Annotated in this window: 42 protein-coding genes and 7 tRNA genes (1 of these 49 only partly in view); 7 read left to right on the top strand and 42 right to left on the bottom strand. The window is 41.3% G+C overall.

Annotated elements, in window-relative coordinates; genetic code table 11:
- The 10 genes from FXF70_RS16700 to FXF70_RS16745 form a co-directional block, all read right to left on the bottom strand.
- On the bottom strand, positions 1-737 hold the 5' end (the start) of the coding sequence (locus FXF70_RS16700; RefSeq protein WP_148780786.1) for a hypothetical protein. Its footprint begins 754 nt before the window's first position; only the first 737 of its 1491 coding nucleotides appear in the window; its start codon is at positions 735-737; its stop codon lies off the left edge, out of view.
- A gap of 41 nt (positions 738-778) precedes the next feature.
- Positions 779-1078 (bottom strand): circular bacteriocin, circularin A/uberolysin family, encoded by a 300-nt coding sequence (locus tag FXF70_RS16705; RefSeq protein ID WP_017366497.1) that lies wholly within the window; start codon positions 1076-1078, stop codon positions 779-781.
- Between the two features lie 395 nt (positions 1079-1473).
- Positions 1474-2364 carry a helix-turn-helix domain-containing protein gene (locus FXF70_RS16710; RefSeq protein ID WP_148780787.1) on the bottom strand — a complete coding sequence of 297 codons (891 nt, stop codon included), beginning with the start codon at positions 2362-2364 and terminating at the stop codon, positions 1474-1476.
- Positions 2365-2457: 93 nt separating this feature from the next.
- Positions 2458-3402 (bottom strand): alpha/beta fold hydrolase, encoded by a 945-nt coding sequence (locus FXF70_RS16715; protein ID WP_148780788.1) that lies wholly within the window; start codon positions 3400-3402, stop codon positions 2458-2460.
- 55 nt (positions 3403-3457) lie between these two features.
- Complete coding sequence (locus tag FXF70_RS16720) at positions 3458-3757, bottom strand: hypothetical protein (RefSeq protein WP_017366494.1); 300 nt, start codon at positions 3755-3757, stop codon at positions 3458-3460.
- Positions 3754-3972 (bottom strand): helix-turn-helix transcriptional regulator, encoded by a 219-nt coding sequence (locus FXF70_RS16725; protein ID WP_017358703.1) that lies wholly within the window; start codon positions 3970-3972, stop codon positions 3754-3756. The genes FXF70_RS16720 and FXF70_RS16725 overlap by 4 nt, the downstream gene beginning before the upstream one ends.
- Before the next feature lie 184 nt (positions 3973-4156).
- Complete coding sequence (locus tag FXF70_RS16730; protein WP_008343909.1) at positions 4157-4762, bottom strand: ABC-2 transporter permease; 606 nt, start codon at positions 4760-4762, stop codon at positions 4157-4159.
- A complete protein-coding gene (locus FXF70_RS16735; protein WP_144610351.1) occupies positions 4746-5621 on the bottom strand; it encodes an ABC transporter ATP-binding protein in 876 nt (291 codons plus the stop codon). The genes FXF70_RS16730 and FXF70_RS16735 overlap by 17 nt, the downstream gene beginning before the upstream one ends.
- Positions 5622-5626: 5 nt before the next feature.
- Entirely contained in the window at positions 5627-5998 is a 372-nt protein-coding gene (locus tag FXF70_RS16740; protein ID WP_017366490.1) for a GntR family transcriptional regulator, read from the bottom strand.
- Between the two features lie 173 nt (positions 5999-6171).
- A complete protein-coding gene (locus FXF70_RS16745) occupies positions 6172-7299 on the bottom strand; it encodes a DUF418 domain-containing protein (protein ID WP_148780789.1) in 1128 nt (375 codons plus the stop codon).
- Positions 7300-7686: 387 nt separating this feature from the next.
- Here FXF70_RS16745 and FXF70_RS16750 point away from each other — a divergent pair, with 387 nt between their 5' ends.
- The gene (locus FXF70_RS16750) at positions 7687-10689 is read left to right on the top strand and encodes an amino acid adenylation domain-containing protein (protein WP_148780790.1); all 3003 of its coding nucleotides are present in this window, start codon (positions 7687-7689) and stop codon (positions 10687-10689) included.
- Positions 10690-10808: 119 nt separating this feature from the next.
- Here FXF70_RS16750 and FXF70_RS16755 read toward each other — a convergent pair whose 3' ends face one another.
- From FXF70_RS16755 to FXF70_RS16890, 28 genes are all read right to left on the bottom strand, one after another.
- Positions 10809-11006 carry a hypothetical protein gene (locus tag FXF70_RS16755; protein WP_041091718.1) on the bottom strand — a complete coding sequence of 66 codons (198 nt, stop codon included), beginning with the start codon at positions 11004-11006 and terminating at the stop codon, positions 10809-10811.
- Between the two features lie 23 nt (positions 11007-11029).
- Complete coding sequence (locus FXF70_RS16760; RefSeq protein WP_148780791.1) at positions 11030-11449, bottom strand: TlpA family protein disulfide reductase; 420 nt, start codon at positions 11447-11449, stop codon at positions 11030-11032.
- Positions 11449-11964: a HEAT repeat domain-containing protein gene (locus FXF70_RS16765; RefSeq protein ID WP_008343915.1), complete on the bottom strand. Its 516-nt coding sequence runs from the start codon at positions 11962-11964 to the stop codon at positions 11449-11451. Before FXF70_RS16765 ends, FXF70_RS16760 begins: the two co-directional genes overlap by 1 nt.
- 18 nt (positions 11965-11982) lie before the next feature.
- Positions 11983-13404: a sporulation killing factor system integral membrane protein gene (gene skfF, locus FXF70_RS16770; RefSeq protein WP_148780792.1), complete on the bottom strand. Its 1422-nt coding sequence runs from the start codon at positions 13402-13404 to the stop codon at positions 11983-11985.
- Positions 13397-14119, bottom strand: coding sequence for an ABC transporter ATP-binding protein (locus FXF70_RS16775; RefSeq protein ID WP_019744076.1), 723 nt, complete (start codon positions 14117-14119; stop codon positions 13397-13399). The genes skfF and FXF70_RS16775 overlap by 8 nt, the downstream gene beginning before the upstream one ends.
- 17 nt (positions 14120-14136) lie before the next feature.
- Complete coding sequence (locus tag FXF70_RS16780; protein WP_057078687.1) at positions 14137-15627, bottom strand: CPBP family intramembrane glutamic endopeptidase; 1491 nt, start codon at positions 15625-15627, stop codon at positions 14137-14139.
- A complete protein-coding gene (gene skfB / locus FXF70_RS16785; RefSeq protein WP_008343919.1) occupies positions 15620-16855 on the bottom strand; it encodes a sporulation killing factor system radical SAM maturase in 1236 nt (411 codons plus the stop codon). The genes FXF70_RS16780 and skfB overlap by 8 nt, the downstream gene beginning before the upstream one ends.
- A gap of 64 nt (positions 16856-16919) precedes the next feature.
- Entirely contained in the window at positions 16920-17087 is a 168-nt protein-coding gene (gene skfA, locus FXF70_RS16790) for a sporulation killing factor (RefSeq protein ID WP_017366484.1), read from the bottom strand.
- 251 nt (positions 17088-17338) lie between these two features.
- Entirely contained in the window at positions 17339-17737 is a 399-nt protein-coding gene (locus tag FXF70_RS16795; protein ID WP_138824920.1) for a RidA family protein, read from the bottom strand.
- Between the two features lie 126 nt (positions 17738-17863).
- The gene (locus tag FXF70_RS16800) at positions 17864-18376 is read right to left on the bottom strand and encodes a PadR family transcriptional regulator (protein ID WP_007498534.1); all 513 of its coding nucleotides are present in this window, start codon (positions 18374-18376) and stop codon (positions 17864-17866) included.
- 5 nt (positions 18377-18381) lie between these two features.
- Positions 18382-20847 carry an FtsX-like permease family protein gene (locus FXF70_RS16805; RefSeq protein WP_148780793.1) on the bottom strand — a complete coding sequence of 822 codons (2466 nt, stop codon included), beginning with the start codon at positions 20845-20847 and terminating at the stop codon, positions 18382-18384.
- Entirely contained in the window at positions 20816-21535 is a 720-nt protein-coding gene (locus FXF70_RS16810) for an ABC transporter ATP-binding protein (RefSeq protein WP_047946097.1), read from the bottom strand. Before FXF70_RS16810 ends, FXF70_RS16805 begins: the two co-directional genes overlap by 32 nt.
- Before the next feature lie 155 nt (positions 21536-21690).
- The gene (locus FXF70_RS16815) at positions 21691-22455 is read right to left on the bottom strand and encodes an ABC transporter permease (protein ID WP_148780794.1); all 765 of its coding nucleotides are present in this window, start codon (positions 22453-22455) and stop codon (positions 21691-21693) included.
- The gene (locus tag FXF70_RS16820; protein WP_148780795.1) at positions 22452-23369 is read right to left on the bottom strand and encodes an ABC transporter ATP-binding protein; all 918 of its coding nucleotides are present in this window, start codon (positions 23367-23369) and stop codon (positions 22452-22454) included. The genes FXF70_RS16815 and FXF70_RS16820 overlap by 4 nt, the downstream gene beginning before the upstream one ends.
- 14 nt (positions 23370-23383) lie before the next feature.
- A complete protein-coding gene (locus FXF70_RS16825) occupies positions 23384-23575 on the bottom strand; it encodes a PLD nuclease N-terminal domain-containing protein (protein WP_003217265.1) in 192 nt (63 codons plus the stop codon).
- A 160-nt stretch (positions 23576-23735) separates the two neighbouring features.
- Entirely contained in the window at positions 23736-24092 is a 357-nt protein-coding gene (locus FXF70_RS16830; RefSeq protein WP_144684430.1) for a DUF2200 domain-containing protein, read from the bottom strand.
- Between the two features lie 482 nt (positions 24093-24574).
- Entirely contained in the window at positions 24575-26377 is a 1803-nt protein-coding gene (glmS, locus tag FXF70_RS16835; RefSeq protein WP_007498541.1) for a glutamine--fructose-6-phosphate transaminase (isomerizing), read from the bottom strand.
- Positions 26378-26953: 576 nt separating this feature from the next.
- The gene (gene glmM / locus FXF70_RS16840; RefSeq protein ID WP_008360584.1) at positions 26954-28300 is read right to left on the bottom strand and encodes a phosphoglucosamine mutase; all 1347 of its coding nucleotides are present in this window, start codon (positions 28298-28300) and stop codon (positions 26954-26956) included.
- A 25-nt stretch (positions 28301-28325) separates the two neighbouring features.
- The gene (locus FXF70_RS16845) at positions 28326-29732 is read right to left on the bottom strand and encodes a CdaR family protein (RefSeq protein WP_148780796.1); all 1407 of its coding nucleotides are present in this window, start codon (positions 29730-29732) and stop codon (positions 28326-28328) included.
- Entirely contained in the window at positions 29725-30546 is an 822-nt protein-coding gene (gene cdaA / locus FXF70_RS16850) for a diadenylate cyclase CdaA (protein WP_008344027.1), read from the bottom strand. Before cdaA ends, FXF70_RS16845 begins: the two co-directional genes overlap by 8 nt.
- A gap of 203 nt (positions 30547-30749) precedes the next feature.
- The gene (rsiW, locus tag FXF70_RS16855) at positions 30750-31376 is read right to left on the bottom strand and encodes an anti-sigma-W factor RsiW (protein WP_008344028.1); all 627 of its coding nucleotides are present in this window, start codon (positions 31374-31376) and stop codon (positions 30750-30752) included.
- Between the two features lie 14 nt (positions 31377-31390).
- Positions 31391-31954 carry an RNA polymerase sigma factor SigW gene (gene sigW, locus FXF70_RS16860; protein WP_007498553.1) on the bottom strand — a complete coding sequence of 188 codons (564 nt, stop codon included), beginning with the start codon at positions 31952-31954 and terminating at the stop codon, positions 31391-31393.
- 184 nt (positions 31955-32138) lie between these two features.
- Complete coding sequence (gene rocF, locus FXF70_RS16865; protein WP_148780797.1) at positions 32139-33050, bottom strand: arginase; 912 nt, start codon at positions 33048-33050, stop codon at positions 32139-32141.
- 136 nt (positions 33051-33186) lie between these two features.
- Positions 33187-33258 (bottom strand) — tRNA-Gln (locus tag FXF70_RS16870).
- 4 nt (positions 33259-33262) lie between these two features.
- A tRNA-Tyr gene (locus FXF70_RS16875) sits at positions 33263-33347 on the bottom strand.
- 28 nt (positions 33348-33375) lie between these two features.
- Positions 33376-33448 (bottom strand) — tRNA-Thr (locus FXF70_RS16880).
- Between the two features lie 3 nt (positions 33449-33451).
- A tRNA-Val gene (locus tag FXF70_RS16885) sits at positions 33452-33527 on the bottom strand.
- Between the two features lie 6 nt (positions 33528-33533).
- Positions 33534-33608: transfer RNA gene (locus tag FXF70_RS16890), tRNA-Glu, on the bottom strand.
- A gap of 220 nt (positions 33609-33828) precedes the next feature.
- Here FXF70_RS16890 and murQ point away from each other — a divergent pair.
- From murQ to FXF70_RS16920, 6 genes are read left to right on the top strand one after another with little or no spacing between them, the layout of a single operon-like run.
- Positions 33829-34740, top strand: coding sequence for an N-acetylmuramic acid 6-phosphate etherase (murQ, locus tag FXF70_RS16895; protein ID WP_148780798.1), 912 nt, complete (start codon positions 33829-33831; stop codon positions 34738-34740).
- Positions 34741-34752: 12 nt separating this feature from the next.
- Positions 34753-35622 carry a MurR/RpiR family transcriptional regulator gene (locus FXF70_RS16900; RefSeq protein WP_007498558.1) on the top strand — a complete coding sequence of 290 codons (870 nt, stop codon included), beginning with the start codon at positions 34753-34755 and terminating at the stop codon, positions 35620-35622.
- Entirely contained in the window at positions 35619-36998 is a 1380-nt protein-coding gene (locus FXF70_RS16905) for a PTS transporter subunit EIIC (RefSeq protein WP_008344031.1), read from the top strand. The genes FXF70_RS16900 and FXF70_RS16905 overlap by 4 nt, the downstream gene beginning before the upstream one ends.
- A gap of 12 nt (positions 36999-37010) precedes the next feature.
- The gene (gene pbp4b / locus FXF70_RS16910) at positions 37011-38366 is read left to right on the top strand and encodes a penicillin binding protein PBP4B (RefSeq protein WP_148780799.1); all 1356 of its coding nucleotides are present in this window, start codon (positions 37011-37013) and stop codon (positions 38364-38366) included.
- 13 nt (positions 38367-38379) lie between these two features.
- Positions 38380-40299, top strand: coding sequence for a glycoside hydrolase family 3 protein (locus FXF70_RS16915; protein ID WP_017358873.1), 1920 nt, complete (start codon positions 38380-38382; stop codon positions 40297-40299).
- Positions 40300-40349: 50 nt separating this feature from the next.
- Complete coding sequence (locus FXF70_RS16920; RefSeq protein WP_370648324.1) at positions 40350-41558, top strand: exo-beta-N-acetylmuramidase NamZ family protein; 1209 nt, start codon at positions 40350-40352, stop codon at positions 41556-41558.
- 38 nt (positions 41559-41596) lie between these two features.
- On the opposite strand, the gene FXF70_RS16925 is transcribed toward FXF70_RS16920, so the two are convergent.
- From FXF70_RS16925 to FXF70_RS16940, 4 genes are all read right to left on the bottom strand, one after another.
- Positions 41597-42562 (bottom strand): bile acid:sodium symporter family protein, encoded by a 966-nt coding sequence (locus tag FXF70_RS16925; RefSeq protein ID WP_262368864.1) that lies wholly within the window; start codon positions 42560-42562, stop codon positions 41597-41599.
- Positions 42563-42623: 61 nt separating this feature from the next.
- Positions 42624-44063, bottom strand: a complete 1440-nt coding sequence (locus FXF70_RS16930) for a SulP family inorganic anion transporter (RefSeq protein ID WP_148780801.1) — start codon at positions 44061-44063, stop codon at positions 42624-42626.
- A gap of 365 nt (positions 44064-44428) precedes the next feature.
- Positions 44429-44501: transfer RNA gene (locus FXF70_RS16935), tRNA-Thr, on the bottom strand.
- Position 44502: 1 nt separating this feature from the next.
- Positions 44503-44577: transfer RNA gene (locus FXF70_RS16940), tRNA-Asn, on the bottom strand.
- Between the last annotated feature and the right edge of the window lies 1 nt (position 44578).

Consider the following 44578-nt stretch of genomic DNA (forward strand, 5'->3'; position numbering starts at 1 on the left):
TTTGCATTTAATTCTTCTTTACCAATTTTTCGAAACACCTTATGATGGTGAAACACCATAGACAAAATAAATAGAACTAAACAGGTAATTAATAGTTCAGTCAAGATGTTGAATAGATCAAATTGAAAATGATTATAGACTTGTATAATCTCCGATTCGAAATAATGGAAAATGGCTAACAGTACGATATACGCAGTAAAACATACTAAAATGAGCTTGACTAACCGTATATTTTGGCCAATACCTTTTTGAAAGTAGCTTCTATAAAAATGATAAGAAGAAAAGTTCATCACTGTTATAATGATGATTATCACTAATAACACAAAATAAATGATGTTTAATTGATTCTCAACCATAAACATAGGCACAAAAAAAATCAAGGAGAATTTAAAGACAGTTTTACCGAAAAAATAAAAATAAATATGCCGATAAATTTTTCTAAATGATTCTGTTCTATCCACAATTACATTTTGATGTAACGTGTAAATCAAATAATTCTTTATAGGGAAATCTCTCGCATCTATAATTGCTAAGATGCAACATAACGTACTTATAAGGGTCATGTCTAATATACGAGCTTTTAAAACAAAAAATAAACCTATGCCTATTGCAGGATAAATGATGAAAAATCTTAAAGATAGAAATAAATATGTAGCATGACCTAACCATTGTGGTAATGATGCTTCATCTATTTTCTTCCTAAGATACATTTTTTCAAATAGTAAAGCTAATCTCATATATATCACCTAATATAGTGTATTGGGGGAGAAGACAAAGCTTAGTAGTTAATAACTGCTTTTCTTCCCTGTGCCTTTGCTATTGCTTTTAAAGCACCGATTGCTCCAGCTAGAGCAAGTCCTACACCTGTGGCTGCGCCAACAATGCCAATAATAGATGCAATTGTTCCGCCTGCCATAATAAGGTCTGCAATTTTTTCAGCTGTACTTAGTTCAATGCCAAGCTTGGCTACTAAAAAGTTCTGATTAATACTCATAAAAGCAACAGAAGTTACAGCGACCGTTGCGATTAATGACATAAAACCTAATCCAAATAATTTTTTACGTGTTGTTAAGCTCATAAGTATTCCCCTTTTCTTTGATTATTTTCTCCCCCTTATTTATATCTTGTCATTTAAATTGTATAATTTCAACATTAAATACAAATTATATTATAATTAGTAAATTAATACTATTACACTAGATCTATCAATTAAAATGGAAATAAGAATAAAGACTGTTCTTGAAATAGGAGACATTGTAAAAAATAAACCTAAAGACCCCGAAATCATTTCATCAAAAAGATTGTCTACACACTATAATTCTAGTATTTACTACTAGGTCCAGCTCACAGTAGCCTTTTATAATACCTAAAAAAGTTGTAACACGGATTAGTTAATTTCAATCAGTTCCATAAGGTAGATCATATCAAAAAAAACTCGTAGAGAATCTTTGTTTCTCTACGAGCTGAGACCGCTCACACGGTCTTCTCAAGCTCAAAATGCAAATTCATCGGCACATCTGGCAAAGCCGAGGCCTCCTCCATATTCGTCGTAGGTGTTTTCTCATCCACTTCCTCAAATCGAAAACCGTCAGCCCAGACTGTTCCATGTCCGCTGAGTAGCACTCCAAAATGAATGGATTCACTGCGCGTAGGAACATCTAATACGATCGCATATTGATTCCATTCCGTAGAATCTGTCACAGGTCGATTCTGCATATTATCAAACTGCACCGTATCACCCTTTCCGTCATCTACCCGCATCCAAATTCCTGCTGAAGATACATTCTCTGTTTTCAAGAAAGCAGAGAGCTTCAATCGCTTGCCTACATACTCTTTTGCTTGAAACCCTTGCATCATCGTCGCAAACTGTCCTTCTTGTACGCCTTCTTTAGATGATAAAACACCTGATTGCTTTCCAGTATGAAATTCTGCTGTATCAACACCCATCTCATACATATGCGGATGTGAACCACTCAAACCCCAGCCAGGTACTGCTTCATGTAATGTCATCGAATCTTCCTCCTTTTTCATTCGCATGTCTCTCATCATGGACCTGTACATTCCGGGAGGTAAGGAATACAGATGCTTAAAAGCACGCGTAAAGGCTTCCTGCGATTGGAATTGTAACGAAAAAGCGATGTCTAAAATCCCCTGATCCGTATACAAAAGAAGCTGTGCAGCCGTAGCTAATCTTCGTTTCCGCACATATTCCCCCATCGACAGCCCGGTTTCTCGTTTAAACACACGCAGCAAATGAAAATGTGAATATCCTACTTTCTCAGGCACCTGTCTCAGCGACAGCTCATCCATCAAATGCGACTCCAAATAAGAAATCACCTCTTGCGTCACCCGACTATACATCATCTCCCTCACCTCTTCTTGATCATAAAACAAATCAGTTCACTCGTTTTGATCAAAATTGCGATGTTTCATCTGTCCAGCTGAGGAGGAAAACCGCTAACGTGAGCGCTCGTTGTTCGATAGAAACTCCCTCACATCATCTGCGATTTCTTTTGATTTCGTATGATGCAAATAATGGCCGCCTTTGAAAGTAACGACTTTTCCGTGGTCTACATGTTTCAGCAGCTCTTCATGCATTGGTTTCCAGTTTGGTGTTTCTTCCTCCGTTTGATCCGCTAGATAGAAAGCAACAGGGAGCTTCTTAGGGAAATGTAGGCGTTGAGCGTTTTTAAAATTGTTTCTAAAGTTTTCTGCCTCACTCGCTTGGCTTTCATCCAAGAAATTTCGGAAAGTCAGCATTTTAATCTGAGCTTTCGTTTGATCATCTACTTTAGGCATCACCAGTTGATCTGGATTCATTTTCACTATCAATCTGTAAAAGCCGGATTGATGAAGCAGCTGTAAGCTGGAGACTGGCAATTCATCCGTTTCCTGTTTAGGAACACTCGTATCAATTCCAACAAAGGCTTGGACTTCTTTTTCATATTGATTCACATATTCTAATCCATAAATGCCAGCAATCGAATGACCCATCAGCGTATATTTTTTAATGTTGAGTTTTTGCAAACATTCATGAATCTCATCCACAATGTTTTGACTTGTCCTTACTTTATCTGTGTCGTCACTTAAACCATAACCAAACGGTTCAATCACAACGACTCTATAATCTGGCGATAACTCCTTGACTAACGGTTCAAAATCCAGCACTGGTGAAGCAGTTCCATAGCCTGGGAGAAGGACAATCGTTTCTTTCCCATCGCCTTGAATGAGCACATTCATCTGCTTCCCATCTACCAAGACCTTTTGCCCATAATATTCTATTTTCCCCTGTTCTCTTTCATTACTAATTAGATTCACAACATAAACACTGGCTACAAATACAACCAAGAAAGTCAGAATGGTACATAGAGCAATCAGCATTATTTTCAGTAATTTTTTCAATATTTTTTCTTCCCTTCATGATGAAGTACCCTAGCTTGCATCCGCAGATGAAAGATTAGTATTTTCTTTCACAATAGATAATGCCAATTGTATTTGCGCAAACACTTGATACATACATAAACGTAATCGCTATATAAAACCATTCCGTTGGAGATGATAATTCATGAACAAAAGCTTGAATGACAGCAACCAATATATAGGCTAATGCCACACCTACAATTGAAAAACTTCCGGCTTTCGCTAAAATAAATTGACCTCGTTCATCCTGTTTATATTCACGGCTTTTCTTAAATTGAAAGACCGTACTTAAGATAGAAAGGATAATCAGAGAATAAAGTATGATTGTTGTCATCATCGCTGTTGTTCCTCCTTGTCGACCTCTTGAAAAACGTCATATAAATCAACTTCAAATGTTCTCGCAATTTGAAATGCTAGTTTTAAAGACAAAGAATATTTACCATTTTCAATCGCTGCCACAGTTTGACGAGTCACACCTAACTTCTCTGCCAAATCCTTTTGTGTCCAGTCTTTTTCTGCCCGTAATACTTTCATTCTATTTTTAATTTCCATTTCAGATTCCTTTCTTAAAGGATGTTTTATTTAACATAATGTTAAAAATAATTAACATTATGTTAAATAACAATAACCTGTTTTCTGCTGGATGTCAATTTCACCGGATACAAAAAAGAATCATCCATTTTGAAAGACCTACCTCAAAATGAATGATTCTCTATAAATGATGTGATCATCTGATTTAAAACACTTTCCTCTGGTAAATCGCAGTAGAAAGTCCCCAAGATAGCAAGTAGATGAGCATAATCAGTACAGTTGACCCCGTATATACAATAGGGATCGATAAATTCATGATAAAATCAGTGATCCCACTGAATTGCTCTGCTAAATAGAGAACAACAGGCGGTCCCATAGCAGATAATACGATAAAGCCAATGATCACTGCCGTTGTGATATAACCAGGCTTTAAGATATAAAACAATGGAAACGTACATGCTGCGAACAATAAAAACAACCCACTGCCAATCGCAATATCTGACAGCGAAAACAGCTTCCCAAACACAAATAATGCAGCACTTGTCAGCACGATCGCAATACTCATATAGAAAATGGCGCCAAGATAACGTGATGCGATAATTTCTTTACGTGTATAGGGCAAGGAATTTAATAGAATATTCGTTTCTGCCTTCTCATCATAAGCATATGTGTTAAATGGAATGAAGACACTAGCGACTAGAAACGTTAATACTGGATGGACATCCATGAAAATAAAAAATAAGATAAACGGAATAAAAATAAGTAACTGCTTCTTTTGCAAAATCACATCACGCTTAATTAAATGAAACATGCGCAACCCCGCCTTTCAAATAAAACATGATATCCTCAAGCGACGCCGGTTCAATCACAACAGCATCCCCAAAAATAAGTTTCACCTCATCAATCCGATCTGTTAATGCTTCAAATCCGGCTGCCGTACGCTGAATATGGATAAACGCCTTTTCTGTGTCTCGATCCAGCAAATCCAGGCTCCCCTTCACCAGCGCATAATTCTCCGCCACCTCATGAATCGACTGTTGAAAGACCAATCTTCCATTTTGTATAAACGCAATATAATCCGCAATCCGGTCTAAATCTGTTGTCATATGTGTCGAGAAAAAGATCGTCCGATTCCCATCAATCATCAATTCTTGTAACGTACTTAGCAGCTCTCTTCTAAATACCGGATCTAAACCAGCAGTTGGTTCATCCATGATAATCAGCTCTGCATGATGCGACAGCGCAATCGCAAGCGATGCCTTCATCTGCATCCCTTTTGAAAATGTTTTAATCGCTTTATGAAGCGGCAAGCCAAACTGTTCAATATATTGATAAAATAGCCTATCATCCCAGCGTTTATAGGCAGGTGCCACAATACGTTTGATGTCTTTTAAATTCAATCCTGGGAAAAAAACGTTAGCATCGTAAACAAAGCCAATTCGTTCCTTAATCTCTTTTTCATGCGTGCGATAATCTAATCCAAAAATTTTAATCTCACCAGAATCTGGTTTTAACAAATTCATGATCATTTTAATCGTGGTCGACTTACCGGCTCCATTTTCTCCAATAAACCCAGTAACAAAGCCCTTTTTGACCTGTAAATCAAGATTCTGCACAGAAAAGTCTTTGAACCGTTTTGATACTCCTTTGAATTCAATCACGTGCTCCACTCATCTCACTCCTCATACAAGAACTTTAATAACTGCTGCAATTCATCAAAAGATAAGCCTAATTCCTTGCCGTTTGTAACAACCGCTCCAAGCTGTTCCTCAATCACCTTCAATTTTTTCTCTCTCATGACCTCTAGGTTTTGCTCGGCAACAAATGATCCCTTACCGACAATCGAATAAATAAATCCTGCCTTCTCTAACTCTTCATATGCACGTTTTGTTGTGATGACGCTGATTTGTAAATCCTTCGCCAGCTTTCGGATAGACGGCAGGGCTGCACCTTCTGCCAGCTCACCCGTTAAGATCAACGATTTGATTTGCGTCGTAATTTGCTCATAGATAGGCTCCTTAGAATGGTTAGAAATCGTAATTTGCATATAAAAACCTCTTTTTTCTGTACTGGTATTCGCAATGAAATATTGTATATACACTATATATACATTATATACACACTGAAAAAATATTCAACTCCTTTTATGAACTTTTTTGAATGCGATCCAACTAAAAAACCGCACAGCTCTTCAGCCATGCGGTTCCTCAACAAATCAATTTATCTCCAATATACCCATTTTCCCATAAGCCATTCTACAGGCCCTCTTCTCCATTTTTTCAAATAGAGATAGCTGATGAAGAGCTGTGCTGTGTAAAGTCCGACAGCAAGCAGCAATCCAAACATTGAGCCCATTTGTCCAAATAAACCAAGTCCGTAAGAATAGAAAATCGTTGTACAAATAATAGATTGAGCCAAATAGTTTGATAAAGACAATCGGCCCAGTCCTGCAAGCAGACGTTTCAATCCTTGTGCAACCTTTGAATAGTAAAAGACAATAAAAGCTTGAATATAACCGATCGTCAGGACATAGGCTCCTAACGTCATCACCATTTCACTCCAAGGGGCATCAATAAACGTCGCACATTTTAAAGCGAGCCCGATCAAAATCATCCAGACCCAGCCTTTACGATACGCCATTCCTCGATCTTCTTCTGTCAGATGACCTTTTTTCCCAATGGCCATGCCAAGCAGTGCAAATGGCCCCACCATGATCGTACCGAATAGAAAACCTAAGATCGGCATCAACGTAATGGTCACGATCGCCATAATAATGGTCACAATCATCATATCGTCTTCAATCGTCACCCGGCTCAATAAAATATCACCGTATGCACCCTTCGCATACACATCCGTTAACAAATCATCATTTCCATAAACAAAGGTCATCAGATATGGTAAAACCACTAATGACAAAGCACCTAACACACCTGACCAAATCAGCATTGTTTTGATCCGGCTGCTCAAAAACATCATCAAGAAAAACGTACATGCTCCATAATATAAGAGAATATCACCATTCCAAATGAATATGTAATGCAGCATCCCAAGCACAATAAGACTAAAGCCGCGGCGAACGACGATGGCATTCGTATTCAGCCCCTTGGCCTTTGTAGATTCAATCAGTTTGATAAAAGAATACCCAAACAAAAAGGAGAAAATCGGATAAAATGACCCCTGGAACAAGATCTCCGTCACATATACCCCAAACTCCTGTCCCCATATGCTCGGATCAAACATCTTCTCAAAATCATAATCATATTGAAAATTAAGCATATTCACTATCAAAATACCTAATAAACTAAAACCACGTAAACTATCAATAAACTCAACCCTAGATCCCTTCAACACGACAGCTCCTCAAACAATATATAACAAATTTAAGATATACCTGTATATTTTACCAAATATTTTTTCGAAATAGTATATATATTTCTAATAAAAAAGTGATCTTTCATCCTATCAGTGAATCCAGCCTATCTTATGATTCAATTTCCCCCTATTTTCACCTCCTCTTGATCATCAAAACGCTCAATCAAGGAAAAAGCCGAGGGTCCCTTACATTTTATCTCTAAATAGGACAATATATCTGCATATTATTTCAATTATTATATAAATTTTACATTTTATTGTTGATATGACCTTCATTGACAATGAATATTTCTTCATATACACTTTGGGTGGATTTAGGAATAACATTCCTAATCTATCAAATTCTAGAGGGGGAATATCATCATGAATGATCAAAATTTATGTGATATCATGAGACACCACGCCACTCACACGCCGCATCATCCAGCTTTAGCGTGCAACCATCAGAATATCACATATGCTGAACTTGAGAAACAAAGTAACCAGTTCGCCAATTACCTTATCAAAATGGGCGTAACGAAAGCTTCTCATATTGGCCTAGCCTTAGAAAGATCACCACAATTGATTATCTCTATTCTCGCTATCACCAAAATAGGAGCCGTATATGTGCCTATAGATATAAATTACCCTAGTGAACGTATTCAATTTATGATTGAAGATGCCGAACTATCGTTTTTACTCACAACATCACATGTCACTCAAAGCCGAACCTCCTTGCCTATTCCAACTATCTACTTAGATAAAGAAAAACATCTCATCCTTACACAATCAATGTCAAACCCGTCTTTTGATGTCAAACCTTCTGATGCCGCTTATATCATGTATACCTCTGGCACAACAGGAAAACCAAAAGGTGTTATCATTACACATAGATGTATCATGCACCTAACGCATAACCCTTCCTTTCTGCCCGTTAATTCTTCTGATACCTTAGCATTATTATCTACCATCTCTTTTGATTCCTCTACATTTGAAATATGGTCCGCTTTATTAAATGGAGCGACACTCGCTATTCCTCCTTCTGGAAAACTGACTCCTGAACTCGTCAGTCAAACCATTAAAGACTATGATGTATCGATTCTTTTTTTAACTACTGGATTGTTCAACTTGATGATCGAGTCACACCTAAACGATGTCAAATCGGTTAAATATATCGTATCTGGTGGAGATGTCATGTCTCCTCAAACCGTTCATCAAGCATTAAAGGAGCTCCCACATACGACCATCATAAATGGCTATGGCCCGACAGAAAATACAATCTTCACAACAACTTTTCAACTGCCAGACACCTGGGATGATCTCGTCAGTATACCAATTGGCAAACCTGTAGCAGGAACCATCATTGACATCACAAATGAACAAGGTGAATCTGTCTCTCAAGGACAAATAGGGGAACTCATCACTTCAGGAGATGGACTAGCATTAGGCTACTGGCGAAGAGAAAACCTAACAAAGGAACGTTTCATCGAACGGAATGGAAGAACCTATTACAAAACAGGGGATCTTGTTCGACAACAACCTGATGGGCTGATTGAATATATTGGTAGAAAGGATGACCAAGTCAAAATTAGAGGCTTTCGTATTGAGCTTAGCGAGATTGAGCATGTGTTGATCCAGCATCCAAGTGTTAAATCCTGTTTGGTGACAGCCACAGAAGTGATACCTGGGGATAAACGCATCATTGCATACATCATTCCGTCCAACAAAAAGACATGGGATCTATATACCATTCAAACTTATGCAAAGAAAACATTCCCTGATTTCATGCGCCCTGCACATTATGTTCTATTAACAAACTTCCCTACGACCACAAATGGAAAAGTCGATCGAAAAGCACTACCAAGACATCATTTCGACAGACCCAACCTGCAAACTAAATATGTCGCACCAACCAATCAAACCGAAGAAGCACTCTGTGAAATATGGACAGACCTATTAAAGGTAGAGCCCATTGGCACAAACGATCACTTCTTCGACTTAGGAGGAAACTCCATCCTTGCCGCCAAAACCTTAATGCGTATGCAGGAAACATTACACGTTGAACTACCTGCCAGCACCCTTTATGAACATCCTACGATTCAACAAGTTCATCTTATGCTACAAAATCAAACACCTGAGCCGAAACAACAGCTCACATCAGAGGAATTTTTAGATGAAGAGATTCAACCAAAGCACCTATTCGATTCTAAATCCTTTAAGCAGAATGCCGTGTTATTAACAGGAGCAACCGGCTTTCTAGGCGCTTATCTCATTAAAGAGCTTGTTCGAATGAATCCCTCCATCCAAATCTATTGTGTGATCAGAGCACGAGACAAACAGCACGCAAGACAGAGAATACAAGTAAATATGGAGAAATATCACCTATGGGACGAACATTATCTGAAACAACTAAAACCGATTGTAGGTTACTTGGACAAGCCTCAACTAGGGCTCTCAACAGAGGAATTTCAACAACTCGCCCAAAACATTGATGCCATCTATCATAATGGAGCAAAAGTCAATTACGTTCAGCCCTATCACATGCACAAGGATACAAATGTCACCGGCACAGAAAATATCATCAAACTCGCCTGCACAGAACAGGTAAAGCCTGTTCATTTCTTATCGACCATTGCCATATTCGGACCTGCCGGGTATCTAGATGGCACGACCGTTCTTTTTGAAGATACATCCATCGATGCTTATCTTTCTATTGTAGAAAAGGACATTGGGTACTCTCAAAGTAAATGGGTGGCAGAAAAAATCATGTGGGAAGCAAAAAAACGTGGCGTGCCGATCACAGTCCTTCGCCCCGGCTTCATCATGGGCGACAGTCAAACAGGCGTTCATAATACCGAGGATTACATGGCGAGACTAATCAAAGGATGCATCCAATTAAAGGCTTACGGTGAGCTACCGAATCAACGAAAAGAATTCGTACCCGTCGACTTTGTTTCAAAAGCCATCACAACCATATGCAAGGATCCAGCCAACTTCGGCAAAGCCTATCACCTCGTTCCACCTCAAGAAGAAAGCATGGAATTAAGTGAATTTTTTCAAAAAATCACAGAAGAAATAGGCTATCCATTAGAAAAGAAAACATATAACGATTGGGTAGAAGCTCTCATTCAAGCAAGCGACCAACACGCAGACAACGCCCTTACGCCATTTCTTCCAATGCTCACTGAAAAGGTAGAACGAGACAAAACAGTCTGGGAACTATACGAAAACATGGCGCACTTTGACTCAACAAATACTCAAACGGTTCTCCAAGCACATGGAATGACCTATCCCCCTATGGAAGATCATTTAATCAAACGCTATTTCAAATACATGGAGGACATTGGATTTTTAAAATTTGATTCAAACACTGCTCTGAGACTATAAAAGCATTCCCTTGTTTTTAAACTCAATACAGGAAGTAATAAAAGGTTGGATGCAGCAACCAACCTTTTATTACTTACCTTTCATCAACTGTACCTTTCTAAATCACCTCGGTAGAAAACTTATGCCTTATGATCTTTTTCTTCTTTAAAAAGCACACGCTTCACATAAAACAAAATCCCCAATCCAAACAAAATCAACGGTAACTCCCAGTCCGCAGAAACCGGCAGCCATTTCAACATCATGAGAATCAGCAAAACAGCTCCCACACCTGCATAAAAGACCACCGTTTTTTTCAATTCTTGGTTTGATTGAAACAAAACGCTCTCCTCCATAACCCTAATTATGATCGTTTTTCTAGTTTTTTTAATATCTTTTCCCAGCCGGTATCTCCCATTTTCCGATCAATTAATTGTCCCTCTTTATCTATGAGGCAAAAACTTGGCAATCCTTGAATTTTATATTTTGTGACAATCTCATAATCTTGATCCAACACAATGGGAGCAATGAGATTCTTTTCCTCCGCATATTTCGAAACAACCTCTATCGATTTTTCTTCTTCCGTATATGGAACATGGACACAGATTAAATGGATACTCAACTGATCCACACTATGTAGAATGTGGTCGGTTAATTCTTCACAATGCGGACAGTTAACTGACCAAAAATAAAGAAGATGAGTATGCTCTTCAGGTAAACACCGCTGATGTGAAGAATGAATCCAAGGAAGGTGCTCAGGCCATTTAAGTATTTGCGTTTCCACTACTCATCCCCCTTTTCTTTTAATTGAAAAGCGATGATTTTTCCTAGTGCCTCTTCTGCGGCAAAAGGGGCCACATTTCCTGATGGATTCTCTTGTTCCTGTTTTAGGCACTCGTACATATTTTTTTCGATTTTTGATGGGTCAATCCAAGAGATACACCACGATGCCCAAAAACAAGTAGGACCCTCATAACGCTTTGCCAAAGACAGAAGAAATGGCAAACTAGGCTGACCAATTCTCATGAGTGAGATCGCAGCCGCCATTCTTGTCTCCTCTTCTTCACTTTCTAACAGTTTGGCAAGAGCTTCTGCTGCGTCCCCTGCATCTGCTCCAAATTCACCAAGAACCGCTGCTGCAATATTCCGCAAAGAACCCTCTTCTTTTAAGGCTTCAACAAGCACTGGCACTGCCTCTTTTCCTGATTTCCTTAACTCCCCCATGGCTTGAACGATCGTTACTTCATTGGTATTGACTAAACGTTGAACCGATTGGGATAGCTTATCTTCTGGTTTCATGACAATCAACTCCTCTTTTTAATGAGTCCCACGGCATCGATAACACATCACATAACATACACATCCAGCAAATACACATGTCATCGTTGTAAACCAGCCATTAGTGAACAGATGAATCCCAATGATGACTGTAGCACTTATGACAGATCCGATGAGCAATGATCGATAATAGATGCCCAAAGAAAGACTCGCTTCTCGTCTCAAAGGTTGCGTAAAGGCAAAGAGCCGTATGGTCAAAAACCAAATATAAACCCCTACCCCATAAATGGCCCAATACAATACATCATGAATCTCTAACAAGATAAGAGAAATCAAGTAGACACCATACAACCAAAAGGTTTGAAACACTTCCAATAGAAGAATCTTTTGATATAAAGCACCCGGAAAAAGATACAGTACTCCCGTTTGCCCGTGTCTTACAATCCCAGCGTAATATGAACTGAGCAGGACAGATACACCAATGACCAGAAAGAATAGAGTCAACCAATCTGAAAAATAAGAACTGACGACATAGTAAGTACCGATCAACAGCATGGTAGATAACAGGTGGAAGGTAGCATACTTTTTGATCATCAATATTTCTAGCCAAAGGAAAGCCCAGATGCCCGTTAATGATGAAAGCCCCCACCACGTCTTGCTTTTCTTTGGACTTATTGGATTTACATGAACCTGTTTCCCCTCAAATTCCTCCCAAAATGCCGCCTCTTTGACTAACGACTCCATCATCTCTATACGATGACTCGACCTGTACATCATCATGAAAGATAAAATCATCACTCCAAGTAATATCAATACAGAAATGAATGAAAACTCCTCTATCATGCGTCCGACTTGATACATCAAAGAAGCAGATATCTCCATCATTGACGACTGTTTCAATATCAATTGATTCATAATAAGCAATGAAAGACAACCAAACATCAGTATAAAACCAATGAAGAGCACTCGCTTATATACTTGAATGGTTCTTGCACAAGATACCGCAATCATCCATGTTTCGATCATACATAACAGCGCTGTTAACAGGAGTGATTTACCAAGTAGAAAAAAGTACTGCTGCGTTAAACAAAGAAGGAGGATATCAGCCATCACAGCAGAAACAATAAGAAGAGCACATCGCCAAAAAATGTGATATACCCATACACTCATCACAACCGTCCATAAGGAAGCACCACTTCCATACAACCACATGATATCGTTCATCTGACTAGGCAATCGATTCGAAAACAAACCAAAGCCAGTATAAAGAACAAATAAAACGACAATGAACCATCCAGCTGTACTCGCATTCCAATCGCCCATACTTGAGACTGCGCTCAGCTGAAAACCAATGGCACCAATCATAAGCAGCAAGATCAGAAAGGGCATTTTCTTTTCTTGATTTTTACTGATCAAGCGCCTTTGGGATTTCATCCATAAAAGGGAAAGCGTGTTATTCACTAGACCACTCCCCTAGAAGTTGAATGACTTCTGCCCGCCACTTCATTTGTTCTTCCTGCCGCTTAGGAACAGCGATACTTTTCATGATGGCACCGTCTCGAATCAATATCACCCTGCTTGCCGTATCTAGCACAAACTCCAGACTATGAGTGGACACAAGAACCGAACCACCTTGAAGACTCTTCTGTATCAGCCAATCTGACAGCCATTGTTTCGAAGGGATGTCTAACCCTACAGTCGGCTCATCTAAAATAAAAAGGGAAGCATCTTGCACAATGGCCCCTGCTAAGACGACACGTTGTTTTTGACCTCTTGAAAGCCTTCCGCACAATTCGTTCATCTTCATTTCGATATGTACTTCTTTCAACGCCTCAAATACCTTTTCTTTGATCTGTTTTAAACCTTTATGATAGCCCCTCGCACGGAATTGAACATGTTCAGCAACCGTTAAATCTGGGTACAAATATGGCTGATCTGGAATAAGAGCTACTTGTTTTTGGACATGGGAATGACCAGGAGGAAATCCCTCTATGAGTATTTCCCCTTGATCAGGTTGATAGAGACCTGTTAAACATCGAATGGTTGTCGTCTTCCCCGCACCATTAGGCCCAAGCAGCGCCACAACCTCCCCTGCTTCAATGGAAAATGAAAGGCCCTCTATCCCATCACCATTGCTATATCGTTTGCTTACATTCTGAACCTCCATGAATGGCATCAAATCTCTCCCTTTTATTAGAGTGATGTATGCTGAGGCTTTTTGGTATGTAGATATCTTTGAAGTTTAAATTGCCATAAGGGCATACAAACGAGCACAAAATTGTGAATAAAATGTGCCGCCAGTACACAAATAAATCCATAATGCATAAAAAGAAAACCAAGAAAACATCCAAAAACAAAAAGATGCGCCCAGCGAATCCATCTTGGATCATACCCAGTGACCTGATGCATAATTGCCCATAAAAAAGATGATATTAAAATGGACAATATCGCATTCCCACTAAACCAAAATATAAGAGAAATCATTAAGAGTCGGTATATTACTTCTTCCCCTATAGAACTTTGCAGACTCATATTAAGCCCTTGTCTTAAAGTAAATCCAGATAAAAACATACTTCTATTTGATAGTTCCGGAGAAATACGTAATTTATTCATTCTCTCTAACAGGTAAAAGACCAGTGATGTGATGCCTAGACTAATTAACCCAGCGCTAAGACCAATAAAAGTTTGTCCAACGATTTCATCTAAAAATTTCATTTCTAATTCATTCGCAAGAGCGCCTCCTGCCAATGAACATATAAATACTACAAATCCTGTCAATAATCCTGCAAACAAAGTAGAGAGTATACCAAGTAATTTAACAGTTTGAACACTCATCCTAGCATCGTAAGCATTTACTATCGTTAACTGTATATCCTCCTTAATTGTCAGAGATTGCACTAGTACAATCATGAAACCCAGCATAAGACTTAATGTGAGGTGAATTTGAACATTCATTAAAACTAAAACTAATATAGCCATGATCATCGCAGCAGCTGATCCTAACATACCTGAGAGACCAAAAGTAGACTCAACTTGTTCATCTCTTATTACTTTATTCATCTGATCCGTTAAAATCTCTGTATCTGTGCCTATATAAGTGATCACACCAGATTGCATTTCAACTGTTACCTTAAGTCGGATATCTTCCTTTTCAGCAAGATACCAATATGTTTTAATTTCACGAAAATCCTCTTCTTTTGAACCAGAACCAGTTGGTTTTGTCTTAGCCCATAACCCCTTTGAAGAACAAGTCAATTGATCTTTTAAACCTTCTAGTGAAATCTGACCGTCTTTTTTAGATAATGAAGTTTGCCTTACATCTGCATAAAAAAAGGTCACTTCCCGTTTAGCGTTTACTCCTATCACGAATGATTGGTTTTGGTGAACAAAACGAACACGCCAAGACTCAACCAATCCCATTTCATGAAGTATATGTCGATTTTTTTTAAGTAAACCTAAATGATGTAACTTATTCACTGTTTCATGATCATACCAATAGACTGAATATACCTCCCAAGCTTCCACGTCTATGCCCACAAACTCTCTAATAAAATCGATACCAACTTTTCTTGCCTCAATTTTATCTAAAAGGTTTGATTCTATTGTTGAAACTCTATACTTCGCAAACAGGAAGAGCCCTATCACTCCAAGACCTGACCACAAAATAAAAGTCATACTATTCATGAGCGATGCCTGCTCTCATTTCATTTTCAAAGGGGAGATCTGGCTCAGATAGTTCAACTTTCCCTATACATTTACAGTTTTTCGCTTCACATTTCAATTTCAATAGACGTGTTGGTGAACCAATATCAGAAAAAGAATCCGTTAGAATGTGACCTAAAGGAATATCCTCTAATTGACAAGGTGTCACATAACCGTCTGCCCTTATATACCAAGCCAAATAACCCGGTGTACAAAAATCAGTTGTAAAAGAACTCTCTTCATGCTCCCAATCAATTATATTCAAATGGTGTCCCCACTTAGAACGTGCCTGCTGTAACTGGCTTTGAACACGCTGCTCAAACGAAGTTTCTAGCGCTTTAAAATTCTTTGTAGCACGTCCTACGGATAATGTCTTACCAGCACGGAAAATGGAGGCATTTGCTTTTGCACAATGATCAACAACCTCTGCTACTTGATCAGCGTTCATTTCATTGATGGTCATTGCAACAATTACAGGAACATTCACTTCTGTTAACCGCTGGATGGTTTCCATACTTTCCTGAAAAGCACCTTTCCTTCCCCTTAAGGAATTGTGAGTGTCGCTCGTACCGTCAATACTAATTTGTACAGATACATTTCCTAGATGACTGAGTAATTCCACTTCTTCTTGTCTCCAGTTTAAGCCATTGCTAAAAACGTTTACGTTCGTAAATAATGAACTCGCAACCATCACAATTTCTTTGAAACCTTTTATGAGTTTGGCTTCGCCCCCTGTTAAAGTGACATCAGCCACACCTTGCGCAGCTAGTTTTTGCATCACATTAATCCACTGGGAACATGTTAATTCTTCAGGATAGGGCTTACCGGAACTAGCATAACAAAAGGAACAACCTAAGTTACAAGCGTTTGTTAATTGGAGAGTACAGCTAATTGGCAAATAGGACTGTAAAGATCCTGTAAATTGAATAGGTTGATTCAATAACCCTTGTGTCCAAGCTTCTGTAAAAGGATGGGCACTCAATTCTTCACGCAACTGATCAGCTGTTAGCTCTTCCTTTTTAACGATTTCCCAGATACGAGCAGTTTTGCTCACGTCTTTATTCTTAGATAATAAAAATGCAAGCTGAGCCCCTCTTCCACTCAATCTAAAATAATACATTGATTTTCTATCTATCATGACTGCGCCATGAGGCTGCAAATGAATCGCTAGTTCAGGTAAATCATATTCTGCTAGTTGATTACTTGACATAAATAGACACCCCTTTTATAGAATAAGGAGCTAGCAATATATGCTTAACTCCCTATGTTATTCATTAAATAGCTCTCATTGCAGGATGTGGCAGTGCACAAACTCGTGTCATTGCAATACTTTTTGAGGCCCAGCACCCCATACATCCAGCCGCCTTAACAATTGAAGTACCACCTGGACGCTTAAGGCTTTTTTTACTCACAGATTCCCACTCTTTTTGGTTTCTTGTCATAAGTAAAACCTCCTCTTAAAATTTGCATAGTGTCAATAGACCCAATCTCCATGCACCCTGATATTACCATATGAAAAATGTCGAAGTAAGGGGAATTGTGTAAAATATTCTAAAAATATACTTAAAAGGTTTTTATATCAATAAATTAGAGAGAACTAAATATAAAAAAGATTGGATATGAAAACCCAATCTTTTAGCCCATACTTCCCTTATGCAAAAATTTTTCATTATCTATCTCATCAAGATAATCATTAAATCAAGTCCATATCCCGACAAGCCCATGCATCCACCTCGACCTTTAAAGCAGGTGAAGCCAAAGCCACCACATAAATCATCGTCATACAAGGCAGGTGATCCCCTAAAAACTGACCCATGATTCGTTTTCTACTCTCGGCATCAAACTCCCCTACTAAATAGAACACAAGCTTCGTTATATCTTCCACTTTCATATCTGCCGCTTCTACATTGCGTTTTACATTCTCTAACGCTAGCTCGAGCTGTTCCATCGGGCTCGCTGGGATGGTCCCATCGACTTCCATCCCCACTTGCCCTGATAAGGTTAACCACCGCTGCGGCCCTGTTGTCTCTATTTGATGGATGTACGGTGCAACTGGCGCATGAATGGTCTCAGGATTACGTGATGTTTTCATTGATCAAACCCCTTTTCTGAAAATACAATCAATTTCCACCTATCATACCAAACTTTCTTCCCATCCTATCTGCATATGCTCCGAACGAAGCCAAAAAAAAGACCTTTCTTCAAAAGAAAGACCTCTCTAAAATGATGACCCGCTCCGATGCTCAATTTGATGAATCCAATTCAAATCAGCCTCTAAATGAAGCAGCGTGCCAGAAATCAATAAGTACCGACTCTCATCACCTTGCACAAGACATTCCGTTTTTAGCTTCGTGAGTTCCATCACATCTTTCATGATGACGGCTTTCTGCTGCTGAAGCATTTCTTTTTCTTGATGAAATCTGATTTTCCGTGCACAGCCCCATTTAAAGTGAAAATCATCCTTTGCAGCATGATATGGAACAGGTGCCAACAGCCATGATTCCAGCTCTTGTCTGCCTTCTTCCGTCACGTCGTACAACTTTCGATCTTGGTCATCTATTCCCACTGCTGTCACCAATTGATCACGAATTAACCGATCAAGCGTCGTGTAGATTTGACCCGGGTTGATTTTTCCTTTTATTCCGAGCAATGACTCCAGCTCTAGCTTTAATTCATATCCATGATGTTGCTGCTGACAGAGCGATGTTAAAATTCCGTATTTCACTGACATATGATTTAACCTTCTTTGAGAAATGATATCATCTCTATTTTACTCGCTGTCGCACTAGAAATCCACGAAGCCGCTAAACTAAGTGCAATTCCTGCGATCACTGCCAGCAGTAGATGCACAGGCGGCAATTGGAATGAAACAAATCCACCCAGCCAATCAGATTGGCTTGAGACATATAGAAGAATCACACCAAATAAAATGCCGCCAATCACACCTGATAACCCAATGAGCACACCTTCTCCGACGATCATTTTTCTCACCTGCTGCTTTGTCAGCCCAAGCGCCCGTATGGTGCCAATCTCAGATGTACGTTCAAGCGTATTCATCAGCAGTGTATTGGCTGTTCCAATGCTCGCGAGCCCAATAATGAAAATGAGCATCATAGAAATTAACTCGTTCATACCAGTTAAAGCCGATGTCGTTGATTCAATCTCATCCTCTACTGTTTTCACCTTTGAAAGCCGCTGCCCAAAGTCTTCCCATAGCTGATCTCGTAAAGACTCACCGGCACCTTTGTCTTTTAACGTAAGCAGGATATCAAGGGGCTGCGTCCACCCTAAATCCTCTTGTAAAAATGTCTGATCGACAAATGCCACATAACCCGAATGATGAGAAGTCTTGACCACATCAATGACTTGTAACTGCTGCCGGCCAGAAGGTGCATTGAGATACACACTCTCTCCAATACGCCCACCCCATTCATCAAACGCACGCTCTCCTAACACGATAGAAGGCGTTTCTGATAATCGTTGATACAAATCGCCTTTATTGTCACCTTCTATAAAAGAAGGTCCTTTCTCATCCACACCGATGATAGAAAATTGTCTTTTCTCTCCATGGGCCGTTTCCCATGTCAAAGGAGCCGCTTCCATCATCGGTTCCACCCGCTCAACAGACTCATAGGATGACAGCTTTTCTTGATCCGCTTTCGTCCATGGCGCTTCAGAGGTAACCCTGAGATCACCGCCGTACGTTTGACGGATCTCTTTTTCATAGCCATCTGGAGCCGATTCAATGACCGCACTTAAAAGCAAGATCACAGCAATCCCAACAGCTAGAATCGCCGCCGTATTGGCATTTCGATTCAGTTGCTGCGTGACATGCTGCGAGGATAGATGGCCCGGGTAACCAAAGACAAACTTCAAAAGAGGCGCCAACAACCGGTTCAAAAAGAGCAGAAAAAATGGGAATAACAGAACCATGCTGGCTAAAATGCCAAGATAAGCAGCCGGATGATCCACCCATACAAATGAAAGCAAGCCTATCCCTATCACCGCTCTAATGACCGATTGTTTTTTCAGTGTAGAAGTTTGGGTAGTGGATTTTAAAGTCAGTAGCACAGACGTTTTCCCTGCATGATAGATCGGAAATAACGAAAACAGCACAGGGAACACAATACCAATGATCACTGAAATTACAACAGGCACTTGCCAATCTAACGAATACACCATATCAAAAGCGAACACACCAAGCAGTGTTTGCATGAACACATCTCCAAGCCAAACACCAATCGGCACCCCAATGGCTGTTCCAATACATGCCAAGATCAAAACCTCAATCAACATCAGCTTAGAAACAGAGCCCTGCGTATAACCAAAGCTCTTCATAATCGCAAATTCCTTTTTCCGTTCCATCACACTCGTATAAATCATATTAAACACGATAAAACCGCTCATAAACATCGACAGCCCTGCGATGAGGTAAAAGAACGTGTACAACCCGCCAATGTCATTACTTTGCCGGTCATCCGCCACCACAGGCTGGACAAAAACATCGGCATCCTTGAACTCTTTCTGTAAAGATTGAAAGAGCTGTTCCCCGCCTTCATTTGTCTGAAATCTCATATAAGAAAGCTGATCATCCATTCCCGTCCAGTCTCTCAATATATCAAGCGGCGCCATCACACGAAAGCTCGATGATTCTGCACTCTTCCAGTCACTCGGACTTGAAAGCAGCTGTGTATATTCCACAATGGCAGATACCTTCGCTTCGCCCAAATCAGAAAAACGAATGGTATCTCCCACTTTTTTATTCAGCAGCTTCGCCACAACATCTGGTATGACCAACCCCTGATTATCCAAACGCCCTTCAATCACAGGCAGCTTCAGTAAAGAGCTCGTTTGATCTTGTACTCCGGTAATTCGCACCGCCCGTTGGTTAAGAGAGTGATCACCTTCTACATCAAAAAACGTCTGTTTATCCAGCGCTAATAATGATCCTGTCACATCAGGATGCTTTAAAATGGAGGAGATCTGTTCCTCATCATACGTATGATCATCACTCAACACCCAATAATCTGCATCAGCGACATACATTTGCTCATAATAATGAAACACATCATTTGTCGTTCGATCGGCAATGAGCATCGACGTGACAAAAGCAATTCCCACCATGATGCCTAAGACAGAAATGGCGAACCGCTTTTTATGCTGAATCATGTTACGCCATGAAATTCGCCACATACTGAGCATAATCATCATCCTTTCTAGAGATCACTTGATCAATAACACCGTCTTTAAAAAGGATGATTCGATCCGCAAATCCTGCTGCGAAAATATCATGCGTCACCATGATAATCGTCTGCTTGCTTTCTCGATTGAACTTGCACATTAACGCCAAAATATCCTCCGCTCTATGCCGGTCCAAGTTCCCCGTCGGCTCATCTGCTAACAACACTGACGGCTGATTGACTAGAGCTCTTGCAATCGCTACACGCTGCTGCTGCCCGCCGCTCAGCAAACTAGCCCGTTTCCGCCCAAGTCCATTCAAGCCAACAGCCTCTAACAGTTCTACAACCGTCTGTTGATTCTCCTTTGTTAAACGTCCATCTGCATGCAGCGGAAACGCCACATTTTCTTCGACAGTTAATGTAGGCAGCAGCTGATAATTTTGAAACACAAACCCAATCTGTTTTCGGCGAAAAATCGTTCTCTCTTTCTCATTCATCTCACTCAACTGATGCTCATCTATCAAAATCTCTCCATCAGTAGGCAGATCAAGCCCGCCTAACAGCTGAAGTAATGTACTTTTTCCAGAACCACTCGGTCCCATCACCGCTACAAACTCCCCTTCTTCTACCGTCAAATCAACGCCCCTCAACACCTCAGTCCGCTCCTGGCCTTGAAAGAATTCCTTCTTCACATGCTTGATCTGAATCATCTGCAAACTCCTCCCATTCCTTTACGGAGTAATTATATACTAAGTATATATTATTTCAACATTTAAATCATGATAATATGTATTTATGTCTTATTTTTTACTTACTAAATACATAAAAAACCCTTTAGATTTTCATATCCAAAGGGTACACCGTGCTATAATTCTTGTTTTCTAAAAAGAAACCATCCGATGAGAAAAAAGAAACCAATCAATACCGATACACCTAGAAAGCTAGTAAGTGCCTGATCTGAATAAGTCCCTCTATGAATCATCTCCTCAGCCGCACTTGTGACGCCTTTAGGTGCAAACTCCCCTAATGTATCCTCATAAAACGAAGGAACGGTAAACAGGATGAGGTTGATCAAAAGGGAAACGCCGCCCGCAGTCACTGAACGCTTAAAGAACGCCGATGCACAAATGGTCGATACTACAATGAGCAGTAGGTTCGGATAATACAAAAGCGTTCCTTTTAACACATCGCCCCAATCCACATGCCCAAATTGGATGTCCACATAATAAACGGAAGCAAGCACCGCCACTATCAAACTAAACAACGTTAAACAGGCATAGGCACATATTTTTGAGACATAATAACTCATTCGACTGATCGGTTTCACCATAATCATCGCCGTCACCCCAGAGGCACGCTCTCCAGCAATCGTCCCCATCACAATCATAATCAGGATAAACACGCCGAGTGAATCAAATTTACTCAATGCACTAGCTAAAGCCTCTCCAGCGCTAGGCTCTGGTATATAAAATGTAGACCCTTCAGGTAAATTCGCTGATTTCGACAAAAGATCTGGTAGCATTTTGAGCGTAATAGGCTGCGTAATCATTAAAATCGTAAAAATGACCGGCACAAATAAGATTTTATAACTAGTGAATAACTCCCTAAATTCCTTTTTCAACATCATCATGCCGTCACAACCTTCATGAAAATATCTTCAAGCGTCAGCTTAGATAGTTGATATTGGAGAAGAACACCACCAGTTGCAGTGATGAGACCCGGCAGCTCCTTCAATGCCGTTTGTTGATTGTTGACTCGCACCTGATAAGTGCCTCCTGTCTCCATGCATTCCTCCACCCAATCCCGCTCCTTTAACAAAGCCATTAGTTTCGTATTCTGTTGTTCTAACTGAAATTCAATCACGGGCTGGATATAGTCTTCTTTGAGCTGTTTCATCGAAGAGGACATCTCAATTTTGCCGCTGTTGATCATGATAATATGATCGGCCACCCTTTCAATGTCATCTAAAATATGGGTCGACATAAAGATCAGCATCTCATGCTTTAGACGCTCAATCAAAGTCAGGACGTCTTTTCTCCCCATAGGATCAAGTGCCGACACAGGTTCATCTAGAATAAGAACCTTCGGGCTGTTGATGAGTGCCTGCGCAATAGCAAGCCTCTGCTTCATGCCTCCACTATAGCTACCAATGGCACGATCCTTCGCCTCATACACACGGCAAAGCTTCAACAGCTCCTCTGTTTTGGAACGAATGATGTTTTTCTCTAAATGAAATAATCCGCCAACCCAATGCATCCATTCCTGCCCCGTCATATCCTGATAAAATGCAGGATGCTGCGGACAGTACCCAATCACCTGACTGATTTGATCCATGTCCTTTGTGACATCAAAACCTGCCACCTTCACAACGCCAGACGTAGGACGAGCAAGCCCCGTCAAAATCCGGATCGTCGTTGTCTTCCCCGCTCCATTGGCTCCTAAAAAGCCAGCACATCCAACCTCCCCAACAGAAAACGAGACATCTTTTAACACTTCATGCCGTCCATACGATTTCGTCAGGCCTTGACACTCCAACATATTCAAGCGAATCCCCCCTACTAAGATTGTTTACGACCAAAAATGAAATACGCAATAGGACCGGCACTCGCCACAAACACAATCACCAAAGCCCAAACCCACTTCACCTCTCCCCTGATTCTCGACGGATCTCTTTTCAACAAATCAAACAAACCAATCACCATTAAAATCGCTTGCAGCAAAATAAGAGGTAAAATCATCTTCATATCCATACACGCCACTCCCTTTTCAAACGTCAATTTGTTTTGATATTACTTCTTTTGACGACATGAAGAGAGAATTCGTTCAAATGGATTTTATTTTTATTGGTCGAATGGTCTATAAATATAAAAAAGCCCAGTGAAGTTTATTCACTGGGCTCGCTTGTGATGTTCATGACGAATCTCGCAAAATCTTTTCCATTTTCTTTCCCTTCGCTAACTCATCAATCAGCTTATCTAGATACCGAATATTTTTCATGGTTTCTTCCTCAATGTCCTCTACCCGTACACCACAGATGACTCCTTTGATTAAACTTCGGGAAGGATGAAGCTCAGGAGCCTCAGCAAAAAAGGCTTCAACGTCTATCTGCTTGTCCAACTGTTGCTGTAACTCTGCTGGACTGTACCCCGTCAACCAACAAATAATCGTATCAACCTCAGCCTTCGTTCGTCCTTTTCTCTCTGCCTTTGCGATGTAGAGAGGATAGACCTTTGCAAAGCTCATTGTGTAAATTTTATGTTTGGTCATGTGTCTGCTCTCTTTCTTCGTTAAATATTTAAACTGTCACGCTTTCTCAAGGGGACGCTCTCTCATTATGCACTTAGTATAATGTGTTAAAAATATAACTTATAAACGATGATATATGCCTTTATTATTTCTTTCATCTTTTTTGAAAGCTCTATATTTAAGAAATTGAACAATACAAAATCCAAGGAATACACCTATTGGTCCTCCACTTGAGACAGGACCACCAATTAAACAATAAGAAATGATAAACAATGCAATATAACCAATGAAGAAAAAAACAATTCCCCATTTTTCTTTTTTTACGTATCGAATAAAAATAATATTTCCCCCTAAGAATATTTATCATAATAGCAACATGGAAATAGTATCTATCAATCAAAGTTCAGCTTAAATCTTTCAACTGCTAGTTCTATTGACACAAAAATACCCCTTTAGACAATTATATCTAAAAGGGGTATCAAAAAACCGATTTTATTTAAAACCTACTCCACCGTCACACTCTTCGCAAGGTTACGTGGTTTATCCACATCACACCCGCGGTGAAGGGCTGCGTAGTAAGCGATTAGCTGTAATGGAACAACAGATGCAAGTGGTGCAAGTGCTGGGTGTACAGCTGGAAGGACGAAACGATCGCCTTCGTCTTCTAGGCCTTTTAGTGAGATGACACATGGGTTTGCGCCGCGTGCAACGACTTCTTTGACGTTACCGCGAATGCTGAGGTTCACATGCTCTTGCGTGGCAAGGGCAATGACCGGTGTGCCTTCTTCAATTAAAGCAATCGTGCCGTGTTTGAGTTCTCCGCCAGCAAATCCTTCTGCTTGGATGTAAGAGATCTCTTTTAATTTTAGTGAACCTTCAAGGCACACATAGTAGTCAAGTCCTCTTCCGATAAAGAATGCGTTACGTGTCACTGTGAAGAAATCACGAGCGATTTGTTCCATTTCATCCTTTTGATCGACAAGGGCTTCCATTGCGTTTGCTACAATCCCAAGCTCTTTCACAAGATCAAAGTCAAGAGATTGACCATTTAATTCAGCTGCAACAGATGCAAGGATCGCAAGAACAGCGATTTGTGCTGTGTAGGCTTTTGTTGAAGCCACTGCGATTTCTGGTCCTGCATGAAGAAGCAATGTGAAGTCTGCTTCACGAGAAAGCGTAGATCCTGGTACGTTTGTGATCGTTAATGCTTTATGACCAAGTTCTTTGACTTGAACAAGTACAGCACGGCTGTCCGCAGTCTCCCCAGATTGAGAAAGGAAGATGAACAACGGTTTTTTCGATAGAAGCGGCATGTTGTAAGAGAATTCACTTGCTACATGGACTTCTACAGGTACTTTCGCCCAGTCTTCAATGTATTGTTTACCAACAAGTCCAGCATGGTAGCTCGTTCCGCAAGCCACAATATAGATGCGGTCTGCTTCTGCTACTGCGCTTGCGATATCGCCAGCGACTGACAACTTGCCGTTTTCGTCTTGATATTCTTGGATGATTTTGCGCATAACAAGCGGCTGTTCATCCGTTTCTTTTAACATGTAGTGAGGATATGTGCCTTTCTCAATGTCGCTTGCATCCAGCTCAGCGATATAAGAAGGACGTGTCATAATATCACCGTCAAGGTTTTTAATAATAACCTCGTCTTTAGTAACAATGACCATTTCTTTATCCATTAATTCCGCATATTCGTTTGTTACTTGAAGCATCGCCATTGCGTCAGAAGCCACAACGTTGAAATCTTCGCCGAAACCAACCAATAATGGGCTTTTGTTTTTCGCCACATAGATTGTTTCTTTGTTTTCGTTATCGAAAAGGGCAATTGCGTAAGAGCCTTTTAGTTGAAGAAGCGTTTGACGGAAAGCTTCCTCTGTATCAAGACCTCTGTTCACAAATTGTTCGATGACTTGAACAACAACCTCTGTATCTGTGTCGCTTTTTAGTGTGACGTCTTGTAAATATTCGCGTGTCAATTGTACATAGTTCTCGATGACACCGTTATGAACAAGCGTAAAACGGCCAGAAGCACTTTGATGCGGATGCGCATTTAGATGGCTTGGTACACCGTGTGTTGCCCAGCGTGTATGTCCAATTCCTGCTGAAGATGCCACGTTTGCATCAACGACTTCACGAAGCTCAGCGATACGTCCTTTTTCTTTGAACACATGCACGCCATCTTCGTTTGCCACAGCGATACCTGCTGAGTCATACCCACGGTACTCAAGCTTCTCTAAACCTTTTAATAAGATTTCCTTCGCATCATTCTGACCAATATAACCTACGATTCCACACATAAATATTCTTCCTCCCGATCATGTGAAAGGGACAAAGAAAGCCTACTAAAATAGAAGGGACATTTCTTCGTCCCTCTCTACATGTTTATTTTGGGAGATCATGTGTATTCCCTTTGTACAAAGAGTCACCTCTTTGCTTTAAAGAAACACTTACGGCTGTGATCTCTATATTTGATCAGCCGGGAGGCATCCGCCGAAAAATTCGATAACCTCCATCCTCGTCAACTAAGCATCTGTCGTTCGATCGCTTAGTTCGGGCGCTATAATTATAAGAGTGGCTGAACATCTACCCTGCCTTTCCTGCTAGAATAAAAATCCAGTAACACAAGGATGATTGTACTATAAGGTCTGACCTCCGTCAATCACAATTTAGCGGGTGATCCCTTTCATGTTAGAAAGTGAGACCTCCCTACACTATATGCGATGAGGCTTGTCACGTTCTACCTTCGATGTGCTCTCTTATGTATGAAAGCAAGCAGCAAATTGCCCTCGCTTATATCATTCGTACTAGACCAGCCTCTTATGACGTTTATTCGAAAAAAAGCAAACCGCTACTTTGCGATTTGCTTTGATCGATTACTCAATACCCATTTCTTCTTTGACAACAGCCGTAATGCGAGCCACGTATTCATCACACAGCTCTTTTGTTTTCGCCTCTGCCATGACACGTACAAGCGGTTCTGTTCCTGATGGACGAACAAGGATGCGTCCGTCACCGTTCATCTCTTTTTCAACCTCTTGGATCACAGCTTTTACTTTTTCATTTTCTTCCACTTTATACTTATCAGATACCTTCACATTCACTAGAAGCTGCGGGAATTTCTCCATTTCAGCTGCAAGCTCTGACAATGTTTTTCCTGTTGCTTTTAGTGTATTCACCAACATGATCGCTGAAAGCATGCCGTCACCTGTCGTATTATAATCAAGGAAAATCAAGTGGCCTGACTGCTCGCCTCCGACATTATAGCCATCCTTTTTCATCGCCTCGACCACATAGCGGTCACCAACAGCGGTTTGAATGCTCTTAATGCCTTGCTTCTCAAGCGCTTTATAGAAACCAAGGTTACTCATGACCGTTGACACGACCGTGTCATCCTTTAATCGGCCTTCACCCTTTAGATAACGTGCACATATGTACATAATTTGATCGCCGTCTACAATATCACCTTTTTCATCGACTGCAATTAAGCGGTCGCCGTCGCCATCAAACGCAAGACCAATATCGGCTCCTTTTTCTTTCACAAAAGCAGAAAGTGCCTCTGGATGAGTAGAACCTACGCCATCGTTGATATTCAATCCGTTTGGTGATGTTCCCATTGTTGACACATCTGCATCTAAATCCGCAAATAAATGTGTCGCAAGAGAAGATGTTGCGCCGTGTGCACAGTCAAGCGCCACGTGAATGCCTGTGAAATCCTCGTCCGCTGTCTGCTTCAAGAATTGCAAGTACTTCTGTCCGCCTTCAAAGTAGTCATTCACTGTTCCAAGATCGGCGCCAACCGGACGTGGCAGTTGATCAACTGGCTGATCCATTAGCTGCTCAATTTCATTTTCCTGTTCATCTGACAGTTTAAAACCGTCACCGCCGAAAAATTTAATTCCGTTGTCTTGAACTGGGTTATGCGAAGCTGAAATCATGACACCTGCTTCTGCATCCATTGCCTTCGTTAAATAAGACACACCAGGTGTTGAGATCACACCTAAACGCATGACTTCAGCCCCAATTGAAAGTAAGCCTGCTACGAGTGCTCCTTCTAACATATGACCAGATACACGCGTGTCTCGTCCAACGAGTACCTTTGGACGTTCTTTATCCTTCGTGAGCACATAGCCGCCAAATCTCCCAATTTTAAATGCGAGCTCTGGCGTTAATTCGCTATTAGCCACACCCCTTACACCATCAGTTCCAAAGTACTTGCCCATGTTTCAATCGCTCCTTTTTTACCATTCAAGAGGACGCTGCGTCCTCTTTGTTATCTTCTTTGACCCGCTGTCTTTGACTTGATTCTTTTTTTGCTTTATCTTGTGTAGATTCCTTTTGACTCTTCTCTTCCTGATCATCATCGGATGATTGATCTTTCCGATCATTCGTAGAAGCCGGCTGATCTTCTGTATCAGTAGAAGTCAGTTTCACTTTGACCTTCGATCTAGATAATGTCCATGTCACATTTTGAGGGCCATTCACTTGTACTTTGACCTCATGTGTTCCTTCGTTTAAGTCCCCCACATTGATATAGGCTTCAATATCTGAAGCCTTTAGTTTATCAATTGCACTCTTTGAACCTTTTGCTGTTAGTGTGAGACGCCCAGAAGACGGACTCACAAAAGCAGAGCTAAGATCCTTGCTCAGACCCACGACAGAAATTGGTATATTATCGATCTTTTTTTCTTCAGCTGTTGCAACCTTCACTTTGATCTTAACGGTTTCAGGCGATACCTTTTTCACACCATCTGGCAGTGGAATGTCAGCATCAATCTCTGTATCATCTTTAATCTTGCTTAGGTCGAGCTTAACGCCGTCAATAAAATCAAGTGCATCCAGCACCTTTTGAGAACCGTAGACCGTCACCTCACTTGGGCTTGTCTCGATGCTTGAGATACTGATCCCATCTGGCAAGCTGCCCGTCCGCTCAATCTTAAATGGGACCTTCTTGCTTGGACTCGTAATCGGGACCGTAATATCTACTACAGACGGACTCACTTCGACTGGCAGCTCATTCCCACTGCTATCATACACAGTGAGCTTCGCTTCTTTCTCGATTTGCTGATCGACATCCTCTAAATTCACAAATGCTTTAATGACAGAAATTTTGTCGATCACGTCTTTTGAGCCAGTGACCGTGACCTTTTTCGGATTCACAATAGGCTGTTCCGGTGAATAGCCGTCTTTGATTTTATTTTGATTATAAAATTCCGTTTCAACAGGGAATTCAGCTGTCGTTTTTTCCTGTATCGTCACAGTCGTCACAGACGGATTAATCGTTAATGTGATTCCTTTCGATACATCTCTTGCCTTCAATTCGACTTTATGTGTACCTGTCGTAAGGTTTTGCATATCTGCGTAAATTTCAAAATTTTTCGTTTGTCTTGCTGTTTTCACAGCACTAGTTGATCCTTTAATCGTGACATTGACTGTCTGCGGCACACCAGTGACTACATACTTTTCGTCATCATAATACGCTTTAACAGGAATGTCCGTTAAGGTTGCTTCGTCTGTTGTCGATGTTGGGAAAAAGGATTCACCGATTTTTTTCGGCGTGGGCGCTTGCGCTGAATTGACTGCACCATACAGCAATAAAGCGAAGACCAATGCAAGAAACTTAACGGCCCAGCGATTATTCAAAATCTTATCCATTTTTCTTGCCCCTCCAATACCATTTGGTCGAGGAAGCATCTTTGCTGTTCTTACTAAACTCAGCAATCAGCATTTCTTCAAGCGCTTCTTCTGTCAATTCTCGATGGAGATCACCATTTCTTGCGACACTAATGCCGCCTGTCTCCTCGGAGACGATGACGGTTAAACTGTCCGTTACTTCACTAATACCAACTGCCGCGCGGTGACGTGTACCGAGCTCCTTAGAGATAAAAGGACTTTCAGACAGCGGTAAATAACACGCTGCAGCTGCAATCTCATCACGCTTCATAATCACAGCGCCGTCATGAAGCGGTGTATTCGGAATGAAGATATTAATCAGCAGCTCAGAACTGACCTTTGCATTTAAAGGAATTCCGGTCTCTATGTAATCATTCATTCCAGTATCGCGCTCAATCGTTAATAGCGCGCCTATTCTTCGTTTTGCCATATAGTTAATTGCTTTTGTAATTGCCTCGATCGTTTTCTGCTGCTGTTCCTCTACAGGTGTTCCGCTTCTAGAGAAGAAACGGCCGCGCCCAAGCTGCTCAAGCGCTCTCCTTAGCTCTGGCTGAAAAATAATAATGATCGCAAGGAACCCCCACGTAATCGCTTGATCCATCAGCCATTGAAGTGTGTTAAGACCGAGATACGCACTTCCCATCCTGACGAGAACAATGACGACAATTCCCTTTAAAAGCTGAACCGCTTTTGTTCCGCGGATGACCATCATTAATTTATATATCACATACCAAACAACGAGAATATCAACAGCATTACCGAGGTACTGCAAAAAAGGAATATCCCCTAAAGCCATTTCCTCGTCCTCCAGAATTTTCAGTTATTCTTCGTTCGATTCATTTTTATAAAAAAAGAGCCTATGTGTAAGTACATAGCGTGGCTATTATACCACATTTTGTTTCAGCAAGGAAAATAGTTGCCATATCTGGCTGGCATTCAAGTCTGTCCATCAATAGAAAAAGAGCAGTCCCCTTAGAGACTGCTCTCAAACTGTTTGATTTACTTTTGCTCCTCTGGACCAATGACCCGCATCACATCTTGTGCTGTAGATTTCATTTTGTACCAAACCCAATCAAACACTTCATTAATTTCATTGATTTGACCAGTGACTTGTCCGGCAGAAGCAGTCAGCTGTTCTCCATTGACGACTGTTACGTTTCCATCAACCTTGCCTTCTACAATCAGCTTGCCATTTTTCACAGTGACATCACCTTTGACGGTTTCCCCTTTAGGTACCGTCACTGTATCATTTTCAACCACGAGATTCGGCTGCTTTGACACACTGAAATTATGATCCGTATTCCAGCTTGTAAACAGACTGCCTCCCATCAATATGACAAAGAGGGCAGCGGCGACCATTAGCGGATGAGCTTTGATCCATCTTTGAATCGACACACGCTTTTTCTCCTTTGGAAGACCTGCCATCACCTTTGCAGTGAAATCAGATGGTGCTTCTATATGAGATGTACTCTGCACGAGCGCGATGGATTTCTCAATTTGTTGAAAATGAGTACGGCATTCCTCACACGATTGCAGATGGCTCTTTAATTCTTTTTCATCTTCGGGCTCTATGTCCCCGTCTAAATACTGATGCATAAGCAGGACGATTTTTTCCTGACAGCTCATCAAAATCACCTCACTCAAAGGTCTCTCAACTGTTTCCGGAGAGCCTCTCTACCCCTGTGTATTCTCGTTTTCACCGTACCAACTGGTATATTCAGAATCTCACTAATTTCTTTTAACGAGAGTTCATCAATATACTTTAATACGATGACCGAGCGATATTTATCGGGTAATCTTAAAATTTTTTGCTGAATGGTGCTCGATAATTCAAGCGACACCACCTCGTCCTCTGGCAAAATGCCGTCAGCCGCAATTTGAGAATACATATTCAGTCCTTCTGTCCCTGCCACCTCTGCATCTAAATAATAATCCGGCTTTTTTTTACGAATACGGTCGATGGTCAGGTTGGTTGCAATGCGGTACAGCCACGTGGAAAACTTACGATTCACATCAAAGCTCTCAATATTCACATAGGCACGAATAAACGCCTCCTGCGCAATATCTTCTGCTTCATGTGCATTCCCAAGCATACGATAGCACAGCTGATAAATTTTGTCTTTATACAGGTCTACGATGTCTGCAAATGCGTTCTGGTCGCCTTTTTTCACTTGCTTAATTCTCTTTTTAATCATTGTTTCCATAGTATATTCAACCTCTGCCTTCACCGGTCTTTATGTATACGAACCTCGTTCCAAAAGGTTTCATTCTCCTCTAAAAAATAGTGTAACAAATTTTTGACAGCATGTTACGCTTATCAGCCGGTAAAAACCTTAACATATCCTTAAATTTCCCCAAAATTAAAAAAAAGCGGGAACAAGTCCCGCTCTATAATAGCTTTTCACCCATTAAAGAACCAATTAATGCAACTGCCGCTTCTGCTGTTTTATTTTTCTCATCTAATACCGGATTCACCTCAACAAACTCAGCAGAAGTCAAAATACCTGCTTCCTCTAAAAGCTCCATTGCTAGATGACTCTCCCTATAACTGATGCCGCCAGCAACCGGCGTTCCCACGCCAGGGCACTCCGCAGGATCTAGCCCATCTAAATCAAGCGACAAATGAACACCATCTGTTCTTTCTTTTAAATACGCAATGGCTTCCTCCATTACTCTCGTCATCCCTAATCGATCTATTTCATGCATCGTATACACTTTAATGCCTTTTTCTCTAATCAATGCCCGCTCTCCTTCATCTAAAGAACGAGCACCGATCAAGATCACATTCTCAGGCTTTACTTTAGGTGTATAACCGCCAATATTGATTAGATCAGCATGCCCAAAGCCGAGACTTACAGCAAGTGGCATCCCATGAATATTTCCAGAAGGAGAGGTTTCCTCTGTATTTAAATCACCGTGTGCATCATACCAAATGACACCCAAATTTTCATAATGCTCGGCTACACCGGCTAGTGTACCAATTGCAATGCTATGATCCCCGCCTAAAATCAGCGGAAACGAACCTGACTGCACAATACTGCTAACCTTTTCAGCAAGAAGCTGGTTTGCGCCAGCATTCTCCGTTAAGTTTTTCAGTTTTTCACTTGTATAGAGACCTTTCTCATCATCCCTTTGCTCAACAGGAATATCCCCTAAATCCTCGACACTAAATGAAAGCGATTCCAATTTTTCTTTTACGCCAGCACAGCGAATGGCACTCGGCCCCATATCAACGCCTCTTCTCATTTGACCGAGATCCATCGGCACCCCAACAATCGTGACCTTCTTTTGATCTCCCATATGTACATCCCCTTTCCGTTCATGCTTATATTTTACTTTCTCGGTGCCTTCTGACTCAACTCAACAATATTTTGAATAGTTATACATTCCAATCGTCAAAATAAAAAAAGACACCTTTTTAAAAAAGGTGTCTTAACTGGGCTAGCTGGATTCGAACCAACGCATGACGGAGTCAAAGTCCGTTGCCTTACCGCTTGGCTATAGCCCAAAAATGGTGGAGGGGGGCGGATTCGAACCGCCGAACCCGGAGGGAGCGGATTTACAGTCCGCCGCGTTTAGCCACTTCGCTACCCCTCCACATATGGAATTGATAAAAGAAAAACAGTGCCGGCAAGAGGACTTGAACCCCCAACCTACTGATTACAAGTCAGTTGCTCTACCAGTTGAGCTACACCGGCATATGGTGGAGGATGACGGGCTCGAACCGCCGACCCTCTGCTTGTAAGGCAGATGCTCTCCCAGCTGAGCTAATCCTCCACATCATGGTGACCCGTACGGGATTCGAACCCGTGTTACCGCCGTGAAAGGGCGGTGTCTTAACCGCTTGACCAACGGGCCAGTTTGTCAAGTTTACTGTTTCCGTGAAGCTGACAAAAGTTATTATATACAGGTTGTCCCCCTTTTGTAAAGGGGATTTTTATTTTTTTTATTTTCTAACTATTCAACCCTCATCAGCACAACATTTTGACTGAAATATAATTTCAGTATTTAAATATAATATTGAAATTTCATGTCATACTCAATATACTGAAAATGAAGAAATAAGGAGGTATGTCACATGCAGCCATCTCAACTGCGTTCTTTGACAACAGAATCAAGAAACCCTAACACCATGGGAATTTCACAAGCAAGCCCGCTAGAAATGCTCCAAATGATAAATGAGGAAGATATGAAGGTCGCTCAAGCCGTCAACCGTGTCCTTCCAGGCGTAAAGACAGCAAGTGACTTTGCCTTTGAATCCATCTCGAATGGAGGCAGACTCATTTATCTAGGCGCTGGAACAAGCGGCAGAATTGGGGTAATGGATGCGGTCGAATGTCCACCTACCTATAGCATTTCACCTGATGTCATCGTAGGCATCATGGCCGGTGGAGACTCTGCCTTTTCACATGCAGCAGAAGATGTGGAAGACAGTGAAGAAGCTGGTCAAAAAGATTTAGAACACATCCACCTGACATCAAAAGATACGGTTGTCGGCATCGCGGCTAGCGGTAGAACACCCTATATCATTGGCGCTTTAAACTATGCTAGAACCATTGGAGCAAAAACAGTAGCCCTCAGCTGCAATGAACAAGCAGAGATTAGCGAACTAGCAGACTGCGCCATTGAAGTCGTCGTAGGACCAGAAGTCATCACTGGGTCAACACGAATGAAAGCCGCATCCGCTCATAAAATGATTTTAAATATGCTTTCCACCTCTGTCATGATCAGACAAGGCAAAGTATATGAAAACCTGATGGTAGATGTAAAAGTAAGCAATCATAAACTAAAAGAACGCGCCATCACCATCATTCAGCATGTGACCAATGCTTCCTACGAACAAGCCGTAAAAGCACTTGAAGCAGCCGATTTAGAAGTTAAAACAGCCATCGTCATGCTCCAAACCAAAACAGATAAAAAGACAGCCAAAGACCTGCTCAACAAAGCAGATGGTCACATCGACAAAGCCATCTTACGTCATCAATCTTAAAGGAGGAAACTCATGTCAGCAGGCGGACTCACCCTACTACACACAATGAAATCAAAGCTTCCCCAATCTGAAAAAATCATTGCAGACTATATCCTTGCCCATCCTGACAAAGTCATTAAAAGCACAGTGCATGAAATCAGTCAGGCTGCCGGTGCAAGCAGCTCTGCCGTCATCCGCCTCTGTAAGTCTCTCGGGCTGGATGGCTATCACGATTTGAAAATGCGGATCGCTGGAGACTTAATGCACACTGATAAACAAGGCTACCGGGATATCGAACAAGATGAACCACTTCAATCCATTATTCAAAAGACAGCAGGAAACACCATTCAATCGATCAAAGATACAGCCTCTATTTTAAATGTAGAAGCTTTAGAAAAAGCTGTTCAACTGCTGCTGAATGCAAACCAAATCCATTTTATCGGTGTGGGTGCATCTGGCATCGTCGCAGCTGATGCCCAGCAGAAATTTCTCAGAATCAATTATGCAGCCACAGCCTTCACTGACATGCACATCGCATCTACGGTCATCGCAAATGCTGGAAAGAATGACATTGTGTTCGGTATATCCTTCTCAGGAGAAACATTAGACATCATCCAAGCCCTTCAGCTCGCAAAAGAAAATGAAGTGAAAACCATTGCTTTAACGCATCCAGGGCATACAAGCGTTTCTGCATTGTGTGATGTCCATCTATCAACGTCCGGTTCCAATGAAGCACCTTTTCGCAGTGCTGCCACTTCCTCTAGAATGGCACAGCTCTATTTAATCGATGTCTTGTTCCTCAGTTTAGCCTCCCGTCAATATGAACAGACAGCACAATATATTGACAAAACAAGGCATGCCATCCGCTCCATGAAACGAAAAACAAAGGGGGATTCAACATGAGTCATCAAAAAAAATATCAGCAGTTGGCGAAAGAAATCCTTTCACTCTGTGGTGGTTCTGAAAACATCTCTTCCCACACACATTGTATGACACGTCTCCGAATTACACCCATTGATCGTGAAAAAGTGCAAACCACCGCGATCAAAGAACTCGATGGCGTCATTGGCGTCGTCGAAGCGGAAACACTGCAAATCATTTTAGGCACAGGTGTTGTCAACCAAGTATCAAGTGCATTTGAACAGCTGCTCAATGCCTCAGGTTCATATGACTTAAACAACGAAGCACAGAAAAACAAACAAGCCATTTCACAAAAGAACCGCACACCATTCAAGCTGTTCTTACGGCGGATCGCCAGCATTTTCATTCCCATTATTCCAGCACTCGTTGCATCGGGTCTTATTACGGGTATTACAAAAGCGGTCGTGCAAGCAGGCTGGCTCGATGAAAAATCTCAAGCTGCGATTATCCTAACCGTTATAGGCTCAGGTTTGTTTGCTTATCTCGGTATATTAGTAGGAACAAACGCCGCAAAAGAATTTGGTGGCTCTCCTGCATTGGGCGCATTAGCAGGTATTCTCATCATTAACCCAGCTGCTGCTGATATTATGTTATTTGGCACTAATATTCTACCAGGTAGAGGCGGACTCATCGGTGTTCTTCTTGCAGCTATTTTTATGGCACTTGTTGAAACCCGGATCAGACGCTTCGTCCCGCAATCACTCGATATCATCGTCACACCAACCATCACACTACTCATTACAGGCATTTTCACGTACGTTATCTTCATGCCAGTCGGCGGATTTATATCTGATGCCATCACCTCTGGACTTACTTATCTATTAAACATTGGCGGTATTTTTGCCGGATTTGTTCTTGGTGCGACCTTCCTTCCTCTTGTTGTCACTGGACTTCACCAAGGTCTAACACCTATTCATATGGAACTGATTAATTCAATTGGAGATGACCCGCTTCTGCCAATCCTCGCTATGGGAGGCGCAGGACAGGTCGGTGCTGCCTTTGCCATTTATATGAAAACAAAAAAGAAAAAGCTGAAAAGAGCCATTGCAGGCGGACTTCCTTCAGGAATGCTTGGAATTGGAGAACCGCTCATTTTCGGTGTCACACTCCCGCTCGGAAGACCCTTCCTCACTGCTTGTCTAGGTGCTGGAATCGGCGGAGCATTTCAAGCCTATTTCCAAATCGCCACTAAAGCAATCGGGGTATCAGGTCTCCCATTAACCTTTATCGTTCACACACATCAAATGCTACTTTACTTAATAGGACTCTTCATTGCATATGTCGCTGGATTTATCTTCACATACTTATTTGGATTTCATGATGATATGGCTGTTGAATTCGAGGAAAATAAGCAATAGGAGGTCTAGCTCTTGAAGAAATATTTTCTCATCATCACAAGTCTGTTCATGCTCCTTGGGTTACCAGTACAAACATTTGCAACTAGCTCCCATCCTGTATCGTCTTTGTCTAAAACAGCACCTGAAGAATATCCCGTCTTAAAAAAAGCAAAACGACCGGAACAAGTAGGTTTTTCTTCTAGGCAGCTTAGGAAGGTTGATCACATGATTCAAAACGATATCAAAGCAGGGTTTCCAGGGGCAGCACTCATCATTATCAAGGATGGTCAGATCGTCCATCAAAAAGCTTATGGCTACAGACAAAAATATAAAGGGACAACAGAACTCAAATTCTATAAGAAAATGAAAAAGAACACACTGTTCGATTTGGCATCCAATACAAAAATGTATGCCACCAACTATGCCCTGCAAAAGCTAGTATATGAACAAAAACTAGATGTAAATGAAAAAATACAAACCATCCTGCCAGACTTTCAAGATAAACCAGATGCAAAGGTAACCGGCAAAGATCAGCTTCGAGTCAAGGATCTTCTCACCCATTCTGCCGGACTGCCTACCAGTGTTTTATTTTATAGCAAAGAGCAAGCGGGCGCTTTTTTCTCTCAAGATAGACAAACAACCATGAAATGGCTGCCAAAGGTGCCTCTGCAATACAAGCCAGGCACTCAGCATATTTATAGTGATATTGATTACATGCTGTTAGGCATGATCATTGAGAAAAAAACCGGTATGCCACTTGATCAATATGTAGAGTCAACGATTTATCGACCGCTTGGTCTAAAACATACCATGTTCAATCCGCTGAAAAAGGGATTCAAGCCAAAGCATTTTGCAGCAACCGAGCGTCTAGGCAATACAAGAGATGGTGTCATTGATTTTGAAAACATTCGCAGGTATACCTTGCTAGGTGAAGTCCACGATGAGAAAGCCTATTACTCAATGGCAGGTGTCTCCGGACATGCTGGACTTTTCTCTAATACATCAGATATGGCCGTACTGCTTCAGCTGATGCTCAATAAAGGAGGCTATGGGAAAACAACCATCTTTGACCAAGCTTCTATCGATCTCTTTACGGAATCATCAGACACGAACCCAACTTACGGGCTAGGCTGGCGGAAAAACGGCAATACTGACATGGAATGGATGTTTGGGAAATACGCAAGTAAAGAAGCGTATGGACACACAGGCTGGACAGGAACGATGACACTGATTGATCCAAAACACAATCTAGGCGTCGTCTTGCTAACAAATAAAAAACATTCACCCGTCGTTTCACCTGAAGTCAACCCAAATCAATTTGAAGGTGACCTTTTCCCAACTGGTACTTATGGAAGCATCATGACCGCAATCTACGAATCTTTTAAGTAAAAGGAGGAATTTGATGTTAAAAGCTCTGTTCCCCGCTGCACTCGTTTTGGCCCTGCTCACCTCTTCCATTCCAACGGAAAAGGTGAGCTCCGCCCCTCTCCCAACTGCCAAACAAATGGTTCAGGACATGTCCTTGGATGAAAAAATTGGCCAAATGCTCATGCCAGACTTTCGCAATTGGCAAGCAGAAGGTGAATCCGCTCCTACAGGCTTCACAAAAATGAATAAAGAAGTTTCTCACCTTGTAGAGAAATATCATTTAGGCGGTGTCATCTTATTTGCAGAAAATGTCGTTGATACGAAACAAACCGTCAAACTCACACATGAATTTCAACAAGCATCACCCAACATTCCTTTACTCATTTCCATTGATCAAGAAGGCGGAATCGTCACAAGACTACAAAAGGGAACACATTTCCCAGGAAATATGTCGATTGGTGCCTCTCGAAGTGAGAAAAATGCTTATGACACTGGTAAAATCATCGGTAAAGAATTAAACGCTCTAGGTATCAATACAAATTTCTCTCCTGTTCTTGATGTAAATAATAACCCGAATAACCCAGTCATCGGTGTCCGTTCCTTTAGCTCTGACCCTGAACTTGTCACGAGACTTGGTCTGCAAACCATGAAAGGACTTCAAAAGGAAAAGACCATTTCCACATTAAAGCATTTCCCGGGACATGGTGATACAGCTGTTGATAGTCACTACGGTCTTCCGCTTGTCGAACATGATCTAGATCGTCTTAAAAAGGTGGAGCTGTATCCATTTCAACAAGCAATCAACGCAGGGGCAGATATGGTCATGACCGCTCATGTTCAATTCCCAGCCATTGATGACACAACGTATAAAAGCAAAAAAGATGGCGAGGACATTATGGTTCCAGCAACCTTATCAAAAAAAGTCATCACAAACTTATTAAAAGAAGACATGGGCTTTCAAGGAGTGGTTGTAACAGACGCCCTCAATATGAAAGCGATTGCAGATAACTTCGGACAGGAAGAAGCTGTGGTAATGGCTATTAAAGCAGGCGTCGACATTGCCCTCATGCCAGCACCTGTCACGTCCTTAAAGACAGAAAAAAACCTAGAGAATGTGTTCAATGCTTTAAAAAGAGCAGTTCTCACAAAAGAAATCCCGATATCTCAGATCAATCAATCTGTCGAAAAAATCCTTCAATTAAAGATCAAACGCGGCATCATTTCCGCCAATAAATCAGTAAGCCTTGAGAAGAAAATCAAAAAAGCCACACAGCTCGTTGGTCAAAAGTCGCACCGAAAAGCAGAACAAAAAATGGCACGTGAAGGAATCACTCTCCTTAAAAACAACGACAAAACCTTGCCTTTTAAGCCTAAAAAGAATGACAAAATCGTACTCATGGCACCATACGAAGATCAAACAAAAGCAATGTCCGTCACAATTGAATCACTAATCAAACAAAAAAAGATCAAACCTGTGCGTATCCAATCATACGCATTTGCAGATAAGAGCTTCTCCAAAGAAACAGCCAAACTCATTCAAAATGCTGACTATGTCATTACCGGCTCTTACGTTGTCCAAAATGACCCGGCTGTGAATGATGGCGTCATTGATGACGGTGTACAGGATCCGAAAAAATGGGCAACGGCCTTCCCTCGTGCTGTCATGAATGAAGCAGCAGCACAAAACAAAAAATTGGTCATCATGAGTCTTAGAAACCCATATGATGCTGCAAATTTCGAGGAAGCCGACGCCTTACTGGCTGTGTACGGTTTTAAAGGCTACTCAAATGGACAATTCAATCAACCCAATATTCCTGCGGGACTAGAAGTGATTTTTGGAGCGGCCTCACCTAAAGGAAAATTGCCCGTCGCTATCCCATCAGTCACTCATCCTAATCAAACCCTTTACCCATTTGGCTATGGACTCAATTTAAAAGGCAAACAGATCAAATAGGAGGGATTCTCTTGAAAAAGACAGCAAGCTTGATACTCGCTAGCATTCTCATGATCAGCACATTGACCGCCGCCTCCCCCGCAGATTCAGAACGAACAGATACAAAAGGAAAAAAAGCAACAGTCAAAACAGGTATCGAAACATTACTCTCAAGTAACCTCTCTTGGCTTAAAGGGAAAAAAGTAGGGCTTATTACGAATCCTACAGGCATTGATGCAAACATGAAAAGCAGTGTCGATCTGCTATTTGAACACCCCGATATCAAACTGACTGCCTTGTATGGGCCTGAACATGGCGTCCGTGGTGATGCACAAGCAGGAGAAGGCGTCGAATCGTATACTGACGAAAAAACAGGCCTGCCTGTTTACTCTCTTTATGGAAAAACAAGAAAGCCAACTCCTGAAATGCTCAAAAATGTAGATGTCCTGCTATTTGATATTCAAGACGTTGGTGCTCGTTATTACACCTATATTTACACGATGGCGTATGCAATGGAAGCGGCTAAGGAAAACAACATTCCATTTGTTGTCTTAGATCGTCCAAACCCAATAGGCGGACTAAAAGTAGAAGGACCCGTATTAGAGCCAGAACATGCCTCATTTGTAGGTCTCTATCCCATCCCATTAAGACATGGGATGACAACTGGAGAACTTGCATACATGTTTAACAAAGAGTTTCATATCAACGCTGATGTAAAAGTGATCAAAATGAAACATTGGAAACGATCCATGACGTTCGATGACACGAAGCTGCCGTTCGTCCTCCCTTCACCTAACATGCCGACCGTTGATAGTACCTTTGTCTACCCAGCAACAGGATTAATCGAAGGCACAAACGTTTCTGAAGGCAGAGGAACAACAAAACCGTTCGAACTCATTGGCGCCCCATATATCAATAGCAATGAGCTAGCAGATCATTTAAATGGGTTAAAACTAAAAGGCGTTCAATTTAGACCTGTCTCATTTACCCCTACCTTTTCAAAACATGCCGGGACTTTGTCTCACGGGGTACAGCTTTATGTCACAGACCGAAAATCATTCGAAGCAGTCAAAACAGGTCTATCTATCATCAAAGCAATACATGACTTGTATCCTAATGACTTTCAATTCCTACAAACAGGCAGCTTTGATAAACTCATCGGGAATAGCTGGATCAAAGAAGAAATCAATAAAGGCACTTCCATCAAACACATCATGAAACAATACCACCATGACCTGAAAACGTTCGAAAAGAAACGAAAAAAATACCTCATCTATTAATCGCAAAAAAACCTCCACCTTAAAGGATGGAGGTTTTTTCATGATAAAGACTTAGTCACAGCAGGTACTTTCAGCTCGAAACGATGAAGTAAAAAGCCAAACAAGGCTGCAAGCACTTGCTGAAACAGCATGCCAATCACGACAGGAACAGCAACAGCAGGCGGGAAAAAGCTAATGGCAAGCACAGCACCCGCGCTAATGTTCCGCATACCGCCCGTATACACAATCGCCACAATTTCTCCTTGGGTACATTTCATCGCCTTTCCAATCAACCACGAAAACGCATACCCACTCATTGCAATGAAAAAGACAGTCGCTGCTTTGCTAAAAAATGCAGCATCCAGTTCACGCAAATATGGGGCGACAACAGAACTGTTAATCGATACGACAACAAACAAGCCTAATTTTGAAAAAGGAGCCAAGGTCTGACTCATTGCTTTTGTCACCGATGGCTTTGCATACTGACGAACGAGCATCCCTAAAATAGAGGGCAACACCACCATACCGAATAGTCCTTTCATGATCGCCACCATGTCCATATGGACCTGTGTACCAACGAAAATTGACAAGCTTACTGGCACAATCATTGGCGAAAGCAATGTATCAATTAATATGATAGATAACGTTAACCCCACATTCCCTTTATACATTGCTGCCCATATTAAACTAGACACACCTGTCGGAATCACCATCGCAAGCGTCAAACCGGTGATCGTCATAGAATCACCCGCAAATATCAAATGCCCCGCCGACCATGCATAAAGGGGCATCAGCACATGCAAAATCATAAACGATAAAATCAAAGGCAATGGATGCATCACCGTATGTTTTAAAGCTGAAAAAGTAGATGACAAGCTCCCTGAAAATGTCATCACAGCAAACACCCAAGGCACCAAAAAGGTGAAATCTTTTAAATACGCCGCCAATAATACACCAAGTAGCACACTGACAGGCGTAATGAGCGGCATCATCCGGCCGAGCACCTGATTCAAACGGACAAGCATGCCGGCCACCTCCATCCTTCACTTTCTTCCTTGTTCTATTGTAACAAACAGAAAAGTCTTTTTAAGATCCGATCACTTGTTTCATAAGTTTTTGACTCGACGTATCCATTCCAACTACGTCCACCTCTACACCAGCTGTACAATATTTTTCCTTCACACGTTCTATCGCGGCCACACCTGATTCATCCCATATACGCGCTTCAGACAAATCAATGACAACAGCTTGGAGATCTTTTTTCTGATCGAACGCTTGGATGAAATCAGTCACAGAAGCAAAGAAAATTTGGCCTTTTATTCGATAAATCCAAGTCCCTGCTTGGCTTTCTGTAGACGTAATATGAAGCTTCGATATTTTTGCTACAAAGAATACCGCACTAAGAAGAACACCTGCAAAAACACCCTTGGATAAATCATGAGTGAACACCACCGTCACGACCGTGACAATCATGACAATAGAATCTGTTTTTGGGTTCTTTTTTAGCTGCTGGAATGAACCCCAATCAAAGGTACCAATAGAAACCATGATCATGACAGCCACAAGAGCAGCCATTGGAATTTGAACGACTACATCACCCAAAACAAAAATCAATACCATTAAAAATGCACCAGCAACAAAGGTAGAAAGCCTACCTCGTCCCCCTGCCTTTGTATTAATCACAGATTGACCAATCATCGCACAGCCAGCCATACCGCCAAAAAATCCTGCCACCACATTGGCAATTCCTTGGCCTCTCGCTTCCTTATTTTTACGACTAGACGTTTCCGTCATATCATCTACAATCTGCGCTGTTAATAAAGATTCAAGTAAACCAACCATCGCAAGTGCTAAGGAATAAGGAAAAATGATAGCAAGTGTTTCCCAGCTAAACGGTACATTGGGAATAAGAAAAGTTGGCAAAGAGCTAGGCAGCTCTCCCATGTCTCCAACCGTTCTGACATCAATATGCCCAAATACAGCAATCATCGTCATCACAATAATTGCAATAAGTGGAGAGGGAATAACTTTTGTGACCATCGGCAATACATAAATGATCAACAATGCTCCACCTGTCATGACATACATAGCCATGGATTCCCCAACGAAATGCGGCAGCTGTGCCATGAAGATCATAATTGCCAACGCATTGACAAAACCAACCATCACAGACCTCGGAATAAATTTCATCAGACGAGAAACACGACACATTCCAAACACAATTTGAATCAGGCCTGTTAAAATCGTAGCCGCAAACAAATACTGCAATCCATGATCTGCAATCAAATTAACCATAACCAGAGCCATAGCCCCTGTAGCAGCCGAAATCATACCTGGCCGTCCACCAACAAACGAAATGACAATAGCAATACAAAACGAAGCATACAACCCAATCTTTGGATCAACGCCCGCAATAATCGAAAACGCAATCGCCTCAGGAATTAAAGCCAGAGCCACTAAAATACCCGCCAGCACATCCTGACGCACATATCCAAACCATTCTTGCTTTACAAATAAATCTTTCAAACCATCTACTCCTTTTTATATACATACCGCACAAGGAAAAAGAAGGCGAATAAAACTCGGAGATACAGAAAGGAACAAACAATAACCATTCAATTTCGGGGAAAAAGAGGAACGTACAGAGTGTTTTGTAAGAGAGGAAGTCATCACTTTAGTAAGGATAAAAGAAATACGCCGAAGAATCAAGAACAAATAGAAGGAGTATGTAGAAAGCTAAGGCAAAGCTTCCATCAAAATCGCTCGATTCATTTTCTAGTTTAATAAGCCGAACCAAGATCAATAAACGTTAAATATATATTTTAAAACAAACAAAAAAAGCCTTCTCATCAACGAGAAACCTTAACATTTACCATTATCATATAGAGGAAAGCTTCCAAGCGGGCTCGAACCGCTGACCTCTTCCTTACCATGGAAGTGCTCTACCTACTGAGCTATGGAAGCATGGCTCCGCAGGTAGGACTCGAACCTACGACCGATCGGTTAACAGCCGATAGCTCTACCACTGAGCTACTGCGGAA

It is taken from the genome of Bacillus sp. Y3, from assembly GCF_008123875.1.
GTDB classification, from domain to species: Bacteria; Bacillota; Bacilli; order Bacillales; family Bacillaceae; genus Bacillus; species Bacillus altitudinis.

Bases quoted from the DNA above. Each gene is read 5' to 3' on its own strand.
- FXF70_RS16705 (WP_017366497.1), bottom strand. From the start codon at position 1,078: ATGAGCTTAACAACACGTAAAAAATTATTTGGATTAGGTTTTATGTCA.
- FXF70_RS16710 (WP_148780787.1), bottom strand. From the start codon at position 2,364: ATGATGTATAGTCGGGTGACGCAAGAGGTGATTTCTTATTTGGAGTCG.
- FXF70_RS16720 (WP_017366494.1), bottom strand. From the start codon at position 3,757: ATGATGACAACAATCATACTTTATTCTCTGATTATCCTTTCTATCTTA.
- FXF70_RS16725 (WP_017358703.1), bottom strand. From the start codon at position 3,972: ATGGAAATTAAAAATAGAATGAAAGTATTACGGGCAGAAAAAGACTGG.
- FXF70_RS16730 (WP_008343909.1), bottom strand. From the start codon at position 4,762: ATGTTTCATTTAATTAAGCGTGATGTGATTTTGCAAAAGAAGCAGTTA.
- FXF70_RS16740 (WP_017366490.1), bottom strand. From the start codon at position 5,998: ATGCAAATTACGATTTCTAACCATTCTAAGGAGCCTATCTATGAGCAA.
- FXF70_RS16750 (WP_148780790.1), top strand. From the start codon at position 7,687: ATGAATGATCAAAATTTATGTGATATCATGAGACACCACGCCACTCAC.
- FXF70_RS16765 (WP_008343915.1), bottom strand. From the start codon at position 11,964: ATGAAACCAGAAGATAAGCTATCCCAATCGGTTCAACGTTTAGTCAAT.
- FXF70_RS16775 (WP_019744076.1), bottom strand. From the start codon at position 14,119: ATGCCATTCATGGAGGTTCAGAATGTAAGCAAACGATATAGCAATGGT.
- FXF70_RS16780 (WP_057078687.1), bottom strand. From the start codon at position 15,627: ATGAATAGTATGACTTTTATTTTGTGGTCAGGTCTTGGAGTGATAGGG.
- skfB (WP_008343919.1), bottom strand. From the start codon at position 16,855: ATGTCAAGTAATCAACTAGCAGAATATGATTTACCTGAACTAGCGATT.
- skfA (WP_017366484.1), bottom strand. From the start codon at position 17,087: ATGACAAGAAACCAAAAAGAGTGGGAATCTGTGAGTAAAAAAAGCCTT.
- FXF70_RS16795 (WP_138824920.1), bottom strand. From the start codon at position 17,737: ATGAAAACATCACGTAATCCTGAGACCATTCATGCGCCAGTTGCACCG.
- FXF70_RS16800 (WP_007498534.1), bottom strand. From the start codon at position 18,376: ATGTCAGTGAAATACGGAATTTTAACATCGCTCTGTCAGCAGCAACAT.
- FXF70_RS16805 (WP_148780793.1), bottom strand. From the start codon at position 20,847: ATGCTCAGTATGTGGCGAATTTCATGGCGTAACATGATTCAGCATAAA.
- FXF70_RS16810 (WP_047946097.1), bottom strand. From the start codon at position 21,535: ATGATTCAGATCAAGCATGTGAAGAAGGAATTCTTTCAAGGCCAGGAG.
- FXF70_RS16815 (WP_148780794.1), bottom strand. From the start codon at position 22,455: ATGATGATGTTGAAAAAGGAATTTAGGGAGTTATTCACTAGTTATAAA.
- FXF70_RS16825 (WP_003217265.1), bottom strand. From the start codon at position 23,575: ATGGATATGAAGATGATTTTACCTCTTATTTTGCTGCAAGCGATTTTA.
- FXF70_RS16830 (WP_144684430.1), bottom strand. From the start codon at position 24,092: ATGACCAAACATAAAATTTACACAATGAGCTTTGCAAAGGTCTATCCT.
- glmS (WP_007498541.1), bottom strand. From the start codon at position 26,377: ATGTGTGGAATCGTAGGTTATATTGGTCAGAATGATGCGAAGGAAATC.
- glmM (WP_008360584.1), bottom strand. From the start codon at position 28,300: ATGGGCAAGTACTTTGGAACTGATGGTGTAAGGGGTGTGGCTAATAGC.
- FXF70_RS16845 (WP_148780796.1), bottom strand. From the start codon at position 29,732: ATGGATAAGATTTTGAATAATCGCTGGGCCGTTAAGTTTCTTGCATTG.
- cdaA (WP_008344027.1), bottom strand. From the start codon at position 30,546: ATGGCTTTAGGGGATATTCCTTTTTTGCAGTACCTCGGTAATGCTGTT.
- rsiW (WP_008344028.1), bottom strand. From the start codon at position 31,376: ATGAGCTGTCAGGAAAAAATCGTCCTGCTTATGCATCAGTATTTAGAC.
- sigW (WP_007498553.1), bottom strand. From the start codon at position 31,954: ATGGAAACAATGATTAAAAAGAGAATTAAGCAAGTGAAAAAAGGCGAC.
- rocF (WP_148780797.1), bottom strand. From the start codon at position 33,050: ATGGGAGATCAAAAGAAGGTCACGATTGTTGGGGTGCCGATGGATCTC.
- murQ (WP_148780798.1), top strand. From the start codon at position 33,829: ATGCAGCCATCTCAACTGCGTTCTTTGACAACAGAATCAAGAAACCCT.
- FXF70_RS16900 (WP_007498558.1), top strand. From the start codon at position 34,753: ATGTCAGCAGGCGGACTCACCCTACTACACACAATGAAATCAAAGCTT.
- FXF70_RS16905 (WP_008344031.1), top strand. From the start codon at position 35,619: ATGAGTCATCAAAAAAAATATCAGCAGTTGGCGAAAGAAATCCTTTCA.
- FXF70_RS16915 (WP_017358873.1), top strand. From the start codon at position 38,380: ATGTTAAAAGCTCTGTTCCCCGCTGCACTCGTTTTGGCCCTGCTCACC.
- FXF70_RS16920 (WP_370648324.1), top strand. From the start codon at position 40,350: ATGATCAGCACATTGACCGCCGCCTCCCCCGCAGATTCAGAACGAACA.
- FXF70_RS16925 (WP_262368864.1), bottom strand. From the start codon at position 42,562: ATGCTTGTCCGTTTGAATCAGGTGCTCGGCCGGATGATGCCGCTCATT.